Source organism: Curtobacterium aurantiacum, from assembly GCF_018598555.1.
Classification (GTDB): Bacteria; Actinomycetota; Actinomycetes; order Actinomycetales; family Microbacteriaceae; genus Curtobacterium; species Curtobacterium aurantiacum.
In genome coordinates this window covers 1-54,773 of the sequence record NZ_JAHEWN010000018.1, presented here as the reverse complement: position 1 = coordinate 54,773, position 54,773 = coordinate 1, and the positions used below count along the sequence as shown (strand labels likewise).

Genomic DNA, 54,773 nt, shown 5'->3' with positions numbered 1-54,773 from the left:
CTGACGCTCCTGCCCGCGCTGCTGCTGGCCTTCCGCCGTGCGGCGTTCTGGCCGCTGCGCCCGGTCCACGGCAGTGCGCACCCCGTGCTCACCGGTCCGGACGCCCGCGGCGTCTGGGCCCGGGTCGGCCGGCTCGTCGCCCGTCGCTCCCGCGTGGTGTGGATCGTCTGCACGGTCGGTCTGCTCGCGATGGGCGCCGGCCTGTTCGGACTCAAGGCGGACGGGGTGCCGCAGAGCGACCTGGTCATCGGGGCGTCGCAGGCCCGTGACGGTCAGGACGTGCTCGCCGACCACTTCCCGGGCGGTTCCGGCAGCCCGGCGCAGGTCATCGGCGCTGAGCGGGACCTCGACCAGCTCGTCGACGCGATCACCGCGGTGGACGGGGTCGACGGCGTCGTCGCCGCGGCGAAGGACGCCCCGGCCGGCACCGTGCCGGTGACCGGTGACGCCACCCCGGGCGGCGGCACGCCCACCGTCTCGCGGGGGGACGTCCTGCTCGAGGCCACCCTGTCCGACCCGGCCGACTCGGACGCCGCCGAGCAGACCGTCCGTGCCCTCCGCACCGCCGTCGAACGGGTCGACCCCGACGCGGTCGTGGGTGGCGTCACCGCGACGGCCGTCGACACGAACGACACCGGGATCCGTGACCGCACGCTCATCATCCCCGTGGTGCTCGTCGTGATCCTGCTGATCCTGATGCTCCTGCTCCGCAGCATCGTCGCGCCGCTCGTTCTGATCGGCAGCGTGATCGTGTCCTTCGCGGCGGCCCTCGGTGTCGGCGCGCTCGTCTTCGACCACGTGTTCCACTTCCCGGGTGCCGACCCGAGCGTGCCGCTGTACTCGTTCGTGTTCCTGGTGGCCCTCGGCGTCGACTACAACATCTTCCTCATGACGCGGGTGCGCGAGGAGGCGCTGCGGCACGGTCCACGAGAGGGCGTCCTGCGCGGACTCGGCGTGACCGGCGGGGTGATCACGTCGGCGGGCATCGTGCTCGCCGCGACGTTCGCCGCCCTCGGGGTCATCCCGATCCTGTTCCTCGTGCAGATCGCGTTCGTCGTCGCGTTCGGTGTCCTGCTCGACACGATCGTCGTGCGGTCGCTGCTCGTGCCGGCGCTGGCGTACGACCTCGGGCACCGCGCCTGGTGGCCGTCGCGCCTCTCGCGCACGAGCCCTGACATGTGACACGCTAGGCCCATGCCAGTTCCCTCGACGCAGCCCGCTGCCGAGCGCAAGCTCCTCCGCGACACGGTGCAGGACAAGATCCGCGACGCCATCATGGACGGCACGCTCGAGCCCGGAGAACGGCTCAACGACGACGACCTCATCGCCTGGCTCGGGGTCTCCCGCACCCCGATCCGCGAAGCCCTCGCCGAACTCGCCCGGGCCGGTCTGATCGAGATGGCGCCGAACCGCTACACCCGCGTCGCGGCGCCGACGAAGGACGAGCTCCTCGACGCGTACCGCACCCTCGGCGTGATCTACGGCGGCGTCGTGCGGCTCGCGGTGCCCCGGTTCACGGACGCGCAGCGCAAGAAGATCGTGAAGATGCTCGACGACGTGCACGCACGGGTGAGCGCCGACCAGCAGGACCAGGTCGCGCGCGACGGAGCCGGCATCTACTCGATGTGGGCCGACGCGTGCGGCAACCCGTCGCTCGTGCAGCTCTGCGACTCCACCACGGACGGGCTCTCCTTCAAGCTCCGCGTGCCGGAGCTCGCCGAGCTCCTGCCGGCCGACGTGATCCTGCCCGAGTTGACGAAGCTGAAGGACGCCGTCGTCGCGAAGGACCCCATCGCGGCGGAACTCGCCATGGAAGCCATCCACCTGCTCCCGTCGCGCGACTAGCGCGACCAGCGCGACCAGGAGACGGACGGGAGGCCCGTGGCGGCGCCGCCACGGGCCTCCCGTCCCGGGGTGACGGCGAGTACGGGGTGACCTTCCAGGCGCATCCCATGTCGGCTGCGCGTGCGCCGGTTATGGTTTCCCGGTGAGCAACGAACCCGAGCAGACGACCGAGCCCGCACACCGCGGTGCCGCGACGCCGCGCCACGGGCGCCAGAAGCGACGCGCGGGCGTCGTGTTCCCGGCGGTGGCGGGGGTGCTCACCATGGCCCTCCTGCTGAGCGGCGGGTACGCGGCCTTCGCCTACAACCGCCTCCAGAGCGGGGTGACGCGCATCGACGCGATCGCCGGCACGAAGAGCGACAAGGACGACGTCGACGGCAAGGCGCAGAACATCCTGCTCGTCGGTGACGACCACCGCCCGGACAACGCCACCCCGGAGCAGCTCGCCGAGCTCAGCACCGAGGACGACGGCGGTGCGACGAACACCGACACGATGATCGTGCTGCACATCAACGCCGACGGCAGCCAGGCGACGATGATCTCGTTCCCCCGCGACTCGTACGTCGACATCCCGAACGTCGGCAAGGGCAAGCTCAACAGCGCGTTCTACTACGGCACGCTCAACGGTGGTGGGGACACCGGTGGTGCGAAGTTGCTCATCAAGACCATCGAGAACCTGAGCGGCCTGTCGATCGACCACTACGTCCGGGTCTCGCTGCTCGGCTTCTACCAGGTGGTCAAGGAGCTCGGGCCGGTGCAGGTCTGCCTGAAGCAGGCCACCAACGACCCCTTCTCCGGGCTGAACCTGCCCGCGGGCAAGTCCTCGCTCAACGCGAAGGAGGCGTTGTCCTTCGTGCGGCAGCGTCACGGTCTGCCGAACGGTGACCTCGACCGCAACGTGCGGCAGCAGTACTTCCTGTCGCAGGAGGCCCGGAAGGTCTTGTCGGCTGGCACGCTCCTCAACCCGGTGAAGATGAACAACATCCTCGGCGCGGTCGGCGACTCGATCCAGACCGACACCGACCTGGTGTCCCTGGCGTCGCAGATGCGCAACCTGCGGCCGGGCAACATCCAGTCCGCCACCATCCCCACGCTCGGCACCCCCACCATCTACGTGAACGGCTCCGCCCTGTCGATCGTCGAGGTCGACACCGTCGGGCTGCCCGCGTTCGTGCAGGGCCTGGTGGGCCAGCCCGAGGCGTACACGAAGGCCGGCCGCGCGCAGCCCGCGAGCACGTCGGTCACGGTGCTGAACGGCAGCGGGGTCGAGGGCGCCGCCACGGCCGCCGGGCAGGTCCTGACCGCCCGCGGGTTCCAGGTCGCCCCGGCCGGTTCGTCCGCCACCACGAAGACCACGCAGGTGCAGTACCCCGCCGGACAGGAGTCGCAGGCGAAGGCCGTCGCGTCCGCGGTGCCCGGCGCCGTCGCCGTCCGCACCGGTGCGGTCACCGGGGTCACCCTCGTGCTCGGCACCGACGGCACGACCGCGAAGCCGATCGCGACCGAACCGAGCACCGGTGCCTCGACGCCGGCGACCGGCGGGTCCGACTCGGGTTCCAAGCCGACGAAGAAGCCCGCGAAGGAGCCGTCGCCGAAGTCGACCGACGTGCACAACTACGGCAACGACAGCACCTGCATCTACTGATGGGAACCCGCCGGGCAACCGGTCGGTAGGTTCGTGGGGTGACCAGCGCCGCACGCCCGATCGTCCTGATGACCTACAACATCAAGAACCCGGACCCCGCGCACGACTGGCCGGCCCGCCTGCCGGTCGTGCTCGACGTGATCCGCCGGCACGACCCCGACCTGCTGTGCGTGCAAGAGGCCTTCGCGCACCAGATGGACGACCTGCGCGCCGGGCTGCCGGACCACGCCGACGTCGGGCAGGGGCGTGAGGGCGGCGACGCCGGGGAGCACGCGGCCGTGTTCTACCGCCGCGAGCGGTTCCGTCCGTCTGACGAGGGATCGTTCTGGCTGTCGGACACCCCGGACGAGCCCGTCTCGAACACCTGGGGCAGCCTGTACCCGCGGATCGCGAACCACGCCAGGTTCCTCGACGCCGACGGGCCGACGTTCACCCTGCTCACCACCCACCTCGACCACGAGCCCGGTCCGCACGGTGATCAGGTCCGGGGCCGGAGCGCCGCCCTCATCACCGAACGACTGGCGGGGACCACCGGGCCGGTCGTGTTCGCGGGTGACTGCAACGAACCTGCGGGGACCGGTGCGGCGTCGGGGGTCTTCGCCGAGGCCGGGTTCGACGACGCCTGGCTGACGGCGGGGGACCCGTCCGACCGCACCGCCACCTTCAACGGCTGGCAGCCGCCCGTCGACTCCGGGGAGCGGATCGACTGGGTGCTCACGCGTGACGTCGGCGGCGTGGACCGTGTCGTGATCGACCACGACGGACCGGAGACCTGGTTCGCCAGCGACCACTTCCCGGTGGTTGCGACGCTGCGCATCTGAGAGCGGTCAGCAGCTCCGCGCTCTGCTCGCTGTCAGCAGCTCCGCTGCGCGTGGACGGGCATCGGCGAACCGAGCACCGTGACGGTCGTCTCGTTCGTCAGGGCGGAGACCCCGTTGGTGCCGGAGTCCGCTTCGTCTGTGCTCGACTCGTCGGTGTCCTGCTCAGCGCGCTCGTCGTCCGGCTCGGCGGCCCAGCCCTCGCGCAGGAGCAGCTGCCACGCACGCGAGTCGTCCGAGCCGTAGGACACCCGCTCCGAACGGGGAGCGTCGGCGATCTCGTCCGCGATGTCGTCGCCCACCTGGACGCCGTGCGGCCCGGTCAGGTCGATGCGCCCGCCGAGCATGCTGCGGACCGAGTCGCGCAGCACCCGGATCTCGACGGCGTTGCCGGCCGCGGCGTCGGTCGTCAGAGCTGCGACCCGGATGGCGCCGCCCCACGTGTAGGTGGTGCCGGCGGGGAAGCACGCGCCGCCGTCGCCCTCGGCCGTCTGCGTGCGCGAGGGCGTGCCGAGCAGCCGGTTCAGCAGGCTCACGGTCAGGCCGGAGTCGCGCATCGAGGACTTCACCACGGTGTCGTCCCCGTCGCGCAGGACCAGCGCCTCGGCGTCGAGCTCGATCGAGTCGACGCTCCGGAGATCCGCCTTCGTCACGCGCACCGGGGCGGCGTCGTGCGAGGTCTCGGCCGCGACGGCGGTCTCGACGCCGATGCCGGTGACGCCGTCGAACGCGAGCGCACCGGCCGAGAAGGCCAGCGCGGCGGCGCCGAGCGCCAGCAGGGTCCGAGGAGTCACCGTTCGACGGTACGGCCTCGACGAGGACAGAACGACAGGTGTTACCGAATCGGAGCCTGCCCGTCACCGGACCGTGACAAACGAGGATCACGCACCCGGGGCTCGTGAACCGGTGCGGACGGCGGGCGCAGGCCGATGGGCGCACCGGGGGACAGCCTCCTGGACGGTCCGCAGCGACCCCCTGCGTACCGTCGGCGGCATGACGGACCAGCAGAACGACCAGACCGGGCCTGACCAGTACGTGATGCAGGACCCCACGAAGATGTACGCCGACAAGAAGCCCGACGAGCAGTACCTCGAGGGTGCCGGCACCGACGCGGAGATGGCACAGAACGTCCCCGCCGACCACGGCGAGGACACCTACCGCGGCTCCGGGCGTCTGGCCGGCCGCAAGGCGCTCGTCACCGGCGGCGACTCCGGCATCGGTGCTGCCGTCGCCATCGCCTACGCGCGCGAGGGCGCCGACGTCGCGATCTCGTACCTGCCCGAGGAGCAGGAGGACGCCGACCGCATCGTCGGCCTCATCGAGGCGGCCGGCCGCAAGGCCGTGACCCTGCCCGGCGACATCACGTCGCTCGAGGTCTGCGAGCAGATCGTCGCCGACGCCGTCGAGCAGCTCGGTGGCCTCGACATCCTGGTGAACAACGCCGGCAAGCAGCAGAACGTCGACGACATCACCAAGATCTCGGACGAGGAGTTCGACGAGACCTTCAAGACGAACGCCTACGCGACGTTCCGCATCACCAAGGCCGCGGTCCCGCACCTGCAGCCCGGTTCGACGATCATCAACACGACGTCGATCCAGGCCTACGCGCCGTCGCCGCACCTGGTGCACTACGCGGCCACGAAGGCGACCGTGAACAACATGGCGAAGGGTCTGGCCGCGCAGCTCGCGCCGAAGGGGATCCGCGTCAACGCGGTCGCCCCCGGTCCGATCTGGACGCCCCTGCAGCCGGCGGGCGGCCAGCCGCCGGAGGCGCTGCCGAGCGCCGGTGAGCAGACCTACCTGGGCCGCTGGGGGCAGCCGGCCGAGCTCGCGCCGGCCTACGTGTTCCTGGCGAGCGGCGAGTCGTCGTACGTCGTGGGCGAGACGCTGCACGTCGACGGCGGGATGCCGACGCCGTAGGGCGCCTGCTCCTGACGGGGCCCTGACGGGAGGCACGGTGCCGGTGGGTACCGCGCCTCCCGTCGTCCGTGTGGGCCGGCCTACGGCGCCTGGTCCGCGTCAGCAGCTGACCGAGCGCGCCATCCGTTCCAGGAGCTCGCGCGCGGACAGGGCGGCGGCCAGCTCGACCTCGACGGGGTTGATGCCGATCGCGTGCTCGAACGCACGACGGCGGGCCTGGTCGGCGATCGGCACCTCGGGGCGCTGGGGCAGCACGGCGATGGCCTGCGCCGCAGCCTCGAACGCGCCGGCGGGCCGTCCGAGCTGGTCCCACATGGCCCGGACGTCGTGCGCCACCTGGTCGGGATCGCCGCCGAACTCGAACCCGGCCGAGGCCATGGTCGCGAGTCCCTGCGCGGTGGGGTCGTTCGGGGTCATGTCCGGCATGGTCGCACGGACGGCCGCGAACCCGCTCGACGTGATGGTCTGTCCTCCCTTGTGCTGACACCCGTACCGGGGATTCTGGTGTCCCCCGTTCTGCGTTTGGATGGACCCGACCCCGGACCCGGGGTGGCACGGACAGGACGTCCGGGGACGACGGAGGGCACGATGCTCGAACACACCAGCGCCGACACCCGGGCCGCTGCGGCCGCTGCGGCCACCCTCCACCTGCGGATCATGATCGTGGGCGCCACCGTCGATCTGCTCCGGGACGTCCCCTTCCACGAGGCCCGCGCGGTGCAGGTCGCCGAGCGCACGGGCATCAGCGTCGCCGAGCTCGAGCAGCACTTCCCGTCGTGGGACGGTCTCGTCCTCGCCGCACTGGACCGCTGGAACGGCGCCCGGATGGACGAGGTCACGCGCGAGGTCGGTGACGGCTCGACCGTGGACCTGCTCCGTGCGATCGTCGCCTCGAACGCCGAGGACCCGGCCCTGATGCGCCTGCTCGTCGCCCTGCTGTCCGTCGCGGGCAACCCCGCCCACCCGATGGCGACCTACCTGCGGTCCCGCTACCAGCTCTTCGCCGCCCAGATCAAGCGCGGTCTCGAGCGCGACATCGCCATCGGTCGTGCGCCGCACACGATGGACCCCCGCCGCGGCGCCGAGCAGCTCATCGCCCTGTACGAGGGGCTCCAGCTGCAGGCCCTGCTGCGCTCCGAGCTCGACCTCGTGCCGGCGTTCGACCGTGCGGTCGCCCGGCTCGAGCGGGGCTGGATGGAGCGGTACGAGCCGCAGGCCGCCCGGCGTCTGGCGATGTGGAACGACGACGCCTCGGGCAGCTGGGAGCTCTGACCGGGGTTCGTCCGCGGAGCGCGTTCCTCCGTCGTCGTGCAGGCTCCCGCGGGTACTCCAGGGAGTCGCAACCTGACGGAAGGAACCGACATGGCAGCACCGAACCCCATCCAGGTCCAGAAGTACCTGAGCGGCATCGACTACCCGGCGTCGAAGGACGACGTGGTCTCCACCGCGGAGCAGGAGGGGGCGCCGGACGACGTCCTCGAGGCGCTCCGCGCGATCCCGGACGGCGAGTACGACGCTCCGACCGCGGTGTCGAGCGCGGTCTCCGACGCGGGCTGAGGTCGGTCGGCGCGTTCGATCGCGTCCAGTGAGCAGAAGACGTCGGGTGGCACGATCGCACCCGACGTCTTCTGCTCACGAAACGCCGCCGCCTCCGCCGGAGCGCGAACCGCGCGGCACCGATCCGTCGCCGGGGTCGTACCCGGTGTCGCGGATGACCCGGAGCGCGGTCGTGTCGTTGTGGACCGAGTGCACGACGACGCGGCGGGTGCGCCGGAGAGCTCGACGGGCACCGGGTGTCGCGAACAGGCCGCCGAGCACGAGTCCCGCGCCGATCCCCAGCGCCACCGACACCGCCGCCACGAAGTCGAGCGCCGCGCTCGACGACCCGGACATGAAGTTCAGCAGGGCGTTCGACACCGCGACACCGGGGAGCAGCGCTCCGCAGAACGCCGGCACCGCGATGGCCGCGACCGCCGTCCGCATCCGCACGGCCGCGTAGGTCGAGAGCACGCCGAGCAGGACCGCCGCGAGGAACGTCGCGCCGAGGAGCGGGAGCCCCGCCTGCCGCAGCGCCCACAGCGCGGCACCGGCGGCGACCGAGAACACCACGGCGACGGGTATGACACGGGCGCTGGCCTGCTGGACGAAGCAGTTCGCAGCGGCTGACACGACGGTCAGCGACAGCGATGCCCAGAGCGGCAGGGTCTGCGTCACGATGCCGGAGGGGTCGACCTCGATCTTCAGCCAGTGCGTCATCGCGATCCCGGCCGGGACCCCGACCACGATCGCCGCGATGACCAGCCCGATGTAGAACGCCCGCGCCACGGCCATCGCCCGGAACCCGGAGATGGCGTCCTGCGCCCAGGTCACGAGCGACGGGTGCGGCAGCAGCAGCACGACGAGCGCGGCGACCATCGTCGCGGCACCGTTCGCGTTGAGCACCCCGGCCCAGATCGCCAGCGTGCCGATCGCCGACGCCACCGCGCCCTGCGCCCCGGACACGAAGAACTGCGGGTACCCCCGGTCGGTCAGCCAGCGCCCGGAGACGATGATCCCGAGCATCAGCACGAACGCCCCGAGTCCGGCCCGCCAGCCGCCACCGGCCTGCACCGCGATCGAGATGCCGAGGATCGACAGGCCGACGTCGGACAACCACATCGGCCACCGCGGCGGGAGTCGCAGCACGGCGACGAGGGCGTTCACCGCCGAGGTCATGTCGCGGTCGTCGTGGATCAGGTCGTCGACGATCTGGTTCGCCCGTGCCAGCTTGTCGAGGTCGGAGCCGTCCGACCGCACGGTGCGGACCTTGACGAGCGGTGGGACGTCGGCCGGCGCGTACTGGATCGTCACCGAGCTGCCGGAGAAGTCGAGGTCGAGCGGCGCGAGGTTCCACTTCGTCGAGACCGCGACGACGGCCGTCTCGACGCTGCGCGTGTCCGCACCGGAGGCGAGCATCACCTCGGCCAGGTCGAGGCAGAAGTCGACGATCTGCGTCGCCGTGTACTGGTCGCGCCCCTTGGCGTCGGGCTCGACGTGCTCGTAGATCGTGCCGCGCAGGCGGGCCCGCGCGTCGCGCAGGTCGTGCTGCGCCAGGCTGCGGCGGCGAGGCCGGGGCGGGCGGCCCGGCTTGTGCGGGCCCGGGGGGTGCTGCTCGGCCATCCCGCCATGGTGCCAGTCCGCCGGGCTCGAGTCCGGACGTCCGCTGGACGCCTTCGGATCAGCCCCGGCGGCGCGTGCTCAGTCGACCGAGGGCGAAGGCCGCGACGACCGCGCCCACCAGCACGAGGACCGGTCCGACGGTCAGCTGCCACGGTCGGTCACCGGCGACGAACGCGTAGTCGGACAGCGGGGCGTACGCGAACCACCCGAAGGACGACGGCGGAGCCGTCAGCACGAACACGATCCCGACGACGACGGCCAGCAGGCCGAGCCAGAGGGCGACGAGGGTCGGGGTGGCGAGGAAACGGGGCACGGCACCCAGCGTAGGTGGACGACGGACGGGAGGCCCGGTGCCAGCTGGCACCGGGCCTCCCGTCCGTCACGTGGTGACGGTTGTCGCGTCTCGCGCGTACTGCGCTGCGTTCGCTACTGCTCGAAGGTCGCGTGCAGCGTGATCTCGACGCCGGTCAGCGCCTTGCTGACGGGGCAGGTCGCCTTGGCGTCCTCGGCGGCCTTGAGGAAGGCGGCCTCGTCGATGCCGGAGACCTCGCCGCTGACGGTCAGGACGATCCCGGTGAGGCGGAAGCCGCCGGCCGGGTCCGGGCCGAGCGAGACGTCGGCCTTGACGTCGAGGGCCTCGACCGTGCCGCCGGCCTCGCCGAGGACGGCGGAGAACTGCATGGCGTAGCAGGCCGAGTGCGCGGCGGCGATGAGCTCCTCGGGGCTCGTGGTGCCACCGGCCTCCTCGGCGGTGCGCTTCGGGAACGAGACGTCGTACGTGCCGACCTTCGAGCTCGAGAGTTCGACCTGGCCGGAACCGTCCTCGAGGCCGCCGTTCCAGGCGGTGCGTGCGGTGCGAGTGGGCATGCCCGCTCCTTTCGTGTGGGGGAGCGGCCCCGAACGGGACCACCGCTCCTGAGTCAATCGGAGAACGATCGTTCTCGCAACGGGCTCACGGTGAAGACGCAGGTCCGCCCTACGATCGGGCGCATGGGGGACAGCACCGCGACGACCTTCCGCGAGTCCGTGCTCGAGCAGGGCCCGGCCGACGTGGCGAACCCGGTGGTCGCCTGGCTCCGGTTCTGGACGCAGGGGTGGCGGCTCCACGGGCGGGCGAGTCGCTCCGAGTTCTGGTGGGTGATCGCGCTCGAGCTCGCGCTGGCCGGGGTCGCGCTCTGGGTCGTCGGCGTGCACGGGACCGGAGGACGCTGGGAGCTGTACGTCGACCCGTTCGGAGTCGTCCCCTCGCCGCAGGTCTCGTTCGACCTGATCGACCGCGGGCGGGACGGGTCGTTCGGTTGGGGGACCGGTGACCGCGAGGTCTGGCCGGACGCGTGGGACCTGGTGCTGCTCGTCCCGACGATCCTGACCATCGTGCCCCGGTGGTCGCTGCTCGTGCGGCGACTGCACGACCGGGACCACACCGGGCTGTGGATCCTGCTCCTCGTGTTCACCGGACCGATCGGAGCGCTCGTGCTGGGCGTCATGGTGGCGCGGTCGTCGCGTCCTGCCGGCGCCCGGTTCGACCGCGGCCTGTTCGCCGGACGGCGTGTGCTGCCTGAGCCCGCTCTGCAACAGGTGTAGCTCACCGGGGCGTTCGCGCGGGCGTACCTGGTCGAATCGGGCGTACCTGGTCGGGAGTTCTGACCAGGTACGCCCGATTCGACTTTCCAGTGCGGGTGTTCTGGGAAGGAACGCGCCGCGGGGTCAGCGTCCCGCGGCGTAGCCCTGCGCGCCGCGGGGGTTCGCGGCGGCACCGAGGACCCCGGTCTCCGGGTCGCGGGTGACGCACGACAGCCGGCCCAGGCTCCAGTCGCCGCCGCGGGTCACCACGTGTCCGCGTGCCTCGAGCCCCGCGATGACGTCGTCACCGAGGCGGTCCTCGACGACGAGGCCTGCTGGCTCCCAGGTGCGCGGCCAGAACGAGCCCGGGAACGACGTCGTGTGGAGCGCGGGCGCGTCGATGGCCTGCTGCGGGGAGTACCCGCCGACGATCCAGCGCAGCAGGAACAGCAGCTGCCACTGGTCCTGCTGGTCACCGCCGGGGGAACCGAGCGCGGCGACGGGCTGCCCGTCACGGAGCACCAGGGTCGGGGTCAGCGTGGTGCGGGGGCGCTCGCCGGGTCGCAGGGTCGACGCGGTGTCCGGTTCGAGCCAGGTCATCTGCAGGCGGGTGCCGAGGCAGAACCCGAGCTCGGGGATCGTCGGCGACGACTGCAGCCATCCGCCGGACGGGGTCGCACTGACCATGTTGCCCCAGCGGTCCACGACGTCGATGTGGCACGTGTCGCCGCGGGTCTCGCCGTCGGGGGCCACGAACGGCTCGCCGCGGTCCTCGAGGGGAACTGCAGGCGGGACCTGGGTGTCGGCTTCGGCGTCACGAGCGACCTGCAGGGTGGGTTCACCGAGGCCGGCCGTCACGCCGGACCCGTGCGACGTGCGGACCGGCGGCAGCGCGTGCTCCGCCCCGGCGATCGTGCCCGGTCGGAACTCCGCGGACGCCCGCTCGCCGATGAGGGCGCGGCGCTCGTCGGCGTAGGCGTCCGACAGGAGCACGTCGATCGGGACCTCGCCGTCGCCGTAGAACGCCTCGCGGTCGGCGAGCGCGAGCTTGTGTGCCTCGACGATGGTGTGTGCACCGAGCTCGGTCGACGGGTCGAGCAGGGCGTCGTCGAGCGGTTCGAGCAGCCGGAGGGTCTGCAGGAGCGCCGGCCCCTGGCCCCACGGCCCGGTCTTCGCGATCGTGCAGCCGCGGAACTCCGCGGTCGTCGCGGGTTCGTACGACGCCCGGAACGCCGCGAGGTCCGACGCACGGATGACGCCGGCGTGGTCGGTGCCCGACGCGTGCCGGTGCGGTTCGCGGACGAAGCGGTCGATCGCCTCGGCGACGGACCCCTCCGCCCACTCCGACCGGGCGGCGTCGATGCGGCCGGTCCGGCTGCCGGCGCCGTCACCGGCGTCGACCAGCCGCTCGAGCACTGCGGCGAGTGCCTCGTTGCGCACCAGGTCCCCGGGGGCCGGCACCGCGCCTCCAGGCAGCCACTGCGTGGCGGAGGTGGGCCAGTGCTGCTGGAACAGGTCCCGCACGGCGGTGATCGTCCGGACCACCGCAGGTGCGACCGGATGGCCGTCACGGGCGTACCCGACGGCGGGCGCGAGGACGTCCGCGAGTTCCCACGTGCCGTGGTCACGGAGCAGGAGCAACCACGCGTCGACCGCTCCCGGAACGGCCGCGGCCAGTGCGCCGGAGCCGGGGACGAGGTCGAGGCCCTCGGCGCGGTAGTGCTCGGGTGTCGCAGCGGCGGGGGCGGGACCCTGACCGACCAGTACCGTCGGCGCCGGGTTCGTGGCCGTCGCGAAGACCGCCGTCAGGTCGCCGCCGGGGCCGTTCAGGTGCGGCTCCACGACGTGCAGGACGAAGGCCCCGGCGACGGCGGCGTCGAAGGCGTTGCCGCCGCGTTCGAGCACCGACTGGGCGGTCGCCGTGGCGATCCAGTGGGTGGCGGCCGCCATGCCGAACGTGCCCTGCAGGTCCGGTCGCGTGGTGTGCGGGGTGGGCGGGACGAAGGCGGGATTCGGCGTCGGCATGGTCCCATCCTGTCCCGAGGGCATCGATCCCGCGCGGCCTACCCCCAGTCCAAGGGGTTGTGCACCCCGTGCAGAAAAGCGAACATCGTTCGGCGACTCGTGCAGGGCGAGCGCCGACGGCCGCGCGCTCGTGTGGTCGATTCCAGGGCAGGGGATCCATGACCACCACTCCGTCGACCGTCGCACGTGCGCGCCGACTCCCACGCATCGCCGGCGCCGTCATGGCACTGGCACTCGCGGCGGGGACGCTCGTGGCGACAGCCGAACCGGCTGCGGCCTCCGCCGTGTGGGTCGGCTCGGCGCCGGCCGGCACGAAGATCCTGCCCGGCGACCAGATCACGTCGCCGAACGGCCAGTTCAAGCTCATCATGCAGGGCGACGGCAACCTGGTCGAGTACGGCATCGGCAACCGCGTGCTGTGGGCGTCGAACACCGCCGGCAACTCCGGTGCGATCGCCGTGATCGGCAAGAACCGCGCCCTCGACATCACCAAGAACGGCAAGCGCGTGGCCCGCTGGGCCTCGGCCGGCACCGCGAACTCGACGGCGATGAAGGTGCGTGCGGACGGCACGATGGCCCTGCTCGCCGGCAAGACCGTCGTCGTGAGCTGGAGCGGGTACCAGGACCGCGTCCCGTCGGGGAACACCATCCTGGGTGGGACCGTCCTGCGGTCCGACACCTCGAACACGCGCATCCTCAACATGCGCACCGACGGCAACCTGGTGCAGAAGGTCAGCGGTCGCGTCGTCTGGCAGTCGCGGACCGGCGGGCACCCCGGCGCCTGGGCCGAGCTGCAGTCGAAGGGCAACTTCGTCATCTGGACCCGTGACGCGGCGCGCAAGAAGGTCGCGCTCTGGAGCTCCCGCACCAGCACCGCCGGCTCGGGCAACCTGCTCGTGCAGGTCGACGGCAACGTCGTGCTCTACGGCGCGAAGGACACCCGGGTCTGGTCGAGCCGACCGGTCACCGGCCTGGCCTGGCCCGTCAACGGCACGAAGATCACCGGGCGGTACGGCGATGACCGCGGCGCCGGACACGTCCCGCGCTACCACCAGGGCGCCGATGCCCCGGTGCCGGTCGGCACTCCCGTGTACGGCTCGGGGACCGGGACGGTCACCAAGACCGTCGCGAACGACGGTGCGTACGGCAACTACATCGTCGTGACATACGGCATGACCGCGGTGCTGGTCGCGCACCTCAGCAAGATCGAGGTGAAGCAGGGGCAGATCGTGAAGCTCGGCACCGAGATCGCGAAGTCCGGCAACACCGGGCAGTCGACGGGGCCGCACATCCACGTGGAGACCCGGCGCAACGGCACGCTCGTGGACCCGCTGAAGAACATGCACTTCCGCTGAGGCGGGGTGGGGGCGAGCGCGGTGTTCGCTTCGTGAGCAGAAATGGTCGGGTCGCCCACGGGCACCCGACCATTTCTGCTCACCGAGCGCGGGCGAGCTCGCACGGTGCGAGGACGCGGCACGGCGCGGATAGCCTGGGCGGGATGAGGAAGCGCGGCGGAACGGTGCTCGTGTTGGTGGCGATCGGGATCCTCGCGGGGGTCCTGTCCGGGCTGTTCGGCGTCGGCGGCGGGGTCATCGTGGTGCCGGCGCTGATGGCCTTCCTGCAGATGGACCAGCGTCGGGCGTCCGCCACGTCGCTCGTGGCGATCGCCCCCGCGGCCGTCGTGGGTGCCCTCACGTACGCGGTGCAGGGCGATGTGCACTGGCTCGCGGCCCTGACCCTGGCGGTCGGCAGCGTCGTCGGCGCCCCGCTCGGTGCCCGGCTGCTCCGTGCCCTGCCGCTCCGGGTGCTGCCGTGGATCTTCGTCGGGTTCATCGCCGTCGTGCTCGTCTCGCTGTTCACCACGGTGCCGACCCGCGGCGGCGAGGTGCACTTCGGGGTCGTCGAGGCGATCGTCCTGCTGCTGCTCGGGCTGCTGTCGGGCGTGCTGTCCGGGCTCGTCGGGGTCGGCGGCGGGGTGGTCATCGTGCCGGGGCTCGAGGTCGTCCTCGGCGCCGGTGACCTGCTGGCGAAGGGCACGTCGCTGCTCACGATGGTGCCGACGTCGGTGTCGGGGACGGTCGCGAACCTGCGACGCCGCGCGGTCGACCTGCGGATCGGGCTGACGGTCGGCATCACCGCCGCGGTGTGCTCGCCGGGCGGGGCCGTGCTCGCGCGCCTGGTCGACCCGCAGGTCGGTACCTGGTTGTTCGCGGCGTTCCTGGTGGTCGTCGCGGTCATCGTGCTCAGCCGCGGTCGGCGGACCGCACCCCGGAGCGACGCGACCGTGGGGGAGGTCGCATGACGCGCCTCCAGGCCGGTAACGGCAACGGCAACGGGAACCGCAACGCGCACGACGCGGAAGCCGTCCTGGCGGCCTTCGCCCGCACCCCCGGCGACGTCCCGGCGGCCCGCAGGGTCGCCCGGCAGTTCCAGGGCCTCGACGAGGGGGAGCGCTCGGCACTGCTCTGGAGCGAGGACGACGGCGCGAAGCTCGTCGCCGTGCTGCTGCTCGTGCAGGCGATGCGGGAGCACCCCGATCCGGAGCTCACCGACGAGTACCTGTCGGCGGCGAAGGCCGAGCGGTTCGAGGACCCGCTGCTCGTCGACCTGGCGGCCGAGGAACTCGTCGGCGCCCCGCTCGTGGGCGGTTCGACGGGGCCGCTGTTCGCGCTGGCGAAGTCCGACGTGGCGATGGTCCGGCGGATCGCGGTCGTGGCGACCCTGGCGTTCGTGAAGCAGGGCGACGCCGAGGTGCCGCTCGGGATCGCCGGTCGCCTGGTGCGGGAACGCAGTGAGACCGTGCAGTCGGCGCTCGGGTGGGTCCTGCGCGAGACGGGGAAGCGGGCGTCCGAGGCGGCGCTCGTGGCGTTCCTCGAGAGGAGCGGCCGGTTCCTCAGCCCGGCGGCACGACGGACGGCGACCGAGCACCTGCCGCCGGGGGAGCGCGACCGCCTGCGGGGATGACGCAGCGGCGCTGTGCTGTGAACCGACTGGGCAGTCTGCGCTACCGACCATCTGGTCGGTTAGGGTCAGTGGGTGCAACCGACCCAGACCAGCGCCACCCCGACTCACCGCGCCTCCGTCCGGGAATGGGCGTCCCTCGGCGTCCTCACCCTGGCCGTGGTGCTCCTGGCGATCGACGGCACCGTGCTGGCCCTGGCGGTGCCTTCCCTGACCGCCGACCTCGACCCGACCGCGACCCAGGTGCTCTGGATCGGCGACGTCTACTCGTTCGCCCTGGCCGGACTGCTCGTCACGATGGGCAACGTCGCCGACCGGATCGGCCGGAAGCGCCTGCTGCTCATCGGCTCGGTCGCGTTCGGGCTGGCATCCGCCACCGCCGCCTTCGCGTCGAGCCCGGAACTGCTCATCGCCGCCCGGGCACTCCTCGGCGTCGCCGGTGCCACGCTGATGCCGTCGACGCTGTCGCTGGTCCGCACGATCTTCCGCGATCCCCGGCAGCGCACCACCGCCATCGCCGTGTGGTCCGCCGGCGCGACCGGTGGTGCCGCCGCCGGACCGCTCGTCGGCGGTGCGCTGCTCGAGCACTTCTGGTGGGGCTCCGTCTTCCTCATCAACATCCCGGTCATCGCGGTGATCGTGGTCGCCGGGGCGTTCCTGCTGCCGGAGTCACGCGGCAGCGCCCGCACCCCGATCGACCTGCTGTCCGCCGTGCTCTCGGTGCTCGCGATCGTGCCGCTCGTGTACGCCGTCAAGCACGTCGCCGGGCACGGGTTCGACTGGACGGTGCCGGTCGCCGCGCTGGTCGGGATCGGCTCGGGCTGGTGGTTCGTCCGGCGGCAGAAGCGTCTGACCACGCCGCTCATCGACCTGCAGCTGTTCCGGATCCCGGCGTTCTCGGGTGCGGTGGTCGCCAACTCGCTGTCCGTCTTCGCGCTGAGCGGTCTGCTGTTCTTCTTCTCGCAGTACCTGCAGCTCGTGCGCGGGTTCCCGCCGCTGCTGGCGGGGGCGGCGGAGCTGCCGGCGACCCTGGCCTCCATCGCGGTGATCGCCGTGATCGGGCTGCTGTCCCGCCACGTCGGACCCGGCCGGTCGATCGGCCTCGGCCTCGCGGTCGCCGCGGTCGGGATGGCCGGACTCGCGTTCGCCGAGGGGCTGCCGACGTACTGGGGCATCGCGATCGCACTCGCCGTGGTCGGCCTCGGCGTCGGGGTGTCGATGACCCTGGCGACGGACGCGGTCGTCGCCGCGGCTCCCCGGGAGCGCGCCGGTGCCGCCTCGGCGATCTCGGAGACCGGGTACGAGCTCGGCGTGGCGCTCGGCATCGCGGTGCTCGGGTCGCTGCAGACCGCGTTCTACCGGTCGAACCTCGAACTGGGCGGTGACGGTCTGGGCTCGGGGGTCGCCGGCCGGGTCCGGGAGTCGTTGGCTTCGGCGAGCCAGGTGCTGCAGCCGGGGTCGCCCGTGCTCGAGCACGCCCGCGAGGCGTTCACCGGCGGCATGCAACTCGCCTCGATCTGTGCCGCCGTGCTGCTCGCGGTCGCCGCCGTCGTCGCGCTCCGGGTCATCCCGAACCGGCAGGATGGACCGCATGAGCACTGACCGCCGCACGGGCGTCGTCCGCACGGGCACCGACGGGTCCCGTGACCGCGAGCGCACGCGACAGGCCGTGCTCGAGTCCGCACACCGGCTGCTCGCCGAGCGCGGTACCCGGGTGAGCGTCGCCGAGATCGCGACGGACGCCGGCGTCTCGAAGAGCGGGCTGCTGCACCACTTCCCGTCGAAGGACGAACTCCTGCTCGCGGTCGTCGAGCACGGACTGGCCGCGTTCACCGACGAGGTCATGCGGCACGTGGACCTCGCCGAGAACCGACCGGGCAAGGTCCTCCGCGCCTACGTCCGGGCGCTCTGCGGCGGCAGCGAACAGGCGATGGAGCTCTTCGCGCCGTCCTCGCACTGGACCGGGTTGATGGCCGTCCCCGGGATCGCCGCGGTCGTCACCGATGACGCCGAGCACTGGCGGACGCTGTTCGCCCGTGACGGCCTGCCCGAGGACCGCACGCTCGTCGTCCGGCACGCGGCCGAGGGGCTCGCCGCCGCGGCCGGCATGCCGCCCTACCTGGCCGAGCGAGAGCTCGCGGTCGCGCGGGACGCGCTGCTCGCCCTGGCAGAACCCGTCTGAAGCGACGGCCGGGAGGCCCGGTGCGGGTCCGCCCCGCCGCTCGCCGCCGGCACCCACCGGTCCCACCCCCGTGCGGGGTCCGACGCCTATGCTGCGGGCATGCACACCGAGGTGCCCCGGATCGACGCCGGACTCGTCGAACGACTCGTCGCGGCGCAGTTCCCCGACTGGGTCGGCCTGCCCGTGCGCGAGGTCGACCACCAGGGCTGGGACAACCGCACGTACCGGCTCGGGGAGGCCCTGTCGGTGCGGCTGCCGAGCGCGGCCGGCTACGTGCCCGCGGTCGAGAAGGAGCAGGACGTCCTGCCGTACCTCGCCCGTCGGCTGGACGTCGCCGTGCCGGAGCCCGTGGCGCTCGGGGAACCGGGCCAGGGCTATCCGTTCCCGTGGTCCGTGCTGCGGTGGCTCGAGGGGACGCCGGCCGAGCAGGTCGACGACCTCGACCACGAGCGCTTCGCGGCCGAGGTCGGCGCCGTGCTCCGGCAGCTCCGGAGCATCCCCGCGACGGGCGGACCCACCGCCGGCGCGCACTCGTTCCACCGCGGGGAGCACCCGTCCGTGTACGACGCCGAGGTGCGGGCGGCGCTCGACACGCTCAGCGGCGGCGGCGGCGGCGGCGACGGCAGCGGCACCGACGTCGACCGCGGCGCGTGCGAAGCGGTCTGGGCCGAGGCCCTCGCCACCCGGTGGGACGCGCCGGCCGTCTGGTTCCACGGTGACGTCGCCCCGGGCAACCTCCTCGTCGACGACGCCGGGCGGCTGTGCGCCGTGATCGACTTCGGCACGTGCGGCGTGGGGGACCCGGCGTGCGACCTCGTGCTCGCGTGGACGATGCTCGACGCCCCGGCGCGGCAGGTGTTCCGGCAGGCGGTCGACCTCGACGACGACACCTGGGCGCGGGCCCGGGGATGGGCGCTGTGGAAGGCGCTCATCATGCTCGCGGGCAGTGCCGGGCCGGGCGGTCGCGACGAGCACGAACGGGTCCTCGCAGCCGTCCTCGCGTCGGCGTGACCAGCCGCGCCGACGCGCGCGAGGGGGACGCGGGGCTGGGAGCGTCCACGGGGCGGGCGCGTACCGAGGAGGGGAACGCGAGTCGTGCCTCCAGGCCGGCTCGAAGCGACCACGAGAGGAACGCAACGTGCGCGCACTGACCTGGCAGGGCACCGAGAAGGTGTCCGTCGAGACCGTCCCCGACCCGACCATCCAGGAGCCGACCGACGCGATCGTGCGGATCACCTCCACGGCGATCTGCGGCTCCGACCTGCACCTGTACCGCGTGCTCGGCCCGTACATCGACCGCGGCGACGTCCTCGGTCACGAGCCGATGGGCGTCGTGGAAGAGGTCGGCTCCGGCGTCACGAACCTCAAGGTCGGCGACCGGGTCGTCATCCCCTTCAACATCTCCTGCGGCCACTGCTGGATGTGCCAGCACGGCCTGCAGTCGCAGTGCGAGACCACCCAGGTGACCGAGTACGGCAGCGGGGCGTCCCTGTTCGGCTACACGAAGATGTACGGCCAGGTCCCCGGTGGCCAGGCCGAGTACCTGCGCGTGCCGCACGCCGACTACGGCCCCATCGTCGTACCGGACGACGGCACCCCCGACGACCGCTGGCTGTTCCTGAGCGACATCCTGCCCACCGCGTGGCAGGCCGTGCAGTACGCCCAGGTGCCCGAGGGCGGCACGCTCGCGGTGCTCGGCCTCGGCCCGGTCGGGCAGTTCGCCGCCCGCATCGGCAAGCACCTCGGCTACCGCGTGCTCGCCGTCGACCCCGAGCAGGTCCGTCGTGACCTGGGGGCGAAGCACGGCGCCGAGGTGTTCGACCTGACGAAGGACCTGGTGCCCGAGCTCGTCGACCTGACCGACGGCCGCGGCCCCGACGGGGTCGTCGACGCGGTCGGCATGGAGGCCCACGGCAACCCGATGGCGGGCTTCGCACAGCGCGCCGCCGGTCTGCTGCCCGACAAGCTCGCGCAGAAGGCGATCGAGACCGCCGGAGTCGACCGCCTCGCCGCCGTGCACGCGGCCATCGACCTGGTCCGCCGCGGCGGCACCGTCTCGCTGAGCGGTGTCTACGGCGGCATGGCCGACCCGATGCCGATGATGACGCTGTTCGACAAGCAGATCACCATCCGCGAGGGCCAGTGCAACGTGAAGCGCTGGATCGACGACATCATGCCGCTCGTCTCCGACCCGTCGGACCCGCTCGGCACGCTCGACCTGACCACTCACCGCGTCTCGCTCGAGGAGGCCCCGCACATGTACGAGGTCTTCCAGAAGAAGCAGGACGGCTGCGTCAAGGTCGTGCTCGACCCCGCGATGCCCGCCGCCTGATGCGCGTCGTCGTCGTCGGTGCGACCGGCAACGTCGGGACGGCGGTGCTCCGTCGGCTCGCGGCCGTGCGCGCCGACGGCGACGGTGGTGCTTCCGCTGGTGGTGCTGCTCCTCCGCCCGCAGGTGCGTCCGCCTCTGTGTCCGCCGGCGGCCGTGACGTCGCCGACGTCCAGATCGTCGGCGTCGCCCGGCGGCTGCCGGACCTGCGCGCCGAGCCGTACGCCGCCGCCGTCTGGCACGCCGTGGACGTCGGTGCCGCGGACGCCGTGGACCAGCTCGCCGCCGTGTTCCAGGGCGCCGACGCCGTGATCCACCTGGCGTGGTCGCTCCAGCCGACGCACGACATCCCGGCGCAGCACCGGACGAACGTGACGGGGACGGCGAACGTCCTCGAGGCCGTCGCGCGCGCCGGGGTGCCCCAGGTCGTGGTCGCGTCCTCGGTGGGTGTCTACCGCGGGGTGGACGTCGACGGCAAGCGCACACCCGTGGACGAGAGCTGGCCCGCCGACGGCATCCCGACGGCGACGTACTCGATCCACAAGGCCGCCAACGAGTCGGCGATGGATGCATTCGAGGCAGACCACCCCTCGGTGACGGTGACACGGCTGCGGCCCGGGCTGATCTTCCAGCGGGACGCCGCCGCCGAGATCCGTGGGCTGTTCCTCGGCCACCTCGTGCCGATGTCGGTCGTCCGGTGGATCCGCTGGCTCGTGCTGCCGCTGCCGTACCCGTTCGTGTTCCAGGCCGTGCACGCCGACGACGTCGCCGACGCCTACTGGCGGGCCGTCGACCGACGGGCAGCGGGGGCGTTCAACATCGCCGCGTCGCCCGTGCTCAACCCGCCGCGTCTGGCTCGGGCCTTCGGCATGCTCGGCGCGGTCCGCATCCCGCTGCGGCTGCTGCGCGGGATCGTGACGGTGACGTGGCGGCTGCGGTTGCAGCCGACGGACGCCGGCTGGATCGACATCGCGGCCGGGGTGCCGATCATGCGGACCGACCGGGCCCGGTCGGTCCTCGGATGGGAGGCGCGACACACCTCCGAAGAAGCGTTGCGTGCGCTCGTGGCCGGCTTCGCGGACGGTGCGAACGTGCCGGGGTCGGGGCCGCTGCGCGGTTGAGCGGGCTGAGGCGGGCTGGGTGGTGGGGCTCGCGCTGCCTGGTCGAATCGGGCGTACCGGGTGCTGTCGGGCGTACCGGGTCGGAAGTTCTGACCAGGTACGCCCGATTCCGCTTTCCATCGCGGGCGTTCTGGGAAGGAACGCCCGCTCGTGTTCGCCGTCTCGCGCTACGCTTCGGTCGTCGTTGTGAGAAGGGGGAGCGCCATGGTGCTCAGTGGTTCGGCGTTCGGTGAGATCGAGGGACCGGGTGGACCGGGGACCGAACTGTTCGACGGCTGGTTCGGCATCGCGTTCGGGGTCGTCGCGGCGTTGGCGATCCTCACGACCCTGACGATCGTCATCCTGTCGCTCTACCGCGGCAAGCGCATGGCCGACCGTGGTCAGAACCCGCTCACCATGCAGGAGGACATCGCGTACCAGGTGATGCAGAGCCGCACGTTCGCACCGGACAAGCCGCTCGAACAGCGGCTCGCCGAACTCGACGACCTGCACGCCCGCGGGGTGATCTCCGACGAGGAGCACCGCAGCGCCCGAGCCGAGGCCCTGCGCGGACGATGATGGCCTCCGAGGAAGTGCACAACCCCCTGATCCCGCCGGTCTACGACCTCGTCTGGACCGTGCTGATGGCGCTCGTCGTCATCGCGGTCATCGTCGCCGTGTGCATCGCGGTCGTCCGCAGTCGGCGCCCACACGGTGCGCGCCGGAGCTCGCCGGAACAGCGGCTCCTCGAACTCGACGAGCTGCACGCCCGCGGGGTCATCAGCGACGACGAGCGCCGAGCCGCGCGGGCCGAGGCCCTCCGCAGCTAGCCTGGGCGGGTGCTGCTGCCGACGGACCTGCTCGGGGTGTGGGACCTGCACCGCACCGTGCACGACCACCGCGCCGGTGCCACGGGGATCGTCACCGGGACCACCACCCTGACCCGGGTCGGTGACGACGAGGTGCGCTGGGACGAGTCGGGCGTGATGACCTTCGACGGCCGGACGACCCCGGTGTCACGGAACCTCGTCCTGCGGCGGACGAGTACCGGCGGCTGGACCGTGCACTTCTCCGACGGTCGGGTGTTCCACGACTGGGTGTGGGGCACGAACGTCGCGCACGCCTGCGCTCCGGACGACTACACGGGTGCCTTCGACGGTGACGAAGACCGCTGGACCGTGCGGTGGGAAGCGCGCGGCCCGGCGAAGGACTACCGGCTGGACAGCGTCCTCACCCGACCTCGGTCGTGACCCGCGGGGTCGGCGGTCACCGCCAGACTGGGGGCATGGCACGCTCCTCCGGCACCGACGCCCCGCGCATCACCCTGACCGAACCGACGAACCTCGAGGACTGGGCGCCAGCACCCGGTGACGTCCTGACGGGTGACCGCATCGAGGGCAAGCGCATCGACATGCTCGACCTGGCGGGCGAGCGACTGCCCGACCTGGAGATCGAGGAGTGCGTCATCGACACGCTCCGGGGTGACGACGCGGACTTCCGTGGGCTCCGGGTCCGTGACTCGGTCATCGACTCCCTCGACGCCCCGATCCTGCGGGCATCGAGCAGCTCGTGGCGCGAGGTCCGGGTCTCCGGCGGTCGGGTCGGCTCCGCGGAGCTGTACGACTCCGGGCTGAACGGCGTCGAGTTCGTCGGCATGAAGTTCGGGTTCGTGAACCTGCGCGGATCGACGATCACCGACGTGGTGTTCCGCGACTGCGTCATCGACGAGCTCGACATCGCCGACGCGAAGCTGCTGCGGGTGTCGTTCGACGGCAGCAGCATCCGTGCCGCCGAGGGGTCGAACACCCGCATCGACCACGTGGACCTGCGCGGGGCGGACCTCGATCGGGTCGAGCGGCTCGAGGGCTTCCGCGGGGCGACGATCGGCGCCGACCAGCTGTACACGCTCGCGCCGCTCCTGGCCGCGCAGGCCGGCTACCGCGTCGACTGACCGAGCCCGGGTTTCGCGCTCACCGACACTGCACGCCCGCCCGGCCCCGCGAACTGTCGCTCAGCGCGAAACATCGGCCGCGCCGACGCCCGAGCTCGCGCCCGCGCCGACGCCAGCGCCCACTCCGGCCAGCGCCGCCGCCAGGTCGGCCTGCACCAGGTCGCCGTGCACCGCCGCGCCGGTCTGGGTGCCGGCAGCCGCCGACGCGATGACCGTTGCCATCGGCGCCGTCACGTTGCCCGCCGCGTACACGCCCCGCACCGCGGTCTGCCCGCCAGCGTCCACGGTCAACGCCGTCGCGTACCGGTGGTCGCCCATGAACAGGTCGGTCGCCTCGAGGCCCAGCCCGGACAGGAACCCCACACGCGCCTCGGGGCGGCTGGCCGTCGCCAGCGCATCGAGCCCGACGAACGCACCGGACCCGAGCGAGACCCCGGTCAGCCGGTCGCCCTCGGACACGACGGCGGCGACCGGGCCCTCGACCACGTCGATGCCCCGGGCCGCCAAACCGGCCAGAGCGGTGTCGTCCATCAGGGCCGGATCGGTCAGGAACGCGGTCACCCGATCGCTCAGCGCCCGGAACATGAGTGCGTGGTGTGCGCCGTTCGGCGTCGTGACGAGGACCCCGATCCGCTGGTCGCGGATCTCCCACCCGTGGCAGAACGGGCAGTGCACGACCCCGCGCCCCCACTGCTCGGCCAGGCCCGGGACCTCCGGCAGGACGTCCACGGCGCCGGAGGCGACGACCAGCCTGCGTGCCGTGACGACCGCGCCGGAGTCCAGCGTGACCGAGAAGCCGACCGGGTCGTGACCGTCACCGGTCGTGGCGGACGTGGCCACGATCCTCCCGGCCGTGACCTGGACGCCGTAGGCGGCGACCTCGTCCCGACCGATGCGGATCAGCTCGGCGGGCGCGACGCCCTCGTGGCCGAGGTAGTTGTGGGCCCCCGCCGCCGGGGCGTTGCGGGGTTCACCCGAGTCGACGACGAGCACCGAACGCCGCGAGCGGCCGAGGATGAGGGCGGCGGAGAGGCCGGCGGCCGAGCCGCCGATGACGATGACGTCGAAGTGTTCAGACATGCGCTGATCATGGAGCGGGTGGGCGGGAAACAGCAACGAAGTTTGCCGGTGTGGCAAGGTGGTGCGTGTGAAGCACCCACCCGGACCGACCGCCCCGCGCACGACGGCCGAGGTCGTCGACGGCGTCGGCCCCCGCCTGCGCGCGCTGCGCGCTCACCGTGACGTCACGCTCGCCGCGCTGTCCGAGGAGACGGGTGTCTCGGTGAGCACGCTGTCGCGGCTCGAGTCCGGACAGCGGAAGCCGACCCTCGAACTGCTGCTGCCCCTCGCCCGGGCGTACCAGGTACCCCTCGACGACCTCGTCGGCGCACCGCAGACGGGCGACCCGCGCGTGCACATGAAGCCCGAGGTGCACGGGGGCCGCGTGGTCGTGCCCCTGACCAAGCGCACCGGTGGGGTGCGGTCGTTCAAGCAGCTGTTCCCGCCGAACTCGCCGGGCGGCGAACCGTCGCTCAAGACGCACGAGGGCTACGAGTGGCTCTACGTGCTGTCCGGCCGGCTGCGTCTGGTGCTCGGCGAGCACGACCTCGACCTGGGGCCGGGCGAGGTCGCCGAGTTCGACACCCACACGCCGCACTGGATGGGCAACGAGACCGACTCCGTCACCGAGGTGCTCTGCCTGTACGGGCCGCAGGGCGAGCGGGCGCACGTGCGGTCCCGACCCACCCGGTGACCGGCTGCGCTACGCCGTGAACACGTGCGCCACGACGTCGTCGAGGAGCTCCGTCGTCTCGATGTTCGACTGCTGGACGTGGATGCCGACGTCGCCCCGGGTGAAGTACGTGTCGCCGTCGGTGACCGGGTACTGCGTGTTCTCCGAGGCCTTCTGGCACAGGTACCCGTCGGACTCGTCGCCGCAGTCGTAACCCTTCGCCGCGAGCTGCTCGAGCGCATCGCGGGCTGCGGCCGGGTCGACGGCGTCGACCGCGATGGACAGGAACGAGGTGTCCGCCTGCGGCTCCCGCCACACGCAGTACAGACGCTTCGCGTCGCCCTGCAGCGCCGGGGTGAAGGCGCTCTTCGGGATCGCGATCGGGTCGCCGACGACCGACGGATCGTTGAGCGGTGCCGATGCGAACGTCTTGTCCCACTTGCCGGGAGTGATCAGGTCGGTGCAGCTGGCCGGCACGGTGGCGGTGTCGTCGCTCGGGGCCTCGGTGTCGGTGGGGCTCGGAGCGGCCCCGGTGTCGGTGGGGCTCGGTGCCGTCGTCGGGTCGGTTGCGGTGGTCGCGGTGTCGCTCGCCGGTCCGGCCGGTCCGGCCTGTGCGCAGCCGGTCAGGGCGAGGCCCGCCGCCAGCAGGGCAGCGAGCGTGATCGTGTGGCGCATGGTTCCCCTTCGTCCGGTCGCGTCAGGTCGTGACCGTCGCTCACGAACGTACCGACCGGGGGCCGCGATGGCTGGGACCGTCACCGATTCGTTGTCCCCCGACCCCGTCGGTCAGCGGCTGCGCCACCCGCGCCGCGCCCGCGACTCCGACCGCAGCCGTCGCGCCCAGCGGCGCACCGGGTTGGCCCGCCGGCCGTTCACCCGGAACGTGTGGAAGGCACGTCGCGTCCGCACCCAGACGGACGGGAGGCCCGACAACGGTCGCGCGGACACCTGCACCGTGAGCACGGGGTCGGCCACCACCCGCCAGGCCGGGTCGAGCTGCATGCTGAGGTCGACGTCGTCGTGCACCTCGGCGTCCTCGCGGTGTGCGCGTCCCCGGACGGCCGCCCAGGTCGACCGCCGCATCGCCATCGCGGACCCGAACAGCGGCGGGTGTGCGAGCGCGCCCCACATCAGCACGAAGTAGGGCCCCATGTAGACCGCGTCCCACGTGCGCTGCACCAGGGGTCCGCCGTCGTACGGATGTCCGGGGCCGGTCACCGCGGCCACCTCGGGATCCTCCAGCAGGCGCACGGCATCGGCGATCCAGGACGGCGGCGGGACCGAGTCGGCGTCGAGCCGCACGATGACGTCGCCCGTCGCCCGGTCGTACCCGCGGGCGGAAGCGCGGGCGATCCCGCGGACCGGCTCCGTGAGCACGACCGCCCCGGCGGCCCGGGCGACCAGGGCACTCTCGTCGGAGCTGCCGTTGTCGACCACGACGACCTCGTCGGCGGGCACGGTCTGCGCCGCGAGGGCCTCGAGGCAGCGGCGCAGGTGCACGGAGTCGTCCCGCACGGGGATGACGACCGAGACGCTGGGCATCCGTCGATCCAACCGGCCGTCGCCTGTACGGGTTGTCGGTCCGCGTTTCTCGGCATTCCTGGGTCCTGACCCAGAGAGCAGCGCGCAGCTTCGGTGCGGAACACGCCCCCGGTGCACGCCGGGGACGACGACAACCGGAAGGCCGACCATGACCACGAACCCACCCGGGAACGACTCCGGGACGCCCATCCACGACCGCACGGCAGCTTCCGAGGGGCACGAGGTCGCCCCCGGCGTGACCGTGCCGTCGTACGCCAGCGGCACCCCCGCCGCGCGACCCGCTGACCCGGGAGCGCCGCAGACCTACGACCCGTACGGCGACAGCGCGGCCGAGGTGCCGTTCGACGCGCCCCTGGACGCCGTCCCGGCCGACGAGCAGCTCCCCGCCGTCCCGTCCGCCGCATCCGCCGGCAGTGTTGGTGGCTCCGGCAGCACCGGCAGCACCGGCAGCACCGGCAGCGACTCGGGCAGCGGCTCCGGCAAGGCCGACGCGGCGAAGGGTGCTGCACAGGACGTCGCCGGCGATGCCAAGGCGAAGGCGTCCGACGTCGCCGGCACCGCCAAGGAGCAGGCGTCGAAGGTCGCCTCCGAGGCCACCGAGCACGCCAAGCAGCTCTACGGGCAGGCGTCCGAGAACCTCAAGCAGCAGGCGGGCGAGCAGCAGCAGCGCGCTGCCGGTGGACTCCGCACCCTCGGTGAGCAGCTCGGGCGCATGGCCGAGAACGACGAGGAACAGGGCGTCGCCTCGAAGGTCGTCCGCGACCTCTCGGGCCGCGCGACCTCGGCCGCCGGGTTCCTCGAGAACCGCGACCCGGGCTCGCTGCTCGACGAGGTGAAGACCTTCGCCGCGAAGCGCCCCGGCACGTTCATCGCGATCGCCGCCGGTGCCGGTCTGCTCGCCGGACGCCTGACGAAGGCCCTCGCGACCGAGGTCAAGCACGAGAAGGAAGCCGGCGACGGCACCACCGGGACCGGGAGCGGCGTATGAGCCAGTCCGTCCCCGGCGCGACACCACTGGGCGAACCGACGCCCGAGGAGCGCGCCGCGACCACGCCGCTCGGTGAGCTGCTGTCCGACGTGTCGCGCGATCTCTCCAGCCTGTTCCGGCAGGAGGTCGCCCTCGCGAAGGCCGAGCTGACCGACTCCGCGAAGAAGGCCGGCAAGGCAGGCGGGATGTTCGGCGGCGCCGGACTCACCGCCGTGTTCGCCCTGCTGTTCCTGTCGATCGCCGCATGGTGGGGCCTCGGCTACCTCATCGGCAACGCCTGGTCCGCCCTGATCATCGCGGTCGTGTACGCCATCGTCGCCGCGATCCTCGCCGTCCGCGGACGCAAGGAGATCAAGGAGATCAAGGGCGCCCCGCAGACGGTCGAGACCGCCAAGGAAGTCCCCGAGACACTCAAGCCCAACACCGGGAGGAAGCCATGAGCACCCCAGACGAGATCCGCGCCGACATCGAGCGCACCCGCGGCGAACTCGGCTCCGACGTCGACGCCCTCGCCGACAAGGTCAGCCCGTCGTCCATCGCCCACCGCCAGAGCGAGAAGGTGAAGGGCCGGTTCCAGGACGTCCGCGAGTCCGTGATGGGTGCAGCCCAGTCGGCTCGCTCGAGCGCCTCCGGTTCCGCCTCCGGTGCGACCGGCCAGGCGAAGGACGTCGCGCAGAAGGGTGTCGAGAAGGCGAAGGGCAACCCCCTCGCCGTCGGCCTCATCGCGTTCGGCGCCGGCTGGCTCGTGTCGTCGCTCCTGCCGACCACCGACAAGGAAGAAGAACTCGCCGGTGAGCTGAAGGACAAGGCAGCACCGCTCGTCGACGAGGTCAAGGAGCAGGCGAAGGACGTCGGTTCGCAGCTCGGCGACGTGGCGAAGGAGCACGCGCAGGACCTCAAGGGGACCGCGCAGGACGCCGCGCAGACGGTCAAGGGCGAGGCGCAGGGGGCCGCGTCCGACGTCAAGGACAACGCGCAGGGTGCGGCGGACGACGTCCGCAGCAGCTGAGCGGGACCACACGATGGACGGGAGGCCCGTGGCGACGTCGCCACGGGCCTCCCGTCCGTCAGGCGGTAGCGTTCCGGGAATGGACCCGATCGACGAGCTCGCCGCCGAGCTGCGGCAGTCCATCGGACGCGTCGTGCGCGCCGCTCGGCGCGAGGCGGACGCGCTGCCGGCCACGCACACCACCACCCTCGGGTTCCTGCACCGCGAGGGGCCGATGACGATCGCGGAACTGGCGCGTCGCCGCGGCGTGAAGCACCAGGGTCAGTCACGGACCGTCGGCGAGCTGGCCGACCTCGGGTACGTCGACCGGACGGCGTCCGACACCGACCGACGGGCATCGGTCATCGGCATCACGGATACGGGCCGGGCCGCCCTGCAGCGGGACATGGACGCCCGGACGGACTGGCTGGCCGCAGCGATCCGCGAGGAGACCGACGCCGAGGAACGCGCGCTGCTCCGCCGCCTGCCGGAGCTGTTCGAACGGGTCGCGCGCCGGGCCGACTGAGCGGCTCCTCACCTCCCGGCCGGCGTTGCTTCTACAACAGTGTTGTACAGTTGTGCGCATGGAGTTGACGAAGTACAACCACGCCACCGTCGTCCTCGAGCAGGACGGCGTCACCCTCGTCATCGACCCCGGCGTGTTCACGCCCGAGGCCGTCGACCTCGTCCGCGGAGCAGCGGGCGTCCTCGTCACGCACGACCACCCCGACCACTTCGACATCGACGCCCTGCGTGCGGGGCTCGCCGCGAACCCGGACCTCGTCGTCCGCGGTCCGGAGACCATCGTCGAGCAGCTCGGTGAACACCACGGCCGGGTCGTGGCGGTGCGCGCTGGCGACACGGTCACGGTCGGGCCGTTCTCCGTCCGGGTCTTCGGCGAGCAGCACGCCGTCATCCACCCCGACATCCCGTCCACCTCGAACGTCGGCTACCTGGTGGACGACACGGTGTTCCACCCGGGCGACGCGTACCTCGAGCCCGGCGTGCCGGTGTCGACCCTGCTCCTGCCGACGAGCGGCCCGTGGACGAACACCGCCCAGGCCGTCGACTACGTCCGGGCCGTGGCACCGGAGCGGGCGGTGCAGATCCACGAGGCGATGCTGAGTGAACTCGGCCAGCAGTCCGCCGCGCGCTTCCTCGGCCCGGACGGTCTCGGGCCGGTGCCCGTCCTGATCCTGCCGGCGGGGGAGACGATCACCGTCTGACGGAGGCAGGGCTGCCCCTGGGAGGCGACCCGGGCCTCCCGAGGACCATGGACGGATGGCCGACGCACCCATGACAGCAGTCCTCTTCGACATCGACGGCACCCTCGCCGACTCGAACTACGCCCACATCGACGCGTGGTGGCGAGCGATCCAGGCGGCCGGCGGGTCCGTCGACGCCTGGCGGATCCACCGCGCGATCGGCATGGACTCGGCGAAGCTGCTCGAGACGCTGTTGCCGGACGCGTCCCAGGAGACCCGCGACACCGCGAAGCAGTTCCACACCGCCTACTACGCCGAGCAGATGCCACGGCTCCGACTGCTCCCCGGAGCACGCGAGCTCCTGCAGGCCGTCGCCGAGGCCGGGCACGCCGTGGTGCTGGCGACCAGCGCCCCCGAGCACGAACTCGCCCGCCTGCGCGAACTGCTCGACGCGGGGGAGTGGGTCACTGCCGAGACGAGCTCCGAGGACGTCGAGCAGGCGAAGCCGGACCCCGGCATCATCCGGGTCGCGCTCGAGAAGGCCGGCGTCTCTGCCGACGACGCCGTGATGGTCGGCGACGCCATGTGGGACGTCGAGTCGGCCGGCAAGGTCGGCGTGACCTGCGTCGGCGTGATGACCGGCGGGATCGGCGGCGACGAGCTCCGCGGTGCCGGGGCGGCCGAGGTGTACGACGACGCTGCCGCGCTGCTCGCCGCCTTCCGCGCCGGCGAGGGCCCGATCGCGGCGCTCGGTCGGCGCGCCTGACGGGCGGCGCCGGTCGCGCCTGACGGGCGGCGCCGGTCGCGCCCGACGGGCGGCGCCGTCGCGCCCGACGGGCGACGCCGGTCACCGTCTGACGGTCGCCTCGGTTTCCGCGACGTCGGTCGCCCGTGCCAGGATCGACGTTCGTGATCACGATCGAACGCGTGTCCTGGGACGACCCTCGCAGCGTGGTGCTCCGCGCCCGCATGGACGACGAGATGCACGAACGCTACGGGTCGGCGAACGCCGGTGAGGACCCGGCGGTCACCGCCGAGCGGGGCCGTGCGCTGAGCGTCGACCCGTCGACCGTCGTCACGTCGATCCTGGCCCTCGACGAGTCCGGCGAGCCGGTCGGGCACATCGCGGTCCGACGCCTCGGTGACGACGTCGAGCTGAAGCGCCTCATCGTGCTGGACTCGGCGCGTGGCAAGGGGGTGGCCACCGCGCTGCTCGACGAGTGCGAGCGCGTCGGTCGCGAACTCGGCGCCCCGCGGCTCATCCTGCAGACCGGCGACAAGCAGCCCGACGCCGTGGCGCTCTACCGCAAGACCGGCTGGGACCAGATCGACGTCTACGAGCCCTACGTCGCGACCATGCCGTGGTCGTTCTGCTTCGAGAAGGCGCTCTAGGGCTGTCGGCCGGATTGCACTTTCGGCAGGAGAGTGCAATTCTTGCTCGGTGAGCACCACCGAACGCACCCGCGCGCTGCGCCGACGCATGATCGCCGAAGCGCGTCGGGCGACGGTCGAGCTCGGGCTGCACGGCTTCACGATCGAGCAGCTCTGCGAGACCGTCGGAGTGTCCCGTCGCACGTTCTTCAACCACTTCGGCTCGAAGGACGACGCCGTGCTCGGCATCGAGCTCAACGCCGACGTCGAGGCGATCGACGCCTACGCCGCGGGCGGCATCGTCCCCGGTGACCTCGACCCGCTCGCCTCGATCACCGCGCTGGCGATCGACCAGTTCAGCCGGGTCGGGTTCGTCCGCGCCGACGAGGCCATGATGCGTCGGGTCTTCGAGCGTGAGCCGGCGCTCGTCGCGCGGTTCCTCTCGGCGACCGACGTGCAGCTCGCCCGGGTCACCCAGGCCGTGCGCCGCCGGTTCGGGTGGGACGACCCCGCCGACCGCCGGGCGCGCCTGGTGACCGAGGCCGCGGCCGCACTGCTGAAGGTGACCGCGGAGACGTACTTCGACGACGCCTTCGACGAGGCCACCGGGCCGCCGTTCGATGCCCTGCTCACCGAGAACCTCCGCCTGCTCAGGGCGGTCACCACGACCGAACGGGAACACACCACATGAGCGCCACCGCGCCGGGCACGACCAAGCGTGCCCGCCCAGGCTCCGACGGCCCGCTGCTCCTGACGCAGCGTCGCATCTGGATCATCTTCTCCGCCCTGATCGCGGGGATGCTGCTCTCCAGCCTCGACCAGACCATCGTCTCCACCGCGATGCCGACCATCGTCGGCGAGCTCGGCGGCGTCGCGCACCAGGCCTGGCTGACGACCGGGTACCTGCTCGCCTCCACCATCGTGATGCCCGTCTACGGCAAGTTCGGTGACGTCCTCGGGCGCCGCAACCTGTTCCTCATCGCCATCGCGCTGTTCACCATCGCGTCGGCCGGGTGTGCGTTCGCCGCGGACTTCACGCAGCTCGTGGCGTTCCGCGCCATGCAGGGGCTCGGCGGCGGCGGCCTGATGATCCTGTCGCAGGCGATCATCGCGGACATCGTCCCGGCCTCGCAGCGCGGCAAGTACCTCGGTCCGCTCGGTGCGATCTTCGGCCTCTCCGCCATCGGTGGTCCGCTGCTCGGTGGGTTCTTCGTCGACCACCTCACCTGGAACTGGGCGTTCTACATCAACATCCCGGTCGGCATCGCGGCGTTCTTCGTGGCGTGGTTCGCGCTGACCCTGCCGACCAAGAAGGCGACGAAGCGCATCGACGTGCTCGGCGTGCTCTTCATGTCCGCCGCCACGACGTGCCTGGTGTTCTTCTCGGAGTTCGGCGGCAGCCGGGACCACGGCTGGGACGCCCCCGAGACCTGGGCCTGGTTCGCCGGCCTGGTCGTCTCGGCAGCGTTCCTGGTGTTCGTCGAGTCGCGTGCGCAGGACCCGGTGCTCCCGCTGGCGTTCTTCCGCAACCGCACCTTCCTGCTGGCGACCGGCATCGGCCTCGTGCTCGGCATCGGCATGTTCGCCGCGATCGGCTTCGTCCCGACGTTCCTGCAGATGGCCTCCGGCACCTCGGCCGCCGTCTCCGGTCTGCTGATGCTGCCGATGATGGCCGGCCTGATCGGGACGTCCATCGCCTCGGGTGTCCTGATCACCAAGACCGGTCGCTACCGGATGTTCCCGATCGTGGGGACCGTCCTGGTGGCCATCGCGATGCTCGCGATGACCCAGCTCGCCGCGGAGACCCCGATCTGGCTCATCTGCGCGTACCTGTTCGTCTTCGGCGCGGGGCTCGGCCTGATCATGCAGGTCGTCGTCCTCGTCGCGCAGAACGCCGTGCCCGCCGAGCAGGTCGGCACCGCCACCTCGACGAACAACTACTTCCGCGAGGTCGGCGCCTCCCTCGGCACCGCCGTCTTCGGTGCGCTCTTCACGGCGCGGCTCACGACGTCGCTGACCGACGTCTTCCGCGGCGCCGGTGGCTCGGCGACCGACGCGGCCTCATCGGCGGGCAGCATCGATCCGTCGACCGTCGCCGGGCTGCCGCCGGCGGTGCAGGACGGCGTCGTGAACGCCTACGCCGACTCGCTGGCGCCGGTGTTCTGGTACCTCCTGCCGTTCATCGCGGTGGCGTTCCTGCTCGCGCTGTTCCTGCCGCAGATCACGCTGTCCGACACCGCCGGGATGGTCGCCCGCGGCGAGGCCGTCGGCGGCGAGGAGGCCGACGAGCTCGAGCGCGCGCAGCGTGCGGCCCGTGCGGAGCAGTCTGTGTCGGCGGAGTCCGTGTCGTCGGGTGGTGAGACGCCGGCGTCCCGCCGGGACGCCTCGGACTGAGCGAGACGCCGCCGGATCTGGCGGCGTCCGGCGGATCGCGGGGCGCGTTGCGGACACGACGGCGTGCTGACGGGAGGCGCGGTGCCAGCTGGTGCCGCGCCTCCCGTCCGTCGTTCGGTCGCGCTCACTGCCGCGGCCGGCGTTTCGTGCTGAGCGACACCTCACGCGTTTCAGCGCGCGTGAGCTGTCGCTGAGCGCGTGAGGTCGCGGTGACCCGGCGCTACGCGCCGGTGCTCGCGCGCGGCACCAGCCGCGTGGGGAGCGCCGCGGGCTCGGCGGCCGTGCCGTCGAGCGTCGCGAGGAGCCGCAGTGCTGCAGCCCGGCCGAGGTCGGCGCCGGGCAGCGCCACGCTCGTCAGGGCCGGCGCGGTGACCGACGACGACGGCAGGTCGTCGAAGCCCGCGACCGCGAGTGCGCCGGGGACGGCGATGCCGAGCGAACCGGCGACCCGCAGGACTCCGTAGGCCAGGGTGTCCGCGGCCGCGACGACGGCGGTGACGTCGTCGTCCTGCCAGGCCTCGATGACGTGCTCGGTGGCCGAAGCTGCGGCGTCCACGGTCAGGTCGGCGCGGGCGGTGACCTCGGAGACGGTGATGCCGACGGCGGCGCAGGCCTGCTCGAACAGCTCCCGCCGCACACCGAAGGTCGTCGCCCGCGAGGTGCCGTCGAGGTAGCCCACGTGCCGGTGCCCCCGGTCGTGCAGGTGCGCGACGAGGTCATGGACGCCGGTCGAGAGGTCGTAGTTGACGGCGTCGGGTCCGCCGGGGGCGTCGAGCAGCACCACGGGGACGCTCGCCGACATCGACTCCCCGGCGGCGGGGGCGTCGACCAGGATGCCGGCTGGCCGCAGTCGCTCGAACCGCCGGACGTCGGCTGCGACGGGCTGTGCGCCCCGCTCGGTGACGGAGAGCACGAGCTGGAAGCGGTCGCCGAGGGTGTCGCGGACACCGCGGATGACCTCGGCGAAGAACGGGTTCGACAGGTCGGGGGCGATGAACACGACGAGGTCGCCGCTGCCCCGCGCCAGTGCGCTCGCCGCGTGGTCGACGACGTAGCCGAGCTCGTCCACGGCGTCGCGCACCCGGGTGGCGATCGGCCCGGAGACCCGTCCGCGGTCCTTGCCGTTCACGACGAGGGAGACCGTGGCGATGCTCGTGCCCGCTCGCTCCGCCACCATCGCAGCGGTCACGCGACGGCTCGGGGTGGCGGGGGAGGGCACCCGTCGATGCTAGCGAGCGCACCGCCGGAACTTGACGTCAAACGTTTGACGTGTTTCGATGTCAAACGCTTGACGCGCCGCCTGCCCGACGTTCTGTCGGGGGTGCGGATCCCCACCACGTCGAGCACTCACCTCGATTCCCCGAAGAAGTGGAGCGCCCAGCGTGCCCGATGCGACCCAGCCCGCCGCGAAGATCATCCTCGACTGCGACCCCGGCCACGACGACGCCGTGGCGCTCCTGCTCGCCCACGGCAGCCCGGCGATCGACCTGCTCGCCGTGACCACCGTCGTCGGCAACCAGACGCTGCCGAAGGTCACCCGCAACGCCCTGGCCGTCGCCCGCATCGCCGGCATCACCGGGGTGCCGTTCGCCGCCGGAGCCGCCCGCCCGCTGCTGCGCCAGATCGAGGTGGCACCGGACATCCACGGCGAGAGCGGCCTCGACGGGCCGATGCTCCCCGAGCCGTCGTTCGAGCTCGACGAGCGCCACGCCGTCGACCTGATCATCGACACCGTGATGGCCCACGAGCCCGGCACGGTCACCCTCGTGCCGACCGGCGGCCTGACCAACATCGCCCTCGCCGCCCGCAAGGAGCCCCGCATCGTCGAGCGCGTCAAGCAGGTCGTGCTCATGGGCGGCGGCGTGCACGTCGGCAACTGGAGCCCGGTCGCCGAGTTCAACATCGTCATCGACCCCGAGGCCGCGGCCATCGTGTTCGAGGCCGGCTGGGACGTCGTGATGGTCGGCCTCGACCTGACGCACCAGGCCCTCGCCACCCCCGAGGTCGCCGCGCGCATCGCCGGCGTCGGCACCGCCCCCGCCGCGTTCGTCGGTGAGCTGCTCGACTTCTTCGGCCAGACCTACAAGGACGCCCAGGGCTTCGACGCCCCGCCGGTCCACGACCCCTGTGCCGTCGCCTACGTCATCGACCCCACGATCGTCCGTGCCGTGAAGGTCCCGATCCGCGTCGAGACCCAGGGCGCCCTGACCCTCGGCATGACCGTCGCCGACTTCCGCGCCCCCGCGCCCGAGGACTGCCGCACGAGCGCCGCGATGGAGCTCGACCACGGCCGGTTCTGGGACCTCGTCGTCGACGCCCTCGAGCGCATCGGCGAGACGGCCGACACCGGCTGGACCCCGCGTGCCGCCGCCGACGCCGTCGAAGCCGGCATCACCACGACCCCGGAGCACTGAACCCCATGACCACCACCTCGACGAAGAAGTCGATCGGCGCGCTCACCGCCGCGCTCCTCGCCGCGTGCATCGCGTTCCAGCTGAACGCGAGCATGCTCAGCCCCGCCCTCGTCACGATGGCGCGCGAGCTCGACACGGACGATGCCACCATCGGCCTGTCGCAGACCCTGTACTTCACGCTCGCGGCGCTGTTCTCGCTGTTCCTGCCGCGGCTGTCCGACATCGTCGGGCGCAAGCGCGTGCTGCTCGGCATGCTCGCCGTGATGCTCGTCGGCAGCATCGTCGCCGCGCTCGCGGTGAACGTGCCGATGCTGTTCGCCGGCCGCATCATCCAGGGCGTCACCGGTCCGGTCGTCCCGATCTGCCTGCTCGTCCTGCGCAACGAGATCAGCGACCCGAAGCGCTACGGCGGAGCGCTCGGCCTGCTGACCGCGGTGAACGGCGGCATCGCGGGCGTCGACGCCCTGGCCGGCGGGTGGATCGCGACGAACTTCGGCTTCCGCGGGATCTTCTGGGTCATCGCCGTCGTCACCGTGATCGCCCTGTTCCTGGTCGCCGTCTGGGGTGTCGAGTCGAAGCCCTCCGCCGGTACCCGGATGGACTGGATCGGCGTCGTGCCCCTCGTGGTGAGCGTCGGTGCGCTGCTCACGGCGTTCAACGAAGCCGGCAAGCTCGGCGCGGCGAACCCCGTGCTCGTGGTCGGTGGCGTCGTCGTCGCGCTCGTCGCCTTCGCGGTGTTCTGGGCCGTCGAGTCGCGGGTGCGGGAACCCCTGGTCGAGACCCGGTTCCTGAAGCGCCGGGCGACCTGGGCGCTCCTGGCGACGACGTTCCTGACGATGACGGGCGTCTTCGCGGTCGTCAACGGCCTGGTCACCTCGCTCGCGCAGAACGGTGACGCCGGCTTCGGGATGGAACCCGACCTGGCGTCGCTCGTGTTCCTCACCCCGTACGCCCTGGTCGGCTGGGTCGTCGGACCCTTCGCCGGGCGCCTCGCCCCGACCATCGGGTACCGCGCCGTGCTCCGCTTCGGCCTGATCGGCAGCATCGTCTCGACCGTCCTGATGGCACTCGTCGGCGTGCACTCGCTGCCCGTGCTGGTCACCGCGACCGTGCTGATCGGCATCACCTACGCCGGCATCGCGAACATCATCCTGAACGGCCTGGGCATCGTGCTGTCACCGGAGTCGAACCCCGGGTTCCTGCCCGGCCTGAACGCCGGTGCGTTCAACCTCGGTGCCGGGGTCAGCTTCGCCGTCCTGCCCGCGCTGCAGATCGCGCTCGGCGTCGGCGGTTCCGCGGGCACCGCCGGGTACTCCGGTGGCATGCTGCTCGGGGCCGCGATCACGACCGTCGCGCTCGCGATCTCGTTCCTCATCCCCCGTCCGGAGGGCGCCGAGACCACGTCCGTCGCCCCGCAGAAGGAGACCGTCCGTTGACCGAGAGCATCGTCGTCGTCGGGTCGCTCAACGCGGACCTGGTGGTCCGCACCGAGCGCTTCCCCCAGCCCGGTGAGACCCTGCAGGGCTCCGACCTCGCCATCCTGCCCGGGGGCAAGTCCGCCAACCAGGCGGTGGCCGCCGGGAGGCTCGGGGGCACGGTGCGCATGATCGGTGCGGTCGGCGACGACGGGAACGGTGCGCTGCTCCGCGACTCCGTCGCGGCTGCGGGGGTCGACACCACGCACGTCGCCGTCCGGGAGGGCGTGGCCACCGGCACCGCCGTGATCACGGTCGACGCCGCCGGCGAGAACACCATCGTGATCTCCGCCGGGGCGAACGGCACGCTGACGCCGGACGACGTGCCCGCCGACGTCTTCTCGGGTGCCGCGGTGCTCGGGCTCTGCCTTGAGGTCTCGATCGACGTCGTCCTCGCCGCCGCCCGGGCCGCGCACGTCGCCGGGGTCACGGTGCTCACGAACCTGTCGCCGTTCGGTGCCGTGCCGGCCGAGCTCCTCGAACTGACCGACGTGCTGCTGGTGAACGAGCACGAGGCCGTGGCGCTCGGTGACCACGGCGTCGCACGGTCGATCGTCACCCGCGGCGGTGCCGGCTGCGTCGTGCACGACGGCGGTTCTGAGCCGGTCGCGATCGACGCCGTGCGGGTCGATCCGGTGGACACCACGGGCTGCGGCGACGCCTTCATGGGTGCGGTGGCGCTGCGCCTGGCCGCGGGGGACACCCTCGTCGACGCCGCTCGGTTCGCGGTGGGGGTCGGGGCGTACGCCGCGACCAAGCCGGGCGCACAGGCCTCGTACCCGACCACCGCCGAGCTGGAGGCGTTCCTGCGGGTGTGAGACGGGCCTCCCGGCCGTGCGGTGACTGCACGGCCCGCTAGCGTTGTGGCATGCGCGTGGGAGTCCTCGACATCGGGTCCAACACCGGCCACCTGCTCGTGGTGGACGCCCACGGCGGCGCCGCGCCGCTGCCGGCGTCCTCGTTCAAGCAGCCGCTGCGGCTGGCCGAGCACCTGGACGACTCGGGCGCTGTGACGCAGCAGGGGATCGACGCCCTGACCACCTTCGTCGCCGACGCCGTCCGGGTCGCCGAGGAGCGCGGCTGCGAGGACATGCTCGCGTTCGCCACCTCGGCGGTGCGCGACGCCGGCAACTCCGAGGCCGTGCTCGCCCACGTCGAGTCGTCCACCGGGGTCGAGCTGGCCGTCCTGTCCGGCTCGGACGAGGCCCGGTTGACGTTCCTGGCCGTGCGCCGGTGGTTCGGCTGGTCCGCCGGTCGCCTGGCGGTCTTCGACATCGGCGGTGGCTCGCTCGAGATCGCCGGCGGTGCCGACGAGGCGCCGGACGTCGCGTGGTCCATGCCGATCGGCGCCGCACGCCTCGCGCGCTCGTACTTCTCCGCAGGCACCCCGACCGAGGACGACGTCCGCCGGATCCGGCACGAGATCCGCGTCGAGATCGCCCGTGACGCGGGACGGCTGCTCCGCTCGGGTCGGCCGGACCGGGCCGTGGCGACGTCGAAGACGTTCCGGTCGATCGCCCGCATCTGCGGGGCCGCGCCGTCGGTTGCCGGGCCCCTGGTGCCGCGGGCGCTCGACGGCGCGGTGCTGCGGCAGCGGCTGCCGGAGCTGCTGACGATGTCGGTCGACGAGCTCGCGGCGCTGCCCGGCGTCTCGGCGAGCCGGGCGCACCAGGTGGTGCCCGGGGCGCTCGTCGCCGAGGCGTGCCTGGACATCTTCGACCCGCCGGCCCTCGAGATCTGCCCGTGGGCGCTGCGCGAGGGCGTCATCCTCGAGCGGCTCGACCAGCTGTCGGTCTTGGTCTGACACGGCTCAGAGCCGCACCCCCGATGCTGGCAGCGCAACGGCGCCGCCCCGTCGTCACCCAAGGACCCCATGCACTTCCCTGGACTCGGGACCGTGGTTGACGCCGAGTAAGAACGGCAATATGTTAACGGCCAGGTGCTGGATTGGCTGGTTCCGTGGCGAAGGGGACTTCATCGTGGAGCGCAACTCAATCATTGATCTGCCAGATCTCGACTTCAGCGGTCTCGAGGTCCTGTCCGTCCGTGAGGCGGTCGCCGTTCCCGAGACGGGGGCCACGAGCGGCAGCAGCAGCTGCACCTCGACGTCCTGCTGTGGCAGCAGCTCGTGCTGCTCGTCGGGGTCCTGCGGCTGATCCAGCGTGCGGGGCTGTCATGCGCGTGAGAGCCCCGCACTGATCCGATCACCGCCGATCCAGCAACCAGATAGGACCCATCCATGGCCGCCATCACAGCCGATGGGCTGACCAAGAGCTACCGCGGGGTCGACGTCCTCCGGGCACTCGACGTCGTCGTCGAAGACGGCAGCGTTGCCGCCTTCCTCGGGCCGAACGGTGCCGGGAAGACCACGCTCGTCGAGATCCTCGAAGGGCACCGGGGGCGCGACTCTGGATCGCTGTCGGTCCTCGGGTACGACCCCGGACACGTCGTGGACTTCCGGCGGCTCAGGACGGTCATCGGCGTCGTCATGCAGCAGACGCTCCTCGAACCTGCACTGACGCCTCGCGATCTGCTTCTCCGGCAGGCCAGTTACTACCCGGACGCCGTGCCGCTCACAGAATCGGTGACCCGCTTCGGCCTCGACGAGTTCGCGCAGAAGCCGGTCCGGTCCCTGTCCGGCGGTATGCGTCGTCGTCTCGACCTTGCGTTGGCATTCGTCGGCCGCCCACGGATCCTGTTCCTCGACGAACCGTCGACCGGTCTCGACCCGATCTCCCGACATTCGATCCGCGGGCTCATCGCCGACTCGAACCGGGCCGGGGTGACCGTGGTGCTCACCTCCCACGACCTGGACGAGGTCCAGCAGCTGGCCGACGCCGTGCACATCCTCCGCGACGGCCACTTCGCCGCGAGCGGCAGCCCGCGGGACATCGTGCGGCTGTCAGCCGCCCCCGGACGGGTCGAGTTCGATCTCCCCGCCGGCGAACGCGAGCTGCTCCCAGCCGGAGCCGTCCGTGTCGGCGAGCGTCTCCGGTACTCCACGCCGTCCCACGGCAAGCTCCTCGAACAGCTGCGATCGTGGGAGGCCTCCACGGGGCACAACCTCGGTGACCTGACGATCGTCGCACCCACCCTCGACGATGCGTACGTCAAGCTCGTCGGTGAACCGGAGGTCTCCGCGTGACGCTCGCAGCAGCCGTTGGAAAGCGGCACAACTTTGTGAAGAGTTTTCTCTTGCACACGCGATCAGAATTCGTCGACTTCTGGATGTCGGTCATCTCGCTCGCGTTCATCGTGCTCATGCCCGTCATGTTCTACGTCGTGTTCGGAGTTGCATTCCTGAGTGCTGCGGACAGCATTCGTTCCGTGGACGGTGCGGAGATCCGACAGGCAAACCTCAGTTATGCGGGCGTGCTGACGTTCGCGCTGATGTCCGTGACGTTCGCGAACGTCGCGATCGGCCTGGCGATCCGCCGCGAACACGGCCTGTTTCGTCGGTTCCGGACAACACCGGTACCGCCGTGGGTCGTCATGGGTGCGTTCCTCGTGAACATCTTCGTCACCCTGGTCATCGTGCTCGCGGTGGTCTCCGCGATCGGGTTCCTCGGTCTCCGGGTCACGATGGACCCCGACCGCATCGTGCCGCTCGTCGTGACGGCAGTGCTCGGCTTCATCGCCCTGTCGCCCATCGGCGTGGCGCTCTCGCTGCTCCCGCCGAACGCCGACGCGGCAGTCCCGATCGTCAACGGCATCTTCTTCCCGCTCGCGTTCCTGTCGGGCGCGTTCATCACGGTGCCGCTCGGTGCCGTCGTCGATGCCATCGTCCCCTACCTCCCCGGTGCGCCGCTCTTCCAGCTGTTCGCTGCGGTCTTCTCCGAGGGCACGTTTGCCTGCGACGGTCGACAAGTCCTGATCCTGCTCGGGTGGGCCGTCATCGGCATCGTCCTGTCCGGCGCCTTCTTCCGGTGGGCATCCGAGCGCGAGCCTCGGGGCTTCACCCGCAGGAAGTCAGCCGAGTAAGCCATGTTCACGGGGGGACAGACGGTGCGGGTCGATCTCGCACCGCGATGGATGGTGCGAGAGAACACGTACCGGTACCGATCACTCCGGCACGAGGGGGGCTGCGGCTGAGATGAGGAGACCGAGGCTCGACACGTATCGGGACGGACTGTGCGCGAACGCCCGAGTGATGACGCGATGTTGCTCGCGCGTCTCCAAGCGCAAGCGAGTGCGCCACGCCTCCGGATGCTCGCGCTGCTGTTCGAGGGGACGATGCACGCGAGCGACCTGGCCCGTCGACTGCAGATCTCGCGTCCGCTGGCGACGATGCATCTGACCCGGCTCGAGGCCACCGGGCTGGTGACCAGCGAACTGGTCCTCGGCCCGGACGGACGTGCGTACCGCTACGACACGCTCGCCGACTCCGACGTCCGGGTCGACACCCGGGTCGCAGCGTCGATGTCGACGGACGTCACTGGTGAGGGCGTGGACTGAGCGATGGAGGACTACGTGGACTTCACGACGGATTGGACTGGGATGCTCTGGGTACTGGTGCCGGTGACGGCAATCATCTGTGGGGTCGTGTACTCGATCGCCCGACTGAAGTGGGGGGTAGACCGCGGTCAGGGTGACTGGGCGGCTACCGAACGCAACGCGGCGGCGCAGCGCGAACTCGCGAGCACCCTCGCGAGCATCGAGCGACGCCTCGACGGCATCGAGCGGATCCTGCGGCAGGTGGACTGAACGGGCTGCGTCACCTCGTGTGACCGGTTGGTGTGGCAGCGGGTGCGAGCAACCACGGGCGGATCAGCTTCGTCACGAACGGCAGCACCCAGAACGTCATGATCGGCGTGAGCACGACGGTCGTGATGAGCACCCGGGGCAGGATCGCGACGTGCGCGAACGCGGGGACGAGCCAGGCCATCAGGTACGTGAACGCGAGGTTCACCGGGAAGAAGCCGAGCCAGATGCTCACGGACTGCTTCCACCGCGGGGGAGCGCTCGAGGCCGGGGCGTCCTGCGGGACGTCGAACCACCCCTCGATGCCGGTGCGCTTCTCGACGCGGGACTCCACCACCAGGTCACGGCCCAGGTCGAGCCAGCGCAGCCGGTCGTCGGAGTTCTCCCACGTCGCCAGGGAGTCGTGGTCGGCGAACCGGTAGAGCATGTGCCACTCGCGGGACTGCGCGGTGGAACGCACCCACCCCGAGCCGAGGAAGCCGGGGTAGCGGTTCGCCAGGTTCACCCCGGACTGCACCCAGCGGGTGGCCTCGGGGATGCGGTCGGGTTCGACCAGGCGGGTGACGGAGACGGTGACGGGCGGGCCTGCGGTCTCGGATGACGACTGCAGGCTCCCAGGCTCTTGTGGAGTCATCCGACCAGTGTCCCGGACCCGTGTTTCCGGCTCGTGACACGTGCCGCGCGCGCCGGCTGAACGGATCCGCGTCGTCCTTCGACCACCGTCCCAGGCGGGTGCAAGACGATCATCTGGCGAACGCACCACCGAGAGGACCCCGATGCCCCACCCCGAGCCCACCACCACCCTCGTCGCGACCGTCGACGGGCCCGACGGCGGCACCTACGAGGTGCGGCGGCTGACGCTCCCGGTGGGCGCGTCGACCGGCTGGCACCGGCACGACGCACGCCAGACGGGTCTCGTGGTGCGCGGTGCGCTGACGCACGTCACCGAAGAGGCCACGCGGGTCGTCGGGCCAGGGGAGGCCCTGGTCGAGGAGCCGCACGTGGTGCACGACGGCCGCAGCACCGGCACGGAGGACGCCGAACTGCTCTACGTCGCCCACCTTCCGGCAGGCGTCGCGGCGTCGACCCCGGGCGAGGCGCCACCGAGCGAAGGGCCGGCCCGCAGCGCGCTCGTGACGGTCCCGCTGGGCCGGCCGCAGTTCGTGCACGCGCTGCGCTACACCGCGATGTACGCACCGAAGCCCTTCGCCGAGGCACTGCTCGTCTACCGGGACAACGGCACGTACACGATCCTGTCCCCGGGCGAGGACCACCACGGCTGCTACGTCTCGGCGACCGATCCCGCCGAGGGGATGCGGCACGTCGCGTTCATGTCGTGGCCGTCCGCGGACTGGGGCCGGAACGTCGCATCGCACACCCTGACCTTCGAGGCGGCGAGCGGTGCGTTCACCCAGGAGCTCCGGTTGCCGGGTGACCCGGTCCCGCGGGCGCAGTACGGGTACGCGGTACCCGTCGAGGACCCGGAGTCGATCGACACCGGCGCTGGGTGGGCAGCGCTCCGGCAGCAGTACGCCGAGGTGTTCACCACGCTCGAGCGTCTGGCGGGCGGCGGCTCGACCGCGGCCTGACCCTCGCCAGCGGTCAGCTCGCCTGCTTCTTGGCGGCGGGCTTCTTCGCCGGAGCCTTCTTCGCCGGAGCCTTCTTCGCGGGCGCCTTCTTCGGCGCCGACTTCGCGGGGGCCGTCTCGGTCGTGCTCTCCGCGGCCTTCTTCGCGGGCGCCTTCTTCGCCGGTGCCTTCCTGCCGGGGCCGGACGTGCCCGAGCCAGACGTGCCCGAGCCAGAACCCGACGACGACCGTGAGGTCGACGACGAACGCGACCCCGAGCCTCCTGTCCGCTTCTTGTCGACGGACGCACGCAGGGCGGCCATCAGGTCGAGCACGTCACCGCCCTCGTCGTCGTCGTCCTCGTCGTCCTGCGCGCCGAAGGTCTTCTCGGTGTCGATGTCGTCGCCCGCCTCGAGCTTCGCGTCGATCAGCTGCTGCAGCTCCTCCTGGTAGGAGTCGGTGTAGCGGTCGGGGTCGAAGTCGGTGGACATGCTCTCGACGAGCGAGGAGGACATCTTCAGTTCGTTGGCGCTGACCTTCACCGTCGTGTCGAGGGTCTTGAAGTCGGCCGCGCGCACCTCGTCGCCCCAGAGCAGCCCCTGCAGCAGGATGACCTCGTCGTGCACCCGGAGCACCCCGAGCCGGGTCTTCTGCCGCAGGGTGAACTGCACGATCGCCAGGCGGTCGGTCTTCGCCAGGGTCTCGCGCAGCAGCACGTACGCCTTCGGCGAGCGCGAGTCCGGCTCGAGGTAGTAGGTCTTCTCGAACATCATCGGGTCGACCTGCTCGACGGGCACGAACTCGAGCACCTCGACCTCGTGCGACTGCTCCTCGGGGAGCTGCTTGAAGTCGTCCGCCGTGAGCACCACGGTCTTGTCACCGTCGTCGTAGGCACGCTGGATGTCGGCGTACTCGACCTCGTGGCCGAACTCGCACACCCGCTTGTACCGGATGCGGCCCTTGTCGTCGTCGTGCACCTGGTGCAGGGACACGTCGTGCGTCTCGGTGGCCGCGTAGACCTTGATGGGCACGTTGACGAGCCCGAACGCGATGGAGCCCTTCCAGATCGACCTCATGCGCACATGATGCCCGCCCGCACGCGTGCGTGCCCGGAGCCGACGGGTCCTCCACAGGTCCGCCGTCGGGGGGATCGTTCCACGGATGTCCGGTTCGCTGGACCACCGCGAGGCCGGCGCGAGCACGATGGGCCCATGAGCCAGCTCGACAAGCAGGACCCGCGCGACCAGTTCCCCCGTCCGCCGTTCCCCGCGCAGACCCAGCAGGGGTCCGGGCTGGCGAGTGCGATGGACCCCGCCCCCGACCATGGCGAGACGAGCTACCTGGGCACCGGGCGGATGCGCGGGTACCGGGTGCTCGTCACGGGGGCGGACTCCGGCATCGGGCGCGCTGCGGCGATCGCGATGGCGAAGGAGGGCGCCGACGTCGCCCTGAACGCCCTGCCCGAAGAGCGCGAGGACCTCGAGCAGGTCCGCGACGTCATCGGCGACCTCGGGCGCAAGGCCGTGCTGCTGCCCGGCGACCTGACCGACGAGGCCTTCTGTGACGTCCTGGTGCAGGACGCCGTCAGCCAGCTCGGGGGTCTCGACGCGCTCGTGCTGGTCGCGGGCCACCAGCAGGTGCACGAGGACGTCACCCGGCAGAGCACCGAGGACTTCGACCGCACGATGAAGGTCAACCTGTACTCGCTGTTCTGGCTCGTCCGCGCTGCTGTCCCGCACATGGCGCCGGGGAGCTCGATCGTCACGACCAGCTCGGTGTCCGCGTACCAGCCGCAGGACCGCATGATCGACTACGCCGCGACGAAGGCCGCGATCATCACCTACACGAACGGGCTCGCGCGGCAGCTCGCGGCGAAGGGCATCCGGGCCAACACGGTGGTGCCCGGGCCGGTGTGGACGCCCCTGCAGCCCATCAGCTACCCGGGCGACGAGATCGCCGCGTACGGCCAGGACACCCCCTTCGGGCGCCCGGCCCAACCCGTCGAGCTCGGCAGCGCCTACGTCTACCTGGCCGGGCCCGAGTCGTCGTACACGTCCGGCACGACCCTGACGGTGGCGGGAGCGACCGGGGTGGCGCTGTGAGTCCCGCCTCGCGCAAGACCGTCGTCCTCGTCGGCGAACGGCGGCTCGCGCTCACGAACACCGACAAGGTGCTCTACCCCGAGACCGGCACCACGAAGGGTCGGGTGATCGAGTACTACGAGCGGGTCGCGCCGTGGATGATCCCGCACGTCAAGGACCGCCCCGTGACCCGGAAGCGCTGGGCCAACGGTGTCGAGGGCAAGGTCTTCTTCGAGAAGAACCTGCCCGACTCGGCCCCCGACTGGGTGCGGCACCACACCATCCACCACTCGGAGCACGACAACGAGTACCCGATCGTCGACGACCTGCCGACCCTGGTGTGGATGGCGCAGCAGGCCGCGCTCGAACTGCACGTCCCGCAGTGGCGGTTCGGCCCCCGCGGCGCGCAGCAGAACCCGGACCGGCTCGTCCTCGACCTCGACCCGGGCGACGGCGTCGGGCTGCCCGAGTGCGTCGAGGTCGCCGTGGCCGCCCGCGAGATCCTGCACGGGATGGGCCTCGACCCGTACCCGGTGACGTCCGGCTCCAAGGGCATCCACCTGTACGCGGCACTCGACGGCAAAGCGACGACGGCGCAGGTCTCCGAGGTCGCCCACGAGCTGGCGAAGGCACTCGAGACGGACTTGCCCGACCTGGTGCTGTCGTCGATGAGCCGCGCCGAGCGGAAGGGCAAGGTCTTCGTCGACTGGTCGCAGAACAACGGCAACAAGACGACCATCGCCCCGTACTCGCTGCGCGGCCGCGAGCGGCCGACGGTCGCGGCGCCCCGCACCTGGAAGGAGCTCGAGGAGCGCGGGCTCGCGCAGCTCACGTTGGACGAGGTCCTCGAACGCCTGGAGGCCCGTGGGGACTTCCTGCACCCGGTCGCGTCCGCCTCGCTGGCCGTCGGGCGCGACGACCACGGTCACTGGGACAGCGACCGCACCGAGCGGGCGAACGACGCCGAGCAGCCCGCGCGCGACCGGCTCGCCGCGTACCGCGCGAAGCGTGACGCCTCGAAGACCCCGGAGCCCGTGCCGGAAGGCGCTCCCACCGTGCGGAAGGACGGCACACCGACCTTCGTGATCCAGGAACACCACGCCACCCGCGACCACTACGACTTCCGGCTGGAGCACGACGGAGTGCTGGTGAGCTGGGCCCTGCCGAAGGGCGAACCGACCGACCCCGGCAAGAACCACCTGGCCGTGCAGACCGAGGACCACCCGCTCGAGTACGGCACGTTCGAGGGCACGATCCCGAAGGACGAGTACGGCGGCGGCACCGTGACGATCTGGGACGACGGCACCTACGAGCTCGAGAAGTGGCGCGAGGGGCAGGAGGTCATCGTGACGCTGCACGGTCGGGCCGGTGGCGCTCGCCGGCTCGCACTCCTGCACACCCGCGGTCGGGGCGGTGGCGACGAGAAGAACTGGCTCATCCACCGCACGAAGGAGCAACCCGAACGGCTGGCGGACGGCGGCGGCTCTGCCGGGCCGGCGGTGGCGCGACGGGCGGACCGAACGTCGGACGGGAACGGCGATGCACACCGCGCCGGGAAGCGACGGATCAGCGGGACCGCGGACGCCGAGACCCCGCCGTCGGAGCGCCGGACGATGCAGGCGACCCTGGCCAAGGGTGAGCCCCGGCTGGACCCGGCCGACTGGGCCTTCGAGATGAAGTGGGACGGGGTGCGCGCGCTGGCGACGGTCCGCGACGGGTCGGTGACCCTGCGCAGCCGCAACGACAACGACCTGACGGCCCAGTACCCCGAGCTGCAGGAACTGGGCGAGCGGGCCGGCGTGGACGGCGTGTTCGACGGTGAGATCGTGGCCGTCGACGATCGTGGCCGACCCTCGTTCCAGCTGCTCCAGAACCGCATGGGCCTGACCAAGGCACGAGAGGTCCGGAGCGCGCAGGAGACCACGCCCGTGCGGTTCCTGCTGTTCGACGTGCTCGAGGCGGACGGCCACGAGCTCACGCGGCTCGGCTACGACGCCCGGCGACAGGCACTCGAGACGGTCGTGGAACCGGGCGGTGCGATCGACGTGCCGCCGGCGGTGCAGGGCGACCTCGACGCGGTGCTGGCTGCATCGCGCGAGCAGGGCCTCGAGGGCGTGGTCGCGAAGAAGCGGTCGTCGAAGTACGCCGAGGGCCGGCGGTCCGAGGCCTGGCTGAAGCGCAAGCACCACGCCACGCAAGAGGTCGTGGTCGGCGGTTGGAAACCCGGCAGCGGACGGCGAGCCGGCGGGATCGGGTCGCTGCTGCTCGGCGTGCCCGGACCCGACGGGCTGGAGTACGTCGGCAAGGTCGGCACGGGGTTCCGCGACCGTGACCTCGACGAGATCGCCGCGCTCCTCGGTCCGACGGAGCGGAAGACCTCGCCGTTCGTCGACGTCCCGCGTCCTGACGCCCGTGACGCGCACTGGGTGACCCCGAAGCGCGTCGGCGAGGTCGAGTTCGCCGAGTGGACCGGCGACGGACGGCTCCGGCAGCCGTCGTGGCGAGGGTGGCGGGCGGACAAGGACCCGGAGGACGTCGTCCGGGAGACCTGACCCGTGCTCCGCCCTCGGCTCCACATGCGTGCGCATGGGGTCCGCCGCTGGCGAACATCCGTCCCCCGTACGGAGTCCGCGCGGGGGACACTATCGGCACCGCTGGCCACGATCGGCGCACGGCTGTTACGTTCGCCGGGACGAAGGGGGCTGGAGCGGATGGACTCGAGCAAGTACCTGCCGCCGTACACGGCAGCAGAGCGCGTCGCGATCACGGGGGACGACCGGTCGCAGCGCAAGACGGAGCCCGTGGCCAGCACCACGGAGGCCGAGGTCCGGTACGCGGACTTCCTCGCCGACGAGGGCGACGGCTGACCGGCTGACGCCGGAGGGCCGGCGCACCGAACGAGCTGACGGGGCTGACGGCCCCCACGGTCCGCACGCTGGATCAGGGAGCGCACGGACCGTCGGCGGGAGGCGTGACCGGTCGGTTCAGGGAGACCGGACACGACCCCTCGCGCCAGGCGCACCGAAGCGCACCTGGCGGGTCCGTCCTTGAGACGTGTCGAGCGGCCGCTTCGTCACGCAACCACGGAAAGAAACTCGCCGGGCACCCTCGGTGGGGTGCCCGGCGAGTTCGGTGGAGCGGGGCCGAGTCAGGCCGCGGGCGCGGGGCCGTCAGCCGGCTGGGCGTGGTCGGCCACCGGGGCGTCCTCGTCGATGAGGGTGTCCTCCTCCGGTTCGACCACCTCGGCCGCAGCGGCCTTGGCCTCGTCGATGGACTCCTGGGAACGGCGGAGCAGGTCGTCGTCGTGTGCTGCCTGATCAGTCATGCCAGCAACCTACGCGGGCGTCCCTGTGTCGGCGTCCCGTCGGCCGGCACCGTGCGTCGGTGCACGGCGGTCGGAGTGCAGCGGCTCGAAGTCCACCGCGGACGTCGGTGCGGGGGTCGAGGGCATCGCCGGAGCGGCCGGGGCGCCGAACGCATCGGCGGCGTCGAGCACCGCACGGGTGGCGGCGACGGCCGTCCGGAGCGCATCGCGGACGGGCATCGCCCGGTGCGCCGGGGTCCGGACCTCGACACCCCACGGCTCGTCGAACCCGAGTTCACGGACGGTCCGGACGAAGCCGGGCAGGTCCCACGCTCCGGCACCGGGCAGGTACCGTGCGGTCCGGGACTCCTCGGCGAGGGTCATCCCGCTCGGGGTGTGCAGTAGTCCGTCGCTCAGCTCGACGGCTGCGAGGACCCCCGGCGCGACGCCCTGACGGATCGAGGCGAGGGTGGAACCGCCGCGGAGCGCGTGCATGGCGTCGATGAGCAGCCCGCCGTTCGGGTGCCCGGCGGCGGCGACGAAGCGGGAGGCCCGTTCGATCGTGGGCAGGTTGGACCACGGTTCCGGTTCGAGCACGAGCTGCGCCCCGACCGCCTCGGCCTGGTCGGCGAGCACGACCCAGTCGTCGGCCATCGTCGCGGGGGAGGCTCCGGGCAACGAGGTGTCGGCGCGCACCACCACCTGCCAGGCGCTCAGGGTCGCGGCGGCCTCGAGCACGACCCCGCGGTCGGCGTCCTCGTCCTCGGTGCGGCTCGTGCAGGTCCACCAGCGGTCGAGCGGGCCGAGCTGGACCCAGACGATGCCGGCTCCGTCGAGCATGCGGCGCAGTTCGGCGAACCCCGTCGTCGCTCGGACCTCGTGCAGGGCGTCGAGGGACAGCGACAGGCCGGCGAACCCGGCGACACCGACGGCGTGCACGCGGTCGCGGATGCTCTCGTCGCCCGCCCACGTCCAGGACGTGGCGAGCAGGTCGTGTTCCAGCACGGTGGTACCTCCGGCAGTCCCGAGGTGTCCGCGTCGCCCCGTCGCGATGCGCCGCCCCGTGTCCGTCGCGGGCCCCACCCGCGACGATGCCCAAGAACTACCCGCACAGGCTGCGAACGCTCCCAGCCCGGCGACACATCGCCGACACGTTGCTCAGACGATCCGGGTCCGGACCTCGCCGACGCCGGCGATCGTGCCGACGAGCACCGAACCGCGTTCGAGCACGCCGACACCGTCAGGAGTGCCGGTCATCACGAGGTCACCGGGGGCGAGTACGACGGACCGCGACAGCGCCGCGATCGTCTCGGCCACCGACCAGATCTGGTCGGCCAGGTCGCCGGACTGCCGGAGCTCCCCGCCCACCGTCAACTCGATCGCGCCGCTGGTCGGGTCGACCCCGTCCGCCGGGGTGATCGCCCCGATGGGCGCTGAGGCGTCGAAGCCCTTCGCGGTGTCCCACGGACGGCCGAGCCGCTTCGCCTCGGCCTGCAGGTCTCGTCGGGTGAGGTCGATCCCGACGGCGTAGCCCCAGACGTGTGCGAGGGCGTCGGCCACGGCGATGTCCGTGCCGCCGGTGCCGATCGCGACGACGAGCTCGACCTCGTGCTCCAGTTGCTGCGTCAGCGGCGGGTACGGAGTGTCGGCGCCGTCGACCACGACCGCGTCTGCCGGCTTGGTGAAGAAGAACGGCGGCTCGCGGTCCGGGTCGTGGCCCATCTCCAGGGCGTGCGCCGCGTAGTTCCGGCCGACGCAGAACACGCGGCGGACGGGGAAACGTGCGCCCGTCGTCGTGGGCACGGTCGGGAGGCTCGGGGCCGGGATGACGAGTTCGGTCACGGTCCCAGCGTGGCAGGCCTGCGGACCACCGGTTCAGCCCTCACCGAAGGACGCCTCGTACCTGAGCTTCCGCGCCCGGGCGCGCTCCTGGCGTTCGCGCCACTCGATGCGCATCTGCGCGAGTTCCGCTTCGGCGCCCTTCGCGCGCATGAGCGGACCGTAGTGGGGGCTCGCCAGGAGCCGGGGTGTCGTCATCTCGCGGTTGTCGAGCCACCGTTTGAACTCATCATCAGTCAGTGTCGAGATCATCTGCGAGCACTCCTTCCTGTTGTCGCCGGGCTTCGGTTCGCGCTGCCTCGGAGTCAGCGAGCGCCGAGGACGTCCACGTGTCGTCGTCGGTCGTCCAACTGCGGGTCACCAGCGCAGCCGACATCACACCGGCAGCCGCGCGCTTTCCTTCGTCGTCCGAGGTCGCCCGGTCGGCGACCCACGACCAACGCTGCCACCACAGGTCGCGGTGCACCGAGAACTCTGCATTTCGCCGTCCTGCGCGCCCGTCGAGCACCGAGGCGACGAGCGCCCCCAGCGCGACGGACGCGCTCGTGACCGACACGAGCGCGCTGATCCAGCCGATGTCCATGCCGGAACCCTGACAGCACGGAACCGGCCACGCGACGGGCGTGACCGGTCCTGTGGAGGGTGTTCCGGGCCTCCTGGCCTGTGGAGGAGCGCGTCAGTTGCCGGGCGCAGCAGCCTCGGTCTCGCCCGCCCCCGGGTCGCCGCCGGTCCCGCCGCTGGCCGGCTCGTCCTGGGGCCAGCCCGCGAACTCCCAGCCCGCGAGCGACGGGTGGTCCTCGCCCTTCGTGTACGCGAACGTCCGCGCGGCGTCACGCGCCTCGGACAGCTTCGTGAGCAGGTCGGCATGCGCCTCGGCGTCCACCCGCGTCAGGGCGTCGTGGGCCAGTGCGAAGCGGTCCATCTCGCTGCGCATGAGCATGTCGAACGGCGAGGTCGTCGTGCCCTGCTCGAGGAACCCGTGCACGTGCAGGTCGTCGTGCCCGTTCCGGCGGTACGTCAGCTGGTGCACGAGGGTCGGGTACCCGTGGAACGCGAAGACCGTGGGAGTGCCGGGCAGGAAGAGCGCGTCGTACTGCTCGTCCGGGATCGGGTGCTCGTGCTTGCGCGGGTCCCCGAGTGCCAGCAGGTCGACGACGTTGAGCACGCGGACACCGACGCCGGGAGCGTGCTTCCGGATGATGTCCGTGGCAGCGATCGCCTCGACCGTGGGGACGTCGCCGGCGCAGGCGAGGACGACGTCGACCTTGCCGACGGCCTGCTCGGTGCCGGCGAAGTCCCAGACGCCGAGTCCGGCCTTCACGTGCGCGACCGCGTCGTCGAGGGACAGGAAGACCGGTTCCGGGTGCTTGCCCGCGACGATCACCTCGATGCGGTCCGTGGTCTCCATCGCGTGCGCGGCGACGGCGAGCAGCGTGTTGGCGTCGGCGGGCAGCTTGATGCGGACGAGGTCCTGCTGCTTCGACGCGACGACGTCGAGGAACCCGGGGTCCTGGTGGGAGAACCCGTTGTGGTCCTGCCGCCACACGTGCGACGAGAGCAGCAGCGACAGGTTCGACACCGGGACGCGCCAGTCGATGTCGGTCGAGGACTCCAGCCACTTGGCGTACTGCCCGACCATCGAGTCGATGATGTGGGCGAACGCCTCGTAGGTGTTGAGCATCCCGTGCCGACCGGACAGGACGTAGCCCTCGAGCATGCCCTCCAGCAGGTGCTCGGACAGGACCTCGGTGACCCGGCCGCGGGCGGCGAGGTGCTCGTCGCCCGGGGCCCGGCGGGCGCGCCAGACACGCGTGGTGACGTCGAACACGGCGTCGAGCTTGTTCGAGATCGTCTCGTCCGGTCCGAACAGCCGGAAGGTCGAGGGGTTCTTCTCGATGAGTGCGGCGAGCCAGGGGCCGAGGGTCCCGGTGGCCGACGCCGTGGAACCGGCCTCGACCGCGTACGGCTCGAGCGGGGGGCGGTCGAGCGCGGTGCGGATGCGCCCGCCGTTGCCGTGCGGGGTGGCGCTCATCCGCTCGTCACCGGTCGGCCGGATCGTCGTCATGATGCCGACCGGGTGGCCGTCCTCGTCGAAGAGCTCCTCGGGGCGGTACGAGCGCATCCACTCCTCGAGCTGGGCGCGGTGGCCGTCGTCCTCGCGCACGGCGGGCAGCGGCACCTGGTGCGCGCGGAAGGTCCCCTCGACCTGCTCGCCGTCGACCTCCTTCGGGCCGGTCCAGCCCTTCGGGGTGCGCAGCACGATCATCGGCCAGCGCGGGCGCAGGGCCGCGGCACCGGCGGGCTGCCCCGCGGCGGCACGGGCGGCCTGGGCGCGGGCAGCGGCCTGGATGTCGTCGATGCTGGCGAGGGCGCGTCGGAGCGCGCCGTCGAACAGGGCGTGGACCGCGTACGCATCGTCGTCGACGCGGCGGGAGTCGACCACGATCGGGTCGTACCCGAGCCCGCGGAAGTACGCGGTGAGGTCCTCGTCGGGGATGCGGGCGAGGACGGTCGGGTTCGCGATCTTCCACCCGTTGAGGTTGAGGATCGGCAGCACCGCACCGTCGGACACCGGGTCGAGGAACGTGTGCGCCTGCCACGACCCGGCGAGCGGACCGGTCTCGGCTTCACCGTCACCGACCACGCATGCGACGACGAGGTCCGGGTTGTCGAGCGCCGCACCGTAGGCATGGGACAGCGAGTAGCCGAGCTCACCGCCCTCGTTGATGGAGCCGGGGGTCTCCGGGGCGGCGTGCGAGGGGATGCCGCCGGGGAACGAGAACTGGCGGAAGAACCGCTGCAGGTCGACGTCCTGGTACAGCTCGTTCCACGTGCCGTCCAGCCAGGCGTTCGCGTTCATCGCCGGGCCGCCGTGCCCCGGGCCGCAGATGTACAGGAACTCGCGGCCGGTCTCGGCGATGAGCGCGTTGCAGTGCGCGTACACGAGGTTCAGTGCGGGGGAGGTGCCCCAGTGCCCGAGCAACCGCGGCTTGACGTCGTCGGGCTCGATCGGCCGGCTGAGCAGCGGGTTGTCCAGCAGGTAGATCTGCCCGACCGTCAGGTAGTTGGCGGCGCGCCACCAGGCGTCGACCGCCCGGAGCCGGTCGGTGGTGGGGATGTGTGCTGGAGCCATGGGTACACGGTACGAAACAGCGGGTCGCAGCGCCTCAGGAAACTCGTCCCAAACCGTTCGGGTCGGCGTGCCGAATCACTTGCACAGGGCAAAAGCCCAGGGCGCTCTCCGGTCGAATTCGGCCGACATTCAGCGTGCGTACAGAGCGAACGTTCGGCCACCGGCCGGAGTGCCCACAGAGCAAAGGACTGATCACGATGCGTAAGAGCCTCAAGACCTCCATCACCCTCGCCACGACCGGTGCCCTCGTCCTCGGCGGTGCCGCGTTCGGGATCTCCTCCGCCCAGGCCGCGACCCCGAACGTGCAGACGGTGTCCTCGTCCGAGTCGAAGATCCCCGCACCCGTCGCTTCGGTGCCCGAGGTCCTCGGTGGTTCCACCGCCGTGAAGCTCGACTCCGGCTTCACCGACGCCCTCACCGCCCTGAAGCTCACCCCCGGCGTCTCCGGCGACGCGACCCTGGAAGACGGGTCGGTGTCGTTCCCGATCACCGCCGGGTCGGTCACCTACTGGTCCCCGGATGGCAACTACCGCCCGTACGT

The 54,773-nt window shown here is 71.8% G+C and carries 61 protein-coding genes and 1 pseudogene (1 of these 62 running past the window's edge); 44 read left to right on the top strand and 18 right to left on the bottom strand.

The features are described 5' to 3' along the window. From KK087_RS14590 to KK087_RS14575, 4 genes are all read left to right on the top strand, one after another. Positions 1 to 1,182, top strand: partial view of an MMPL family transporter gene (locus KK087_RS14590; protein ID WP_214566275.1) — the 3' portion only. 936 nt of this gene lie to the left of the window's left edge; 1,182 of the gene's 2,118 nt are visible here — the last part of the coding sequence; its start codon lies off the left edge, out of view; the stop codon is at positions 1,180 to 1,182. Between the two features lie 12 nt (positions 1,183 to 1,194). Further along, positions 1,195 to 1,845: a GntR family transcriptional regulator gene (locus KK087_RS14585; protein ID WP_214544188.1), complete on the top strand. Its 651-nt coding sequence runs from the start codon at positions 1,195 to 1,197 to the stop codon at positions 1,843 to 1,845. A gap of 142 nt (positions 1,846 to 1,987) precedes the next feature. Next, positions 1,988 to 3,490, top strand: coding sequence for an LCP family protein (locus KK087_RS14580; protein ID WP_214544189.1), 1,503 nt, complete (start codon positions 1,988 to 1,990; stop codon positions 3,488 to 3,490). A gap of 38 nt (positions 3,491 to 3,528) precedes the next feature. Further along, positions 3,529 to 4,311, top strand: coding sequence for an endonuclease/exonuclease/phosphatase family protein (locus tag KK087_RS14575; protein WP_214544190.1), 783 nt, complete (start codon positions 3,529 to 3,531; stop codon positions 4,309 to 4,311). Between the two features lie 32 nt (positions 4,312 to 4,343). On the opposite strand, the gene KK087_RS14570 is transcribed toward KK087_RS14575, so the two are convergent. After that, positions 4,344 to 5,102, bottom strand: a complete 759-nt coding sequence (locus tag KK087_RS14570) for a hypothetical protein (protein ID WP_214530243.1) — start codon at positions 5,100 to 5,102, stop codon at positions 4,344 to 4,346. 199 nt (positions 5,103 to 5,301) lie between these two features. Between KK087_RS14570 and KK087_RS14565 the strand changes: the two genes are divergently transcribed. After that, positions 5,302 to 6,228: an SDR family oxidoreductase gene (locus tag KK087_RS14565; protein ID WP_214530244.1), complete on the top strand. Its 927-nt coding sequence runs from the start codon at positions 5,302 to 5,304 to the stop codon at positions 6,226 to 6,228. 99 nt (positions 6,229 to 6,327) lie between these two features. Here the strand turns inward: KK087_RS14565 and KK087_RS14560 are convergent, their stop codons facing one another. Then, a complete protein-coding gene (locus tag KK087_RS14560; protein ID WP_214530245.1) occupies positions 6,328 to 6,645 on the bottom strand; it encodes a hypothetical protein in 318 nt (105 codons plus the stop codon). Between the two features lie 171 nt (positions 6,646 to 6,816). Between KK087_RS14560 and KK087_RS14555 the strand changes: the two genes are divergently transcribed. Beyond that, complete coding sequence (locus tag KK087_RS14555) at positions 6,817 to 7,500, top strand: TetR/AcrR family transcriptional regulator (protein ID WP_214530246.1); 684 nt, start codon at positions 6,817 to 6,819, stop codon at positions 7,498 to 7,500. 90 nt (positions 7,501 to 7,590) lie between these two features. Beyond that, positions 7,591 to 7,785, top strand: a complete 195-nt coding sequence (locus tag KK087_RS14550; protein ID WP_027467172.1) for a DUF2795 domain-containing protein — start codon at positions 7,591 to 7,593, stop codon at positions 7,783 to 7,785. Between the two features lie 75 nt (positions 7,786 to 7,860). Here KK087_RS14550 and KK087_RS14545 read toward each other — a convergent pair whose 3' ends face one another. The 3 genes from KK087_RS14545 to KK087_RS14535 form a co-directional block, all read right to left on the bottom strand. Beyond that, complete coding sequence (locus KK087_RS14545) at positions 7,861 to 9,387, bottom strand: threonine/serine exporter family protein (RefSeq protein WP_214530247.1); 1,527 nt, start codon at positions 9,385 to 9,387, stop codon at positions 7,861 to 7,863. A gap of 58 nt (positions 9,388 to 9,445) precedes the next feature. Then, positions 9,446 to 9,700 (bottom strand): hypothetical protein, encoded by a 255-nt coding sequence (locus KK087_RS14540; protein WP_214566273.1) that lies wholly within the window; start codon positions 9,698 to 9,700, stop codon positions 9,446 to 9,448. 113 nt (positions 9,701 to 9,813) lie between these two features. Next, positions 9,814 to 10,254, bottom strand: coding sequence for an OsmC family peroxiredoxin (locus KK087_RS14535; protein WP_214530249.1), 441 nt, complete (start codon positions 10,252 to 10,254; stop codon positions 9,814 to 9,816). A 123-nt stretch (positions 10,255 to 10,377) separates the two neighbouring features. Here KK087_RS14535 and KK087_RS14530 point away from each other — a divergent pair, with 123 nt between their 5' ends. Beyond that, the gene (locus KK087_RS14530) at positions 10,378 to 10,971 is read left to right on the top strand and encodes a DUF805 domain-containing protein (protein WP_214566266.1); all 594 of its coding nucleotides are present in this window, start codon (positions 10,378 to 10,380) and stop codon (positions 10,969 to 10,971) included. A gap of 123 nt (positions 10,972 to 11,094) precedes the next feature. Here the strand turns inward: KK087_RS14530 and KK087_RS14525 are convergent, their stop codons facing one another. Further along, complete coding sequence (locus KK087_RS14525; RefSeq protein WP_439647698.1) at positions 11,095 to 12,975, bottom strand: gamma-glutamyltransferase family protein; 1,881 nt, start codon at positions 12,973 to 12,975, stop codon at positions 11,095 to 11,097. Between the two features lie 158 nt (positions 12,976 to 13,133). Here KK087_RS14525 and KK087_RS17700 point away from each other — a divergent pair, with 158 nt between their 5' ends. From KK087_RS17700 to KK087_RS14465, 12 genes are all read left to right on the top strand, one after another. Then, on the top strand, positions 13,134 to 14,330 hold the full coding sequence (locus KK087_RS17700) for a peptidoglycan DD-metalloendopeptidase family protein (RefSeq protein ID WP_214566263.1): 1,197 nt from the start codon (positions 13,134 to 13,136) through the stop codon (positions 14,328 to 14,330). Between the two features lie 143 nt (positions 14,331 to 14,473). Then, the gene (locus tag KK087_RS14515) at positions 14,474 to 15,277 is read left to right on the top strand and encodes a sulfite exporter TauE/SafE family protein (protein ID WP_214566261.1); all 804 of its coding nucleotides are present in this window, start codon (positions 14,474 to 14,476) and stop codon (positions 15,275 to 15,277) included. Next, positions 15,274 to 15,939, top strand: coding sequence for a DNA alkylation repair protein (locus KK087_RS14510; protein WP_214566259.1), 666 nt, complete (start codon positions 15,274 to 15,276; stop codon positions 15,937 to 15,939). Before KK087_RS14515 ends, KK087_RS14510 begins: the two co-directional genes overlap by 4 nt. Positions 15,940 to 16,011: 72 nt before the next feature. Then, positions 16,012 to 17,538 carry an MFS transporter gene (locus KK087_RS14505; RefSeq protein WP_214566257.1) on the top strand — a complete coding sequence of 509 codons (1,527 nt, stop codon included), beginning with the start codon at positions 16,012 to 16,014 and terminating at the stop codon, positions 17,536 to 17,538. Beyond that, positions 17,528 to 18,118 (top strand): TetR/AcrR family transcriptional regulator, encoded by a 591-nt coding sequence (locus KK087_RS14500; protein WP_214566255.1) that lies wholly within the window; start codon positions 17,528 to 17,530, stop codon positions 18,116 to 18,118. The genes KK087_RS14505 and KK087_RS14500 overlap by 11 nt, the downstream gene beginning before the upstream one ends. A 99-nt stretch (positions 18,119 to 18,217) precedes the next feature. Continuing rightward, positions 18,218 to 19,129 (top strand): aminoglycoside phosphotransferase family protein, encoded by a 912-nt coding sequence (locus KK087_RS14495; RefSeq protein ID WP_214566253.1) that lies wholly within the window; start codon positions 18,218 to 18,220, stop codon positions 19,127 to 19,129. 127 nt (positions 19,130 to 19,256) lie between these two features. Next, on the top strand, positions 19,257 to 20,450 hold the full coding sequence (locus KK087_RS14490; protein WP_214566251.1) for a zinc-dependent alcohol dehydrogenase: 1,194 nt from the start codon (positions 19,257 to 19,259) through the stop codon (positions 20,448 to 20,450). Next, positions 20,450 to 21,568 carry an NAD-dependent epimerase/dehydratase family protein gene (locus tag KK087_RS14485; protein ID WP_214566248.1) on the top strand — a complete coding sequence of 373 codons (1,119 nt, stop codon included), beginning with the start codon at positions 20,450 to 20,452 and terminating at the stop codon, positions 21,566 to 21,568. Before KK087_RS14490 ends, KK087_RS14485 begins: the two co-directional genes overlap by 1 nt. A gap of 204 nt (positions 21,569 to 21,772) precedes the next feature. Continuing rightward, positions 21,773 to 22,126: an SHOCT domain-containing protein gene (locus tag KK087_RS14480; RefSeq protein WP_214566246.1), complete on the top strand. Its 354-nt coding sequence runs from the start codon at positions 21,773 to 21,775 to the stop codon at positions 22,124 to 22,126. Beyond that, positions 22,126 to 22,377, top strand: coding sequence for a hypothetical protein (locus KK087_RS14475; RefSeq protein ID WP_214530259.1), 252 nt, complete (start codon positions 22,126 to 22,128; stop codon positions 22,375 to 22,377). Before KK087_RS14480 ends, KK087_RS14475 begins: the two co-directional genes overlap by 1 nt. A 9-nt stretch (positions 22,378 to 22,386) precedes the next feature. After that, positions 22,387 to 22,797, top strand: coding sequence for a DUF6314 family protein (locus KK087_RS14470; protein WP_214566244.1), 411 nt, complete (start codon positions 22,387 to 22,389; stop codon positions 22,795 to 22,797). Positions 22,798 to 22,832: 35 nt separating this feature from the next. Next, a complete protein-coding gene (locus KK087_RS14465; protein ID WP_214566242.1) occupies positions 22,833 to 23,498 on the top strand; it encodes a pentapeptide repeat-containing protein in 666 nt (221 codons plus the stop codon). A 60-nt stretch (positions 23,499 to 23,558) separates the two neighbouring features. Here the strand turns inward: KK087_RS14465 and KK087_RS14460 are convergent, their stop codons facing one another. Beyond that, entirely contained in the window at positions 23,559 to 24,578 is a 1,020-nt protein-coding gene (locus KK087_RS14460; RefSeq protein ID WP_214566240.1) for an NAD(P)/FAD-dependent oxidoreductase, read from the bottom strand. A gap of 67 nt (positions 24,579 to 24,645) precedes the next feature. Here KK087_RS14460 and KK087_RS14455 point away from each other — a divergent pair, with 67 nt between their 5' ends. Then, positions 24,646 to 25,251 (top strand): helix-turn-helix domain-containing protein, encoded by a 606-nt coding sequence (locus tag KK087_RS14455; protein ID WP_214566238.1) that lies wholly within the window; start codon positions 24,646 to 24,648, stop codon positions 25,249 to 25,251. 9 nt (positions 25,252 to 25,260) lie between these two features. Here KK087_RS14455 and KK087_RS14450 read toward each other — a convergent pair whose 3' ends face one another. Then, positions 25,261 to 25,905, bottom strand: a complete 645-nt coding sequence (locus tag KK087_RS14450; RefSeq protein ID WP_214566236.1) for a hypothetical protein — start codon at positions 25,903 to 25,905, stop codon at positions 25,261 to 25,263. Positions 25,906 to 26,016: 111 nt separating this feature from the next. Then, positions 26,017 to 26,772 (bottom strand): glycosyltransferase family 2 protein, encoded by a 756-nt coding sequence (locus tag KK087_RS14445; RefSeq protein ID WP_214566235.1) that lies wholly within the window; start codon positions 26,770 to 26,772, stop codon positions 26,017 to 26,019. A 148-nt stretch (positions 26,773 to 26,920) separates the two neighbouring features. On the opposite strand from KK087_RS14445, the gene KK087_RS14440 reads away from it, so the two are divergent. The 9 genes from KK087_RS14440 (at position 26,921) to KK087_RS14400 (ending at position 33,718) form a co-directional block, all read left to right on the top strand. After that, positions 26,921 to 27,760 (top strand): hypothetical protein, encoded by an 840-nt coding sequence (locus KK087_RS14440; RefSeq protein WP_214566233.1) that lies wholly within the window; start codon positions 26,921 to 26,923, stop codon positions 27,758 to 27,760. Next, a complete protein-coding gene (locus tag KK087_RS14435; RefSeq protein ID WP_051597109.1) occupies positions 27,757 to 28,200 on the top strand; it encodes a phage holin family protein in 444 nt (147 codons plus the stop codon). The genes KK087_RS14440 and KK087_RS14435 overlap by 4 nt, the downstream gene beginning before the upstream one ends. After that, positions 28,197 to 28,769: a DUF3618 domain-containing protein gene (locus KK087_RS14430; RefSeq protein ID WP_214530267.1), complete on the top strand. Its 573-nt coding sequence runs from the start codon at positions 28,197 to 28,199 to the stop codon at positions 28,767 to 28,769. Before KK087_RS14435 ends, KK087_RS14430 begins: the two co-directional genes overlap by 4 nt. A 79-nt stretch (positions 28,770 to 28,848) precedes the next feature. Further along, positions 28,849 to 29,274, top strand: a complete 426-nt coding sequence (locus KK087_RS14425; RefSeq protein ID WP_214566231.1) for a MarR family winged helix-turn-helix transcriptional regulator — start codon at positions 28,849 to 28,851, stop codon at positions 29,272 to 29,274. A gap of 58 nt (positions 29,275 to 29,332) precedes the next feature. After that, positions 29,333 to 29,974 (top strand): MBL fold metallo-hydrolase, encoded by a 642-nt coding sequence (locus KK087_RS14420; protein WP_214566228.1) that lies wholly within the window; start codon positions 29,333 to 29,335, stop codon positions 29,972 to 29,974. Positions 29,975 to 30,029: 55 nt separating this feature from the next. Beyond that, entirely contained in the window at positions 30,030 to 30,719 is a 690-nt protein-coding gene (locus tag KK087_RS14415; protein ID WP_214566227.1) for an HAD family hydrolase, read from the top strand. Between the two features lie 143 nt (positions 30,720 to 30,862). Then, on the top strand, positions 30,863 to 31,345 hold the full coding sequence (locus KK087_RS14410; RefSeq protein ID WP_214544735.1) for a GNAT family N-acetyltransferase: 483 nt from the start codon (positions 30,863 to 30,865) through the stop codon (positions 31,343 to 31,345). Positions 31,346 to 31,394: 49 nt separating this feature from the next. Then, on the top strand, positions 31,395 to 32,015 hold the full coding sequence (locus KK087_RS14405; protein ID WP_214566225.1) for a TetR/AcrR family transcriptional regulator: 621 nt from the start codon (positions 31,395 to 31,397) through the stop codon (positions 32,013 to 32,015). After that, positions 32,012 to 33,718 (top strand): MDR family MFS transporter, encoded by a 1,707-nt coding sequence (locus KK087_RS14400; RefSeq protein WP_214566217.1) that lies wholly within the window; start codon positions 32,012 to 32,014, stop codon positions 33,716 to 33,718. The genes KK087_RS14405 and KK087_RS14400 overlap by 4 nt, the downstream gene beginning before the upstream one ends. A gap of 220 nt (positions 33,719 to 33,938) precedes the next feature. Here KK087_RS14400 and KK087_RS14395 read toward each other — a convergent pair whose 3' ends face one another. Further along, positions 33,939 to 34,937 (bottom strand): LacI family DNA-binding transcriptional regulator, encoded by a 999-nt coding sequence (locus KK087_RS14395; protein WP_307860075.1) that lies wholly within the window; start codon positions 34,935 to 34,937, stop codon positions 33,939 to 33,941. Between the two features lie 163 nt (positions 34,938 to 35,100). On the opposite strand from KK087_RS14395, the gene uriH reads away from it, so the two are divergent. From uriH to KK087_RS14350, 9 genes are all read left to right on the top strand, one after another. After that, positions 35,101 to 36,132 (top strand): uridine-preferring nucleoside hydrolase UriH, encoded by a 1,032-nt coding sequence (gene uriH / locus KK087_RS14390; protein ID WP_214566215.1) that lies wholly within the window; start codon positions 35,101 to 35,103, stop codon positions 36,130 to 36,132. A gap of 5 nt (positions 36,133 to 36,137) precedes the next feature. Continuing rightward, entirely contained in the window at positions 36,138 to 37,568 is a 1,431-nt protein-coding gene (uriT, locus tag KK087_RS14385; RefSeq protein ID WP_214566213.1) for a uridine transporter UriT, read from the top strand. After that, positions 37,565 to 38,425 (top strand): ribokinase, encoded by an 861-nt coding sequence (locus tag KK087_RS14380; protein ID WP_214566211.1) that lies wholly within the window; start codon positions 37,565 to 37,567, stop codon positions 38,423 to 38,425. Before uriT ends, KK087_RS14380 begins: the two co-directional genes overlap by 4 nt. A gap of 50 nt (positions 38,426 to 38,475) precedes the next feature. After that, the gene (locus tag KK087_RS14375) at positions 38,476 to 39,411 is read left to right on the top strand and encodes a Ppx/GppA family phosphatase (RefSeq protein WP_214566209.1); all 936 of its coding nucleotides are present in this window, start codon (positions 38,476 to 38,478) and stop codon (positions 39,409 to 39,411) included. A 121-nt stretch (positions 39,412 to 39,532) separates the two neighbouring features. Beyond that, entirely contained in the window at positions 39,533 to 39,763 is a 231-nt protein-coding gene (locus KK087_RS18035; RefSeq protein ID WP_367575439.1) for a thiazolylpeptide-type bacteriocin, read from the top strand. An 83-nt stretch (positions 39,764 to 39,846) separates the two neighbouring features. Next, a complete protein-coding gene (locus KK087_RS14365; RefSeq protein ID WP_214566206.1) occupies positions 39,847 to 40,752 on the top strand; it encodes an ABC transporter ATP-binding protein in 906 nt (301 codons plus the stop codon). A 50-nt stretch (positions 40,753 to 40,802) separates the two neighbouring features. Further along, positions 40,803 to 41,588, top strand: coding sequence for an ABC transporter permease (locus KK087_RS14360; RefSeq protein ID WP_214566204.1), 786 nt, complete (start codon positions 40,803 to 40,805; stop codon positions 41,586 to 41,588). Between the two features lie 225 nt (positions 41,589 to 41,813). Next, complete coding sequence (locus KK087_RS14355) at positions 41,814 to 42,062, top strand: ArsR/SmtB family transcription factor (RefSeq protein WP_250901148.1); 249 nt, start codon at positions 41,814 to 41,816, stop codon at positions 42,060 to 42,062. Between the two features lie 3 nt (positions 42,063 to 42,065). Continuing rightward, a complete protein-coding gene (locus tag KK087_RS14350) occupies positions 42,066 to 42,311 on the top strand; it encodes a hypothetical protein (RefSeq protein WP_214566200.1) in 246 nt (81 codons plus the stop codon). 10 nt (positions 42,312 to 42,321) lie between these two features. Here KK087_RS14350 and KK087_RS14345 read toward each other — a convergent pair whose 3' ends face one another. Continuing rightward, positions 42,322 to 42,942, bottom strand: coding sequence for an antibiotic biosynthesis monooxygenase (locus KK087_RS14345; protein WP_214566197.1), 621 nt, complete (start codon positions 42,940 to 42,942; stop codon positions 42,322 to 42,324). Between the two features lie 142 nt (positions 42,943 to 43,084). On the opposite strand from KK087_RS14345, the gene KK087_RS14340 reads away from it, so the two are divergent. After that, positions 43,085 to 43,897: a cupin domain-containing protein gene (locus KK087_RS14340; protein ID WP_214566195.1), complete on the top strand. Its 813-nt coding sequence runs from the start codon at positions 43,085 to 43,087 to the stop codon at positions 43,895 to 43,897. A 13-nt stretch (positions 43,898 to 43,910) separates the two neighbouring features. Here the strand turns inward: KK087_RS14340 and ku are convergent, their stop codons facing one another. Then, positions 43,911 to 44,951 (bottom strand): non-homologous end joining protein Ku, encoded by a 1,041-nt coding sequence (ku, locus tag KK087_RS14335; RefSeq protein WP_214566193.1) that lies wholly within the window; start codon positions 44,949 to 44,951, stop codon positions 43,911 to 43,913. 135 nt (positions 44,952 to 45,086) lie between these two features. Here ku and KK087_RS14330 point away from each other — a divergent pair, with 135 nt between their 5' ends. The 3 genes from KK087_RS14330 to KK087_RS14320 all read left to right on the top strand — a co-directional run bounded on the left by KK087_RS14330 (position 45,087) and on the right by KK087_RS14320 (position 48,823). Then, positions 45,087 to 45,977, top strand: a complete 891-nt coding sequence (locus KK087_RS14330) for an SDR family oxidoreductase (RefSeq protein WP_214530279.1) — start codon at positions 45,087 to 45,089, stop codon at positions 45,975 to 45,977. Then, entirely contained in the window at positions 45,974 to 48,508 is a 2,535-nt protein-coding gene (locus KK087_RS14325) for an ATP-dependent DNA ligase (protein WP_214566191.1), read from the top strand. The genes KK087_RS14330 and KK087_RS14325 overlap by 4 nt, the downstream gene beginning before the upstream one ends. A gap of 159 nt (positions 48,509 to 48,667) precedes the next feature. Further along, complete coding sequence (locus KK087_RS14320) at positions 48,668 to 48,823, top strand: hypothetical protein (protein ID WP_214530281.1); 156 nt, start codon at positions 48,668 to 48,670, stop codon at positions 48,821 to 48,823. A gap of 281 nt (positions 48,824 to 49,104) precedes the next feature. Here the strand turns inward: KK087_RS14320 and KK087_RS14315 are convergent, their stop codons facing one another. The 6 genes from KK087_RS14315 to KK087_RS14290 all read right to left on the bottom strand — a co-directional run bounded on the left by KK087_RS14315 (position 49,105) and on the right by KK087_RS14290 (position 54,232). Then, positions 49,105 to 49,281, bottom strand: a complete 177-nt coding sequence (locus tag KK087_RS14315) for a hypothetical protein (protein ID WP_214530282.1) — start codon at positions 49,279 to 49,281, stop codon at positions 49,105 to 49,107. 9 nt (positions 49,282 to 49,290) lie between these two features. Then, on the bottom strand, positions 49,291 to 50,265 hold the full coding sequence (locus KK087_RS14310) for a sugar phosphate isomerase/epimerase family protein (RefSeq protein ID WP_214566189.1): 975 nt from the start codon (positions 50,263 to 50,265) through the stop codon (positions 49,291 to 49,293). A 153-nt stretch (positions 50,266 to 50,418) separates the two neighbouring features. Continuing rightward, positions 50,419 to 51,102 (bottom strand): fumarylacetoacetate hydrolase family protein, encoded by a 684-nt coding sequence (locus tag KK087_RS14305; protein WP_214566187.1) that lies wholly within the window; start codon positions 51,100 to 51,102, stop codon positions 50,419 to 50,421. Between the two features lie 33 nt (positions 51,103 to 51,135). Next, a complete protein-coding gene (locus KK087_RS14300; RefSeq protein ID WP_214530285.1) occupies positions 51,136 to 51,351 on the bottom strand; it encodes a hypothetical protein in 216 nt (71 codons plus the stop codon). After that, a complete protein-coding gene (locus KK087_RS14295; protein WP_214566185.1) occupies positions 51,332 to 51,682 on the bottom strand; it encodes a hypothetical protein in 351 nt (116 codons plus the stop codon). The genes KK087_RS14300 and KK087_RS14295 overlap by 20 nt, the downstream gene beginning before the upstream one ends. A gap of 93 nt (positions 51,683 to 51,775) precedes the next feature. Beyond that, positions 51,776 to 54,232: a phosphoketolase family protein gene (locus KK087_RS14290; RefSeq protein ID WP_214530287.1), complete on the bottom strand. Its 2,457-nt coding sequence runs from the start codon at positions 54,230 to 54,232 to the stop codon at positions 51,776 to 51,778. Between the two features lie 197 nt (positions 54,233 to 54,429). Between KK087_RS14290 and KK087_RS14285 the strand changes: the two are divergent. Beyond that, a pseudogene (locus KK087_RS14285) lies at positions 54,430 to 54,773 on the top strand (hypothetical protein); the annotation flags it as partial.

Bases quoted from the DNA above. Each gene is read 5' to 3' on its own strand.
- KK087_RS14585 (WP_214544188.1), top strand. From the start codon at position 1,195: ATGCCAGTTCCCTCGACGCAGCCCGCTGCCGAGCGCAAGCTCCTCCGC.
- KK087_RS14565 (WP_214530244.1), top strand. From the start codon at position 5,302: ATGACGGACCAGCAGAACGACCAGACCGGGCCTGACCAGTACGTGATG.
- KK087_RS14560 (WP_214530245.1), bottom strand. From the start codon at position 6,645: ATGACCCCGAACGACCCCACCGCGCAGGGACTCGCGACCATGGCCTCG.
- KK087_RS14555 (WP_214530246.1), top strand. From the start codon at position 6,817: ATGCTCGAACACACCAGCGCCGACACCCGGGCCGCTGCGGCCGCTGCG.
- KK087_RS14550 (WP_027467172.1), top strand. From the start codon at position 7,591: ATGGCAGCACCGAACCCCATCCAGGTCCAGAAGTACCTGAGCGGCATC.
- KK087_RS14545 (WP_214530247.1), bottom strand. From the start codon at position 9,387: ATGGCCGAGCAGCACCCCCCGGGCCCGCACAAGCCGGGCCGCCCGCCC.
- KK087_RS14535 (WP_214530249.1), bottom strand. From the start codon at position 10,254: ATGCCCACTCGCACCGCACGCACCGCCTGGAACGGCGGCCTCGAGGAC.
- KK087_RS14530 (WP_214566266.1), top strand. From the start codon at position 10,378: ATGGGGGACAGCACCGCGACGACCTTCCGCGAGTCCGTGCTCGAGCAG.
- KK087_RS14525 (WP_439647698.1), bottom strand. From the start codon at position 12,975: ATGCCGACGCCGAATCCCGCCTTCGTCCCGCCCACCCCGCACACCACG.
- KK087_RS17700 (WP_214566263.1), top strand. From the start codon at position 13,134: ATGACCACCACTCCGTCGACCGTCGCACGTGCGCGCCGACTCCCACGC.
- KK087_RS14515 (WP_214566261.1), top strand. From the start codon at position 14,474: ATGAGGAAGCGCGGCGGAACGGTGCTCGTGTTGGTGGCGATCGGGATC.
- KK087_RS14510 (WP_214566259.1), top strand. From the start codon at position 15,274: ATGACGCGCCTCCAGGCCGGTAACGGCAACGGCAACGGGAACCGCAAC.
- KK087_RS14500 (WP_214566255.1), top strand. From the start codon at position 17,528: ATGAGCACTGACCGCCGCACGGGCGTCGTCCGCACGGGCACCGACGGG.
- KK087_RS14495 (WP_214566253.1), top strand. From the start codon at position 18,218: ATGCACACCGAGGTGCCCCGGATCGACGCCGGACTCGTCGAACGACTC.
- KK087_RS14485 (WP_214566248.1), top strand. From the start codon at position 20,450: ATGCGCGTCGTCGTCGTCGGTGCGACCGGCAACGTCGGGACGGCGGTG.
- KK087_RS14480 (WP_214566246.1), top strand. From the start codon at position 21,773: ATGGTGCTCAGTGGTTCGGCGTTCGGTGAGATCGAGGGACCGGGTGGA.
- KK087_RS14475 (WP_214530259.1), top strand. From the start codon at position 22,126: ATGGCCTCCGAGGAAGTGCACAACCCCCTGATCCCGCCGGTCTACGAC.
- KK087_RS14465 (WP_214566242.1), top strand. From the start codon at position 22,833: ATGGCACGCTCCTCCGGCACCGACGCCCCGCGCATCACCCTGACCGAA.
- KK087_RS14460 (WP_214566240.1), bottom strand. From the start codon at position 24,578: ATGTCTGAACACTTCGACGTCATCGTCATCGGCGGCTCGGCCGCCGGC.
- KK087_RS14450 (WP_214566236.1), bottom strand. From the start codon at position 25,905: ATGCGCCACACGATCACGCTCGCTGCCCTGCTGGCGGCGGGCCTCGCC.
- KK087_RS14445 (WP_214566235.1), bottom strand. From the start codon at position 26,772: ATGCCCAGCGTCTCGGTCGTCATCCCCGTGCGGGACGACTCCGTGCAC.
- KK087_RS14440 (WP_214566233.1), top strand. From the start codon at position 26,921: ATGACCACGAACCCACCCGGGAACGACTCCGGGACGCCCATCCACGAC.
- KK087_RS14435 (WP_051597109.1), top strand. From the start codon at position 27,757: ATGAGCCAGTCCGTCCCCGGCGCGACACCACTGGGCGAACCGACGCCC.
- KK087_RS14430 (WP_214530267.1), top strand. From the start codon at position 28,197: ATGAGCACCCCAGACGAGATCCGCGCCGACATCGAGCGCACCCGCGGC.
- KK087_RS14425 (WP_214566231.1), top strand. From the start codon at position 28,849: ATGGACCCGATCGACGAGCTCGCCGCCGAGCTGCGGCAGTCCATCGGA.
- KK087_RS14420 (WP_214566228.1), top strand. From the start codon at position 29,333: ATGGAGTTGACGAAGTACAACCACGCCACCGTCGTCCTCGAGCAGGAC.
- KK087_RS14415 (WP_214566227.1), top strand. From the start codon at position 30,030: ATGGCCGACGCACCCATGACAGCAGTCCTCTTCGACATCGACGGCACC.
- KK087_RS14400 (WP_214566217.1), top strand. From the start codon at position 32,012: ATGAGCGCCACCGCGCCGGGCACGACCAAGCGTGCCCGCCCAGGCTCC.
- uriT (WP_214566213.1), top strand. From the start codon at position 36,138: ATGACCACCACCTCGACGAAGAAGTCGATCGGCGCGCTCACCGCCGCG.
- KK087_RS14375 (WP_214566209.1), top strand. From the start codon at position 38,476: ATGCGCGTGGGAGTCCTCGACATCGGGTCCAACACCGGCCACCTGCTC.
- KK087_RS18035 (WP_367575439.1), top strand. From the start codon at position 39,533: ATGTTAACGGCCAGGTGCTGGATTGGCTGGTTCCGTGGCGAAGGGGAC.
- KK087_RS14365 (WP_214566206.1), top strand. From the start codon at position 39,847: ATGGCCGCCATCACAGCCGATGGGCTGACCAAGAGCTACCGCGGGGTC.
- KK087_RS14355 (WP_250901148.1), top strand. From the start codon at position 41,814: ATGCTCGCGCTGCTGTTCGAGGGGACGATGCACGCGAGCGACCTGGCC.
- KK087_RS14350 (WP_214566200.1), top strand. From the start codon at position 42,066: ATGGAGGACTACGTGGACTTCACGACGGATTGGACTGGGATGCTCTGG.
- KK087_RS14345 (WP_214566197.1), bottom strand. From the start codon at position 42,942: ATGACTCCACAAGAGCCTGGGAGCCTGCAGTCGTCATCCGAGACCGCA.
- KK087_RS14340 (WP_214566195.1), top strand. From the start codon at position 43,085: ATGCCCCACCCCGAGCCCACCACCACCCTCGTCGCGACCGTCGACGGG.
- ku (WP_214566193.1), bottom strand. From the start codon at position 44,951: ATGAGGTCGATCTGGAAGGGCTCCATCGCGTTCGGGCTCGTCAACGTG.
- KK087_RS14330 (WP_214530279.1), top strand. From the start codon at position 45,087: ATGAGCCAGCTCGACAAGCAGGACCCGCGCGACCAGTTCCCCCGTCCG.
- KK087_RS14320 (WP_214530281.1), top strand. From the start codon at position 48,668: ATGGACTCGAGCAAGTACCTGCCGCCGTACACGGCAGCAGAGCGCGTC.
- KK087_RS14315 (WP_214530282.1), bottom strand. From the start codon at position 49,281: ATGACTGATCAGGCAGCACACGACGACGACCTGCTCCGCCGTTCCCAG.
- KK087_RS14300 (WP_214530285.1), bottom strand. From the start codon at position 51,351: ATGATCTCGACACTGACTGATGATGAGTTCAAACGGTGGCTCGACAAC.
- KK087_RS14295 (WP_214566185.1), bottom strand. From the start codon at position 51,682: ATGGACATCGGCTGGATCAGCGCGCTCGTGTCGGTCACGAGCGCGTCC.
- KK087_RS14290 (WP_214530287.1), bottom strand. From the start codon at position 54,232: ATGGCTCCAGCACACATCCCCACCACCGACCGGCTCCGGGCGGTCGAC.